This window comes from Selenomonas sp. F0473, assembly GCF_000315545.1.
Taxonomy (GTDB): domain Bacteria; phylum Bacillota; class Negativicutes; order Selenomonadales; family Selenomonadaceae; genus Centipeda.
Map to the genome: position 1 here is coordinate 1,039,440 of NZ_JH992902.1, position 57,671 is coordinate 1,097,110.

Consider the following 57,671-nt stretch of genomic DNA (forward strand, 5'->3'; position numbering starts at 1 on the left):
GGTACTTACAATTCCACCTCGTATGTGCTAAACTATGTCTGTCTGCATTTTCTTGTTTTGACATTATGTGACCTCCCTAGTACGGTTGCTCTTGCTAAGCTGGCAGGCTCGGCTCTAGCTTACCATACTAGGGTCTATTTTTTTCACCGCTTAAGCTCTTTGGAACCACGCGACTATCACGTGGTTTTCTTTATACAAAAAGCCCCTCACGCGTTCGAACGCAGGAACGCGTGAGGGGATATTTTTATGCAGATTGTGACGCAGGGACGGCATTCAGCGCAAAATGTCTACGCTCCCAGGATACTGCCGACCAATATCCCCAGATACGTCCCAATCGCATACCCGAACGTCCCGACCAGCATCGCGGGTCCGACGAGCTGGTTCCATCCCTGCGATATCGCCATGCCGGCGGCCGTCGTCGGCCCGCCGATATTCGCGTTCGATGCGATCAAGATGTCCTCGAGGTCAAATCCGAGCAGCTTGCCGCCGATCAGCACGAACAGCATATTCACGGCCACCATCAGCAGGCAGAACACGAAGAGGAGCGGCGCATTGGTCAGGATCTCCGAGATGGACGCGGGCACGCCGATCACGAAGAAGAACATATAGATGAAGAAGGTGCCAATCTCCTGCGCGCCGTTCATAGATGCCGCCTGTTTCTCGAAAGCGCTGGCAAAGGCCATTGAGATCAGCGTGATCCAGACGTACTGACTGCCGAGGAAGGTGCTCCCCATCTTGGCAAGCGCGCCCGCATCGGGGGAGACCGCCGTGCCGAGCGTTGTTCCGAGAAATTTTGACAGCGTCACGACGACTACGGCGTACGCCACGCACATGGCGATGTCCTTCAGCGAGATGTCCTTGCGTCCCCAGTACCCCGCCGCGCGCGTCTTGCCCTCCTCGGAGATGCCGCTCCGCTCCGCTTCGTCGATCAGGGGATGGGTATAGACGCGGCGGAAAAACGCGTTGCCCGCGATGCCGAGCAGGATGAGGAAATAAATCGCCATATTGAGGTTATCCGCGACGATCGTCGAGGAGACGAGCGTGCCGCCGACTTTGAACGCATCCGCGAGCGCCGTAAAGTTGACGCCGCCGCCGATGTAGGAGCCCGTCATCATCGCCGCGACCTTCGGCAGCCCGTCGATCGCGCCGTCCATGAGTATGCATCCGAGCACAGCGCCGCAGATCGTTCCGGCCGCGCCGATGAGAAAGATGAGGAGCAGCCGCCCCGTCTCCCGCCAAATTTTACGGACGTTCGTCTGCAGGAGCAGCAGGGGTATCGCCAGCGGTACGAAATACCCCCACACGACATCGTCGTAAAGCGCCGCGTGCGCGGGGACAACGCCCGCGTTGACGAGCGCGAGCGCGGCGACGAGCGCAATCACCGCCCCCGAAAGCTGCGACGCCCATGTGTAAGTCTGCTCCAAATAGATGGAGAGCGCCACCGTAACCGTCATCGCGGCCATCAGCATCCAAGTATTCTCGGGGCTTATGATTGTAGTCATAGATCGTTCCTCCGTCAAAATATGCGATTTAGTATAGCACTATTTTTTCACCGCCGCAAATACGCGTCTTTCCAAATCGCCCGCGCTCGTGTAAAATAGAGTCGTATATGCGTGCGAAAAGAGGGCTGCGGATGATACGACAGACAGAGGAACGGGATATCGCGGATGTTCTGCGCATCTACGAAGTGGCGCGCGGCTTTATGCGTGCGTCGGACAATCCTTCGCAGTGGGCGGACGGCTACCCGTCCGAAGGGACGGTGCGCGCGGATATCGCGCGTGCGGTAGGCTATGTGCTGGAGGGCGCGGCGGGGCAAATTTACGCGACCTTTGCGCTCATCCCGGGAGACGATCCGACCTACGGCTATATCGAGGACGGCGTGTGGCGCGATCTCAGTCCCTATGCGACGATCCACCGGGCGGCGAGCGACGGCGCGCGGCACGGGGTATTCCGTGCGATGCTCGCCTTCGCCCGAAAGCGCTGGGACCATCTGCGCGCCGATACCCATGCGGACAACGCGCCGATGCGGCGCTGTCTTGAGGACAACGGGTTCGTCCGCCGCGGCACAATCTATGTGCGCGGCCGGTCGCCGCGCCTCGCATACGAATGGAGCAAATGAAGGAGATTCTATATGATTCAGTGCATCACCGTCGGAGATATGATTGAGAGCAATTCGTTCTTTTATATCGACGATACGACCAAACACGGATTCCTCATCGACGCGGGCGCGGAGGGCGACCGGCTCGCCGCTTACGCCGAAGCGAAGGGCTGGGTGATCGAAAAACTGCTCTTAACGCACTGCCATTTCGATCATATCGGCGGCGTGGAAGCGTTCCGGCAGCGCATTCCCTGCCCCGTGTATGCCGCGGAGGACAGTCCGCGCTACTGCGTCGATCCGCGCTGGAACCTCTCCATATGGGGCGGCGCGCCCGTGACGCTCTCGGATGTGCATACGTTCGCCGACCGCGAGATCATCGCGCTCGCGGCGAATCCGACGATGTCGCTCGAGGTACGCTACTCCCCCGGACATACGACGGACTCCTGCATCTTTTACAGTGCGCGGGATCATGCCGCATTCGTCGGCGATACGATCTTCTATGCGAGCGTCGGGCGCACGGATTTCCCGGGCGGCGATACGCGCACGCTGTGGGAGAGCATCGCGGCGCAGGTCTTTACCCTGCCGCCCGACACCGTCCTCTACTCCGGGCATACCGAGGAGACGACCGTGCGTGCAGAGATGGCGCGCTACCGATGAACTACGCGGACTTTATGGCGTCGCTCGCGCGGGGCGCGCTGCCGCACGTCTTTTTACTCGCGGGCGAAGAGCCGTACTACATCGCGCGCGCGGAGGAGGCAATTCTCCGCCGTCTGCTCCCTGATGCCGCAGGCCGCGTCGACGCCCTCGTCCGCTATGAGGAAATGCCGCCGATTGCCGCGCTCGCCGAATCGCTCGAGACGATCCCGTTCTTCACGGATAAGACCGTCGTGTTCGTTCGCGGCGCATCGATTTTTGGCGGGGGGAAGAAAAAGGACGCGACGGCGGAAGAAACAGATGCTCCCGCGCAGAAGGATACGAGCGCGGACGCGCTCTGCGAACTTCTCTCCGATCTCCCGCCGACCGCCTACGCCGTCTTTACCCTGCACGCAAAGCCCGACAAAAGGAAGAAAATCTATAAAGCGGTCGAACAAGCGGGCCGCATCCTCGAGAGCGAGGCGGTGCGCCCGTGGACGGTCGAGCCGTGGCTGAACGCGCGTCTGCGCGAGATGGGACGTACGATGCATCCGCGGGCGCGCGCCTTTTTCCTGAGCATTGTTCAGGTGATGGAAACGATCTCGCTCGAATTCCTCGACCGCCAGCTGGAAAAACTCGCGCTCTATACGGACGAAAAGACGTTCACCGAGGACGACCTGCGCGCCGCATTCTCCGAGATGCCGGAGGTCTCCGTCTTTGCCCTCATAGACGCCGTGAATGCGCGGGATTCTTCACGCGCCCTCACGCTCCTTGCCCGCTGCCTGGCGGACGGCGTCTACTTCACGGTGCTGCTCGCGCTCCTTACGCGCAATGTGCGCCAGCTGTGGCAGGCAAAACGTCTCCTCGCGCAGGGAACGCCGCTGCGGGGGCTGGGCGCCGCCATGAAACTGAATCCCTTCATTGGGGAGAAGCTTGGACGCAGCGCGCAGGGCTTCCGCGAATCCACGCTCGAGGATGTGATGCTCGCGCTTGCGGACGCGGACTATCTGATGAAAACGGGCCGGGCGGGAGAAGAGCTGCTGGAGGATGCGGTGATTCGGCTTTGTTCCTAACGCGGTTTAGGACGTCTTTCTCGCCGCTCAGCAAACGACGCGGCTGGTCAATAGCACGATACAGCAAGTGATGCCGCACAGTCTCTCGCGCTGCGCGCTGCGGACTGCAACGCGGCATGCTCACATTTCCCGAAACGAAACCGGTGATATGCCGCGCCGCCCCTGCGGGGTAAAATGCTCCGCGGCGTCGATAAGACGCCCTGACACCGCATCATACATAACGGTGCAACAATCTATACGCACCTTACAAAAAAAGGCTTCTGCATGACCGTATTCATGCAGAAGCCCCTTTTTATTGTTTCATATAGCCCGTATAGTCCGCGACGCCGAGGATTTCCTCTGCGCGCGCGATTGTCGCCGCGTCGGGCGGCTCCACGCCGTCCAGGCGGTACGGGATGCGCAGTTCCTCGTATTTGTGCACCGCCATCGCGTGATACGGCAGCACCTCGACGCGCTCGACGGTCGCGAGGCTCCCGATGAACTCCGACAGCCGCCGGAGATCCCCCTCGTCCGTCGTATAGCCCGGCACGAGGACATGGCGGATCCACATCCGCTTGCCGTGTTCGGAGAGGAACAACGCGAGCGCAAGCGCGCTCAGATTGTCCGTGCCCGTGAGCTCTTTGTGCCGCGTGGAATCAATGTGCTTGAGGTCGAGCAGAAAGAGGTCGGTCAGCGGCAGGAGCCGCTCGAATTGCCCAAAGAACGGTTCTGCCTGCGTGAAGGGCTCGCCCGCCGTATCGACGGCGGTGTTCACGCCCTTTGCTTTCGCGAGGCGAAAGAGCTCCGTTACAAAGTCGAGCTGGAGCAGCGGTTCGCCGCCGCTGACGGTGATGCCGCCCGTATTTTTCCAATAAGGGCGGTAGCGCAGCGCCTGCCGAAAGATCTCCTCCGGCGTCGCCTCATACCCGCCCTCCGTTTCCCATGTCTCGGGGTTGTGGCAGTATTGACAGCGGTAGCGACAGCCCTGCACAAAGACGATGAAGCGGATACCGGGGCCGTCGACCGAGCCGAAACTCTCCGTTGCGTTGATCCGCCCCTTACAGCCGGTCATGGAACGTGCGGGAGATGACGTCCAGCTGCTGTTCGCGCGTCAGGCTGATGAACTTGACGGCGTAGCCCGAGACGCGGATGGTGAAGTTCGCGTACGCGGGATTGTCCGGGTGTTCCATGATGTCCTCAAGGATTTCGCGTCCAAAGACGTTGACGTTGAGGTGGTGCGCTCCTTGGTCGAAATATCCGTCCATCGCGCTGACGAGATTCGTCACGCGCTCGTCCTCGCTGTGTCCGAGCGCGGAGGGGTTCATGCTCTGCGTGTTGGAGATGCCGTCGAGCGCCCAGTGATACGGGAGTTTCGCCACGGAGTTGAGCGAGGCGAGCAGGCCGCAGCACTCCGCGCCGTAGCTCGGGTTCGCGCCCGGAGCGAGCGGCGTCCAAGCCTTGCGCCCGTCCGGCATCGCGCCTGTGTATTTCCCATAGACCACGTTCGACGTGATGGTGAGGATGGAGGTTGTCGCCTCGGAGTTGCGGTAGGTGTGGCGCGACTTGATCTTCGCGAGGAAGGTCCTCAGCACCCATTTTGCGATCTCGTCCGCGCGGTCGTCATCGTTGCCGTAGCGCGGGAAATCGCCCGTCGTCTCGTAGTCCGTGACGACGCCGTTCTCGTTGTAAATCGGCTTGACCTTTGCATATTTAATTGCCGAGAGCGAATCGACGACGTGGGAGAAGCCGGCAATGCCCGTCGCGAACGTGCGGCGGACGTCCGTGTCGATGAGCGCCATCTCCGCCGCCTCGTAGTAGTAGCGGTCGTGCATGTACTGGATGGCGTTCAGCGCGTTGACGTAGACGTGGGCGAGCCAGTCCATCATGCGCTCGTACTTCTTGACGACGTTGTCGTACTCGAGGTACTCCGTGCGGATCGGGCGGTACGCGGGCCCCACCTGCACGCCGCTCTTCTCGTCCACGCCGCCGTTGATGGCGTAGAGGAGGCACTTCGCAAGGTTCGCGCGCGCGCCGAAGAACTGCATTTCCTTGCCCGTCTGCGTCGCCGATACGCAGCAGCAGATCGAATAATCGTCGCCCCACTCTGGCTTCATCACGTCGTCGTTCTCGTACTGGATCGAGCTCGTGCGGATGGAGATGCGCGCCGCGTAGCGCTTGAACGTCTCCGGCAGTTTCGACGAGTAGAGCACTGTGAGGTTCGGCTCGGGGGAGGGCCCCATGTTTTCGAGCGTGTGGAGGAAACGGAAGTCGTTCTTTGTGACCATATGGCGCCCGTCCATGCCGATGCCCGCCATCTCGAGCGTCGCCCAGATCGGATCGCCCGAGAACAGTTCGTTGTAGGAGGTGATGCGCGCGAACTTCACCATGCGGAACTTCAGCACGATGTGATCGACGAGCTCCTGTGCCTCCGATTCGGTGAGGCTGCCGTTCTCGAGATCACGGTGAATGTAGATGTCGAGGAAGGTCGAAATGCGCCCGACGCTCATCGCCGCGCCGTTCTGCGTCTTGATTGCCGCGAGATAGCCGAAGTAGAGCCACTGCACCGCCTCGTGCGCATTCCGTGCGGGCTGCGAGATGTCGTAGCCGTAAATCTGCGCCATCTCTTTCATGCCCTTCAGCGCCTTGATCTGCTCGGAGAGCTCCTCGCGCTGCTGGATGACGTCGTTCGTCATCACGCCGTCGCCGTAGTTGAGGAGTTCTTCCTTCTTGAACGCGATGAGCGTGTCGATGCCGTAGAGCGCGACGCGGCGGTAGTCGCCGACGATGCGCCCGCGCCCGTAGGTGTCGGGCAGTCCCGTGATGATGTGACTGCGGCGCGCCGCGCGAATCTCGTCCGTGTATGCGTCAAAGACCGCCTCGTTGTGCGTCTTGTGATATTTCGTAAAGATTTCGTGGAGCTTCGGGCTGACCTTGTAGCCGTAGTTCTCCAGCGCCTCCTCCGCCATGCGGATGCCGCCGTACGGCATGAACGCCTGCTTGAGCGGTTTGTCCGTCTGAAGACCGACGACCTTTTCGAGGTCCTTCAGCGCGGGGTCGATGTAACCGGGGCCGTATGCCGTCAGTCCCGAGACAACCTCCGTCTCCATGTCGAGGACGCCGCCCTTCGCGCGCTCCTCTTTTTGCAGCTCCTGCACGCGTCCCCACAGGCGGTTCGTCGCATCCGTCGGCGGCGCGAGAAAGCTCTCGTCACCGTCGTACTGCGTGTAGTTGCGCTGGATGAAGTCGCGGACATTGACCTCCTCCTGCCAGACGCCCCCTTCGAAACCGTCCCAGCTCTTGCTTTGCAGCATAATAAACCTCCTTCTTCCAAATCATTCCCATTTATTGAAAACAAAACTCAACTAAAATCAACGCCTTAATAATACTTGAATCCCGTTCACTTTTCAATAGTTCCAAACGAAATAATTGCAATGAGAATAAGACATGACGGCATTAAGACTTACCTATTACGGACGGAGGTCCTATCATCGATACCCTGAACGAAATTTCAACTGCGGGCGTGAGGATTGTGCTTGCGCGGCGGACGGAAATGTGTTCTAATAGAGCCGATACAATATAATGGCAAAGGAGCATACGATATGAGGAAATGGGCCGTCATCTATTCGTCCGTCACCGGCAACACCAAGGCCGTCGCCGAGGCAATCGCCGCAGAGGCCGGCGCCGACCTCTTCCGCGTGCAGGACGCCCCCGCCGATCTCTCCGCTTATGAGGCGGTCGCGCTCGGCTACTGGCTACGGCGCGGCGGTCCCGACGATCTCATGAAGGCATATCTGCCGCGCGTAACGAATGCCCGCGTCGCCCTCTTTCAGACGCACGGCGCGGACGTTGGCTCCGAGCATGCCGTCACCTCGTTTGCGCGCGCGGGCTATCTGCTGGGGGAACGCTGTGAAATCCTCGGCACATTCTCCGCGCAGGGCAAACTCTCCCCCGCCCTCATCGCAAAGCGCAGGAAAGGCGCGGCAGACGACTCGCATAACAGCCCCGAGGCCCGGGAGCGCTGGGTGCGCGCGGCGAATCATCCCGACGCGGACGATCTCGCGGCGGCGCGTACATTCGTGCAGAAAATGGAACACAAGATGGATCTCCTCGAGAAATTCCGCCGCGCGCAAGAGGAGCGCAAGGCGAAGCCGTAACCGTGCCGCAGGAAAGATACCGCCGATGAACGCCGAAGAGAAACGCGCCCACGAGGCAGCCATCATGACGCAGATGATCGCGATTTACTGCCGCGGCAAGGGGCATCTAGGACGTACGCGCATAACGGACGGCGCGCCCGCACTCTGTCCCGACTGCCGCGCCCTGCTTGCCTATGCGCTCTCGCGCGTCGAAGGCTGCCCGCGCATGGACATTAAGTCCTTTTGCTCCGTCTGCCCCGTCCACTGTTACAGCAAGGACATGCGCGCGCAGGTGCGCGACGTCATGCGCTACAGCGGCCCGCGCATGCTCCTGCACCACCCGCTTACGACGCTCCGGCACATGTGGATCGATTTTAACGCGCGCAGACGGGAAAAGAAAGGAGTGCCCCATGCCTAAAATCCTCCTCATTACAACGGGCGGAACGATCGCGTCACGCTGCGGAGAACACGGATTGCGCCCCGTCCTCATGGGGGAAGAACTGCGCACAGCGATGGGCGCGGAGTGGGATGAGATCGAAATACGTGACTATCTCTCCCTCGACTCTTGCAATATCATACCTGCGTATTGGGAGGAGTTTGCACGCGAGATCGACGATCTGCGTACCGACTACGACGGATTCATCGTCACCCACGGCACGGACACGATGGCGTATACCTCCGCCGCCCTCTACTATATGCTCGAGAACCTTGATCGTCCCGTCGTCCTCACGGGATCGCAGCGTCCGCTCGGCGTATCCGGCTCCGATGCGGAGGACAATCTTCGTTTGGCGCATCGCGTCGCCCTGTCAGGCCGCCCCGGCGTCGTGCTCGCCTTTGGCGGGCGCGTCATCCGCGGCAATGCTGCAAAGAAGCTCTACACCGTCCGTGATGATGCCTTCCGCAGCATCGGCGCGCCGGATATTTCCATTGATGGGGATACGGCAGATGTACAGGCCGCTCCTGCAGCGCCGTTTCACCTGCGCGATGTACTCGATGAACGTGTCGCCGTTATCAAACTCTACCCCGGTATTCCTCCGGATATTGTGCACGTATACGTCAATGCGGGGTACCGCGGACTCATCATCGAGGGATTCGGCAGCGGCGGTGTGCCGCTCATCAACGAGCAAAGTCTGCTCCCCGCACTCGTCTACGCCCACGACTGCGGCCGCACCGTTGTGCTGACAACGCAGTGCGTCTACGACGGCGCGGATATCACGCGCTATGAGGTGGGCGTCCGCGCAGCTGAGCTCGGTGTGCTTTCGGGCGGCACGCTCCCCGTTGAGGCGCTGTACCCGCTCCTCATGCTGCGTCTCACAGAGACGCCCGAGGGGGAGAGGCTGCAGCGCCTAACGTAGTTCGTTATGACATGCAGCCGTCTCATGCCGCATAACGATAAGCAGGATTTGAGATTTATGGAAAGGAACATGCCTATGGAGCTCCAAGAGGCCCTCGCAAAACGTGCCAGCCTTCGTAAATTTACGGGAGAGATGCCCACGGACGCAGAGATAGGCGCCGTCCTTGACGCCGCCTATCTCGGTCCCGTTCTCGCATTTCACGACATGCGCATCAGCGTCATCACCAATCCCGAACTCCTAGAGGAGGCACAGGAAAACGGCGAAGCGTTCAACCGGATGGGCAATCCCGCGTATATGTACGGTGCGCCCGTATGGGTTCTCCTCTCGGCGAAGCGGCACACGGAGAACATGCCCAACACGCCGTACACCGCCGACATGCTGAACGCCAATATGTATTGGACGCTCGGCAGCATCATCCAAAATATGCATCTGAAAGCCGTAGAACTCGGCCTCGCCGCCTGCCCCATGAACACCACCGTCGTCGCGCTTGGGGATAATGCCGCCCTGCGCCGCAGACTTGGCATTCCCGACGGACATATCGCCGCCGGTTCCATCGTTATCGGCAAGGGGACACAGGGGTATAAAGAGCGCCCCGTAAAGCCCGCACTGCTACCCACAGCGTTCTTAAAGTAAGGAGCAGATCATGGAGTTACAAAAAATCGGCACCGTCAGAAGCCCCTACAAATCTCTCGCGGACATTCCGCGGCAGGGACGGTTTGTCAACACCGTCTCCGAGATCGAGATCCTCCCCGCGTTTGCAGACGGACTGCTGCGCATTGAAACGGCGCAGAGGCTCATCGTCCTCTACTGGGCGAACCTCGCCAAACGAGATGTGCTGCAGACGCTTCCGCCCGCCGGATCGGAACTGCGCGGCGTCTTTTCATGCCGGGCGCCGCATCGTCCGAACCCGATTTCCCTCTGCATCGCCGACCTCCTGGCCCGGGAAGGAAACATCCTCCGTGTCAAACATTTAGACGCACTCGACGGCAGCGCCGTCATCGACATCAAACCATACACATCGGTCGATTCGCTGCCGATAGACAACGCGGAAGAGTTCAACGCCGGAGTTGGGATTGCCTCTGCAAAAAAATCCTGTTCATAAAATTTGGCATATATCGATGCCTGCGCCATGTGCAGGCAAATAAAACGGCGCGTCGGTTTCGATAAGAAAGGGCTCCATGCGATAACAACGGGACGCATCCCTGCCGTCCGTCTCTATGCCCCCTCTGTATCGCGGAGTTTGCGGAACGCGACAGAGACATCCTCCGCATCCGCCGGCCCGACGCTCTCGACGGCAACGGCGCGATCGGCAGCAAGCCGTCTCGCCCGGTTGATGAGAGAGGCTCACCGCAGGAAAGGATCGTGATCATCGTGAAATACCGCGTCGCATTCACTGCCATCGGAGATTTTGCCCTACAGCTCCTCCAAACGCGCGGCAGCCTCATCATCTTTGACAAAGACGTCCCCTATGCTTACGAAAATATGGTGCTCTCACATACTAAAGGAGATCTGAAAGAGGATGTCGCCCCGGGCGACACCGTCCTCATCGCAGAGCGGGAGTATACGGTTGCGCGCGTCGGTGCAGACGCGAACAAGAACCTGCGGACGCACGGACACGCAACGCTCCTCTTTGCCGAGAGCGACGACAGCGAAGAACTCCGGCCGGGTGAGATTCTCCTCACGGGCGCACGCTTCCCTCGTATCATGGTGGGCGACCTCCTCGAGATCTTCTAGTCGTATTCCGGAATCACAACAGTATCATAAAACCGGAGCCGCTGCACATTTTCTTTGTGCAGCGGCTCTATTTATGCTTTGTACACAATCCGCTGAGACCGGTCCTATGTCCATTATTTATAGGACTAATACTTGTACTATTTGAAGGAATAATCGGCCGGATAAATTTTATCTATGAACACTAATTTATCTGTTTCATTAGAAAAGAAAATTCTAAAAATATCGCTTAAAACACTTGTAATGAATCCCGTTCGCCTTTATAATGACTTCTGCATTCTCGAATGCAATTATTATTTTCATTTAGCCCGACTCATATAATATGCAAACGAACGTAATCTCTACTTCATAAGTAAACTAAAACATGGGCGGCAAGGAGGTTCCGAAACAGTCGGAACATAGTTTTCGGTTATCATGGAGGAAAATACATGCTCAGAAAAAAGAGTCGACGATCCGTGCGTCTGCTCTCCTATGCCATAACGACATGGCTCGCCCTGCCCGCCTATACCGCATGGGCAAGCGAAGCTGCATCCGAGGGGGGGGGGGAATACTAATGTCACGACTGCGGACGTTCGCGTGGAGGCGGACGCCGCGCAGGAAGAGGCAAAGTATGAATCCCAGCAGAAGACCATCATCACCAAGGAAGACATCGAGAAGAAACAGGCAAAGTCCGTTGAGGATATCATCTTCAGCGAGACGGGCGTCTCCCGCACCGTCGATGCCATGGGGCGCGTCGGCATCTCGATCCGCGGTGCAGAGCCGCGCCATACGCTCATCCTCGTCGATGGTCAGCCCGTTCTCGGCGATCTCGCGAAATACTCGGGCGCGGCAGACGAGGTGATGCGTCTCGGCACGGAGAACGTCGAGCGCATCGAGATCATTCAGGGCGCGGCGAGCTCGAAGTTTGGCTCGGATGCCATCGGCGGCGTCGTCAACATCATCACGCGTAAGGCGACCAAGGATCCCCGCTTCCAGTTCAATGTTGAAGGCCTGCGTCGTGCGGATGACGAATCCGCACTGCCATTCTCAAATTTTTTCCTGCGTGCAGATTCGGGACAGATGGGAAAGCTTCGTCTCGGCCTCTCGGGGAGTAAGCGCGATATTATGCCGGTATACGCGAATGATAAGCGTCGAGAGAGCGGCATGAGTTTCGATTACAAAGACCGCGATTTCAAACCGAATGCCCTACGTTACTATGGCGATACTGCAAATATCGGTCTTGTCGGAACCTATGAGGCAAATAGTCATAACAATTTCGAGTTCCGTTTGGACCGCTATACGGAAGATCTCATCCGCGACATCAAGCATTCCGATTCCGATCTCGAACCGCAGCAGCATTTCAAACGGCAAACGGGCAGGAATTCCTACAACGTCGGCTGGCGAGGCGATCACGGCAACACCGACTGGAATGTCGAGATGAACTATACGAATATCAAAGAAGACGACGTATCGCTCATTAACTATGAGGGCCACAGCGAATACCAGGGTAAGAACGAACTGCGCTATGTCGACGATATCGATCACCGTCAGTTTGACTTCAAGGCATCGGCGAATACGCAGATCAACGACAAGCATCTGCTCAGCTACGGCTTCGGCTTCACGAACGAAAAGGGAGAGGGAAGTCGCCTCAAAAGTTCTCCGAACACCTCCACACGCCATATCGACCCGTGGGACTATGACAAAAGCCTCCGCGTCGAGAAAAAGGACCTCACGAACCGCAACGGCGACAATACGGAATACGTTTGGTCCCATATCCATGACTACAAATTCCGCGGCGGAACAAACGGTATCCCGAAATGGGATATGGACTATGAGTACTACCATTACGATCAGGACAAAAGCACGGACTACAAACCGGAATTTACCTACGAGAAGTATATCAAATATGGGATTAAGGACAAAACGGAACCGAACGATTGGTCAAGTTACGCTCCTAACGGTTTACCGTGGGAAGGTCATGACAGAGATGAGTTCTTTGAACTCAAAGCGCGTTTACAGGCGGAAAACCCCGGGTACTACGGCGCCAATATCGTTGAAAAATATTTCCACTACGGCGAGGATCGCGACGAGCGCGCCCCAAAACTGAACGGCAAACCGTTCCTTGGAGAATACTGGGACCGCGATCAGCGCATTACCGTCGGCAGCGGCACAATTAAAAAGCAGAATTTCTTCATCGGCGATACCTGGCAGGTCTCGAACGATACTCTGCTCTATCCGATTATTCGTCTCGACCACAGTAATCTGTTCGGCACGAACGTTTCCGGCAACTTCGGCATGACGCATAACATCGGCGGTAATCCGCACAAACGCTTTAAGGCGAACATCGGCACAAGCTATGCGGAACCCGGCATGGGCGAGCTCTGGTACAACTGGGAAATGTATGCCAGCAACCCCGTCGGTATCGGCTATGCAAAGATGGGCTGGTGGTGGGCCGGCAATCCAAATCTAAAGCCGGAGAAATCCGTCAATATTGATATGAGCCTCGAAGGTGAGAATAAAAACACCTACGCACGCGTAGGCCTCTTCCATAACCGTATTCGGGACTATATGACCGTCTACTTTACGGGCAGATATATGGATTTTGCACCGCAGCTTGGAGACAGTGCAAAGTGGATGCGCGCGCCCGATATGATCTACAGCTTTAAAAACATCGGCAGGGCCGAAATCACAGGGCTTGAGGCGGAGGTGAGGCAAAAGCTCGGCCCCCATTGGAGCACAAAGCTCGGCTACACCTATCTCCATGCAATCAACAAGTCCGACCCGCTGATGCCGCATCGGCTCATCGACCGACCGGAACATAAACTCGATATCAGCATCTCTTACGAGGACAAAAAGACCGGCTGGGGCGCGACGCTTTGGGGTGATTACTACATCCATATGCTGGACAGCAACACCCTCGCAAACAACAAGAATTATTGGCCGGATATTTTGGGACATGCGGGAGGCGTATACGAAAAACAAGAATATGAAGAAAAGACCTTCGGCATCTGGAACTTCATGCTGCAAAAGCAGATCAGCGAAGATGCGATGGTCTATATCGGTGTGAATAATATCTTTAACCACCGTGACGACGACCGTGCGACGCAGGAACGCGTCTACCGGATCGGGGCGAACTTTAAGTTCGATACCGTCGGAAGCGGAAAAAAGAGAAGTCTCATTACAAACGGTGCGACAGAGGCAGGGGTACAGGAAGAGGCTGTCCTGCGGAACTTCCTCAACCGTCCGTTCGATACGGACAAAGCCCCGGGCGTCTCCATCATCGGCGACTACCGTATGCGCTGGGCGGCACACGGCGGAACGAACCGCCCGAAGTCGACGTATACCGCGAATTCCTCCGTCGGCTCGGCAGCAAAGAATATGCGCGATGCCAATGACCACGGATTCGAACAGCGTATTCGGATCGGAGCAGATGCACGCATTTCAAAAGACACCAATATTAAGGTGCTCGGCAGTCTCTCAGGCACAAATAGCGTCGATAACGCCGACTCCCTCCCCGCGTCGCGCGGACTCAATAAAGCGCGCCTCGAGCAGGCGGATGTCACCCGGCATACGAAGAAATGGGATCTTTCCCTCGGCCGGCTGACCGAGCCGATGGGCGTCACGGGCTATTGGTTCAGCAAAGAGTACGACGGTATTCGCGCCGTGTTTACGGGCAGTCGAACGCAGCTGCGCCTCGGCTACGGTACATTTAAGCACAGCACAGGAATATCGGATTCTGCCTATACGCACTCTACTTACGAAACCTTCTATCGTCCGCCGACGATCGTCGAACTCCTCGGCATCAACAAAGCGGACTTTGACGCGGGCGCTTCCATTGCAGACAAAACGGCGGATGCAACCGCAGCGTATGAAGCGAATTTCAAAGGAAAAACCAATGCGCTCTATTACTACCAGCAACTCAAGGATGCGCAATCGAACGGTGCGAGTGCCGAAGAAAAACTAGCGATACTCAAACGACTACACAGTGTCGTAAAAGCGGCTTACGGGCCCGCATTGCACAATAAGATATTCGCACTCGCCCCGGGCGAAGGGACAACGGCGTTCTATGAGGTCGAGGATGACAACGGCAACGTCAAAGTTCTGAAACTCTTAAATGATGATTCGATGTCATCGTATACGAGCCACATTGATCCGAATCCGCAGAATATGAGCGCTGAGGAGCGCGCATTCAAAGAAAAGGTTAATAGTCTGTTAGGGTTCCATATGGACGACGAGGCCCCGTTGCGGACGGATGACGCCTATGTACAGGAAAAACAGCAGAATCTGAGCGAAGCATATGAGCGCATCGCAAAATTTTGGGCAGAATACGACTTCAAAAATATGCAGCATGCCGAGCGTGTGGACGGATTGCCGCCACAGGGCGAAGTGTGGACGCTTTCGGGAGGCAGATGGGTCAAAGACGGCACGACGGTTTCCACACTGACCTATCATAAGTTCAGGCGAATCGTCACGCTCTCCAACGAGAACTCCGGCGGTTGGATGAATCCCTCGTATCGCAACGGCATGAATTTCACGCAGGACAGCTACAACAGCAACTATACCGGAAACTACGATACCGCAGACAGCGAATACGATTTGCAGATGAATCGTATCAGCTATGAGTATCTCAAAGCACTAGAAGAGGTGTTGGAAAATACCGAGAACGGAAACCAAGGGCCGCGTTCCGCTCTCGGCAATGTTGTCGGCAATCTCATCAAAACGTCGGGTATCGTCCTTGAGAGAGACCGTATTCCCCCCATCGACAAGGCTTTCTTCATTCAGGCGCGCAGAGAGATCACGCCGCGGCTCGGCGTTGCGGCATGGTACCTGCGCTCCGTTGGCGATAAGACTTACACGGCGCGTGCTGCCAATGGAACGGGAAACGACGTCAGCACATTCAACCATCTTGCCAACGTGATCGGCGTCGGTGCAAAGTGGCAGATGGGCAAAAAGACGGCGGTCTCCTTCGACTACGGCATGAACCGTACGGCATTTGGCAGGTATATGAACGGCACCTCTGTCTTTGAACATAAAGCGCGTACCGACGTATTCACGCCAAGAGGGCGTCATGTCGGCAGCGTGCCGATATTCTGGATGGCACGCCTCGATATCGGGCAGTCCGACACCGATCGTCCGGGAACTTGGAACGCGTTCGTCGACTACAAGTATTTCGAACACGGCTCTTTCTTCGGCGGCAACGGAACGGAATCTCTGCCCGACCGCTATCTCGACGGCATCAAGAGCTTTACCATCGGCGGCGGCTATGTGCCGGCACGAAACTGGCTCGTCGAGCTGTTCTACACCTTCGATGCGAAGGGCATCAACAGCCGCGATACACTCCACGGCCCGGAGAAATTCAAACTGGGCAACTACGCCCGCTTCCAGATCACCTACAAATTCTAAACGCCCTGGCGATAACAATCACCCATGAAAAATCCCCCGTCGTACGGGCAGAAATGCTCCGTACGGCGGGGGATTTTCGATTCGCTGCTAAACATTTCACATTTCCTCCGCATGTGGTAAAATACATGCATCACTAGGAAAGAGGTGCCTATCTCATGGCAAATAAACCGCCCTACACGATCACGGAACGCGCCGCCGATTCCTTGGCAAAGATCGTCGAGGTTGTGACGCGTCTGAAATATGCAACGGGATTTAGCCGCGACATTCGTCTCCATCGGGAAAATCGTCTGCGGACGATTCACGCCTCCCTCGCTATCGAGGGAAACTCTCTCACGCTCGGCGAGGTGCGTACGATCATCGACGGAAAGCTCGTTACGGGCGGTGGGACGGAGATCGCGGAGGTCAAAAATGCGTACGCCGCCTATGATCGACTTATGTCGTTTGATCCGTATGCGGTCAAAGATTTTCTCAAGGCACATGCGCTGATGATGCGGGGGCTGATCAAAGAAGCAGGGCAGTTCCGCAACGGAGATGTCGCGGTGTTCGACGGCACCGTCCCCGTGCATATCGGCGCACGTCCGCAGTTCGTTCCCATGCTTGTTGAGGAGCTTTTTACATGGGCGCGCGCATCCTCTCTGCATCCGGTGCTAAAAAGCGCCATCCTCCACTATGAGATCGAGACGATTCACCCCTTCGCCGATGGCAACGGACGCATGGGGCGGCTCTGGCAGATGCTGCTCCTCGCGCAGTGGAACCCGCTCTTTGCGTGGATCCCGATAGAGTCGCTTCTCTACCGGCAGCGACCGGAATATTACCGGGCGATTGAGGAGGCGCGGCACAATAATGATAGCGCTGTGTTCATCGAGTTCACGCTCGCGGCTGTTCTGCGCAGCATCATCGAGCAGGAAAAGCACCAAGTCGAGCACTATGATGAGCACGATGTCGAGCACTATGTCGGGCTGAGCGATGCACAGTGTACGCTGCTGCGTGCGATGAGCAGCGCCGAACTGACGCGTCGGGAGCTGTTTGGCCGTCTCGGGATACGGGGCGATTCGCGTGCATATCGGCGGCATATAGATCCGCTGATTTCCGCGGGGCTCATCGAAATGACGCTCCCGGACAAGCCGAAGAGCCGCCTGCAAAAATATCGTTTGACAGAAAAAGGACGAGCCGCATGCGGTGAAATATCTTTATGAAAAAAGTTGTAAATTTTTCCCAAAAGTATCTTGATTTTCATTATCATAAGTGCTATAGTTAGTTCAGGCTTTCGTTAAAGCTCTCCTAAAATATAATACACAGCAAAGATAGTCCACAGTGGAGTGTGGGCTATTTTTGTGCGGCCGGTCACACATAAATCTTGACAGTCATGTTATAATAAATCAAAAAGTCAAGAGGAGATGATTGTATGGCAAAAGAGCATATTGAGAAGGATATTGTCATCATCGGCGCCGGCATGGCGGGGCTCACGGCTGCCCTCTACGCGGGCCGTATGAATCTGCGGACGCAGGTGCTCGAGAACTCGCTCGTCGGCGGGCAGATTGCGACGGCGTCGGATATTGAGAACTTCCCTGGATTTGAACGCATCAGCGGGATGGAGCTCATCGGCACACTTGAGAAACAGGCCAAGAACTTCGGCGCGGAGATCGACGAGTTTGACCGCATCGAGCGCGTCGACCTCAAAAGCACGCCGAAGATCGTGGAGACGGAGACGCGCGTCTACGAGACCCCCGTCGTTATCATCGCCTCGGGGATGAACCGGCGCAAGCTGCCGCTGCCCGAGGAACCGCACTATTTCAACCGCGGCGTCCACTACTGCGAACTCTGCGACGGGCATACGTATCAGGATAAGATCATCACGGTGATGGGCGGCGGCAATGCGGCCGTCGACGCGGCAAATTTCCTGACGAAATACGCGAAGCATCTCTACCTCATCCACCGCTCGCAGCTCCGCGCGGACAAGTCCTCGCAGGATGCGCTCTATGCGAATCCGAAGGTGACGGTGATGCTCGAAACGGAGATTACGCACCTCGTCGGCGCGGACCGGCTGACGGCAATCGAGCTGCTGCACAAGGACACGGGCAAGACGGAGACGCTGTCCGCGGACAGTATCTTCGTCAATATCGGCGTGCTGCCGAATACGGATCTTTTCAAGGGGCAGCTGGCGCTCACGGAGAGCGGCTACATCGCGGCAGACGAGAACTGCCGCACGGAGATCCCGGGGGTCTTCGTCGCGGGCGATATCCGCGAGAAAGAGATTCATCAGCTGACGACGGCGGCGTCCGACGGGACGACGGCGGCGCTCCACGCGGAGAAATATCTCGCGTCGCTGAAATAAGTTTGATATATAGAGGAGACTTTCACATGGTTCAGGTTTTTTCGTTCGACGCCTGCCCGTGGTGCACGAAGGCGAAGAAATATCTTGATACGAAGGGCGTCGCCTACGAGGTGCGCGATATCGAAAAGGATCCCGCGGCCTATGACGAGCTGCTCAGACTCACGGGCGAGGGTTCCTGCCCCGTGATCCGGGCGGATAGCGGAGATTATGTGCGCGGCTTTGATCGGCCCGCAATCGACAAGCTGCTGGGACTCTGAGGAGGTTGCGATATGGTAAAGGTGTATTCGATCACGGTCTGCCCGTGGTGCGAGAAGGTAAAGCGCTACCTGAAGTACCGCGGCATCCCTTACGAGGAACACAACATCGAGCATGATCCGGCGGCGCTCGAGGAATGCCGCCGCATCTCGGGCGACACGATCGTCCCCGTCACGACGGCGGACGGCAAAGAGTATGCGCTCAGCTATGACCGCGAAAAGCTCGACAAGATTCTAGGGATTACGGCGTAACGAAACGAACGGTTCAAGAGGGCTGCCGCACGGAGAAAAATCGTGCGGCGGTCCTTTTTCGCTTGCCAAACTTTTGAGACGGGATTAAAATACATATAGATGTATTTTTCTGAATCGAATGAAGGAGGTATCAACATGACCGGATTACCGCTCATCATCGCCTTTGTCATAGCGATCGTCATAATGATCGTTATGATCTCAAAGCTGCGCATTCATCCGTTTATCTCCATCATGCTCGTCTCCTTGGGGCTCGGGCTCGCCGCAGGGATCCCGCTCGTCGATCACAAACTCGAAAGCGGCGCGGTGCAGTACGGTCTCGCCACAGTCATCGGACAGGGATTCTCCGGAACGTTCACGAGCATCGGCATCGTCATCATCCTCGGCGCAATGATCGGAACGGTGCTTGAGAAGACGGGCGCCGCGCTGAAGCTTGCGGATATGGTGATCCGGCTCGTCGGCAAGGACAATCCGGTCATCGCGGTGCAGCTCATGGGATGGGTCGTCTCGATCCCCGTCTTCTGCGACTCTGGTTTCGTCATCCTCGACCCGATCCGCAAGGCGCTCATCCGGCGCACGGCGGTCTCTGCGGTCTCTATGACGTTCGCGCTGAGCGCCGGCCTCTTTATCTCGCACGTCTTTATCCCGCCGACGCCCGGCCCCATCGCAGCCGCAAGTACGCTCGGCATCGGCGACTACCTGCTGCAGGTCATCGGCCTCGGCATGCTCTGCTCGATCTTCCCGCTCATCGCGGGCTATTTCTTCGCGCGCTATATCGGTACGAAGGTGAAGTCAAAAGACGAGGTGGATCCGCAGGATGTCGCAAAGGTCTACAACGATCTGATCGACTCGTACGGCAAGCTGCCCTCGGCGTTCAACACGCTCGCGCCGATCGTTGTCCCCATCCTGCTCATGGCGTTCTCCTCGATCGTCGCGATGGCCGGCGGCAAGGGCCCCGGCGCGGATATTGTGCGCTTCCTCGGCACGCCGATCATGGCGCTTGCCGTCGGGATGGGATTTGCGACGATCCAGCTTGCGGCGGTGGACCGCATGCATGAGTTTTACAAAATCTGCAACGACAGTCTGATGACGGTCGGTCCGATCCTCTTCATCACCGCGGCGGGCGGAGTGCTCGGCAAGGTGATCGCAACGTCGGATATGGTGCATTATATCTCGCAGCACGCCGGCGTGTTCTCAAGGATGGGGATTTTCTTCCCGTTCCTGCTCGCTGCGGTGCTCAAGACTGCACAGGGTTCTTCGACCGTCGCGCTCATCACGACGGCGGGCATCGTCGGTCCGCTGCTCCCCGTCCTCGGCTACCATACGCCGATCGAGATCACGCTCGTCTGTATGGCGATCGGCGCGGGCGCGATGACCGTCTCGCACGCGAACGATTCGTATTTCTGGGTGGTCTCGGAGTTCAGCGGCATGACGCCGGATCAGGGCTACCGCGTCCAGACGATGGGCACGCTCGTCCTCGGCATCGCCGCGATCGTCGAAATCGCGCTGCTGAGCCTCGTGCTGCACTGACGATTCCCCCAATTCTAAGAGAACTTGCCTTGATCCCTGTGCCCGGGCATGTTAAGATGCGGACAAGTCCAGTAAAGGAGGGATCTCAATGAAAAAAATTACGCTGCGTCTGCTCGCGTTCACCCTGACGCTGATGCTTGCCCTCTCGGGCGCGGCGCTCGCGAAAAGCGCAAATCAACAGCGGGCGGAGATCGGCCGGCTGCACACGAAGGCGCTCGCCAATCTCTACGACGTGAATCCGAACGCGCAGGACGTCATTGCAAACAGTTACGGCTATGCGACGATCAGCTCAACGGGAGCGAAGATCGGCCTGTTCGGCAGCGCGCATGGGCGCGGGCTCGCCGTCAACAACGCGACGGGCGAGCGCGTCTACATGAAGATGGAGGAATACGCGCTGGGCATCGGGCTCGGGGTGAAGGAGTACGACCTCATCTTCGTCTTCGGATCGGAACACGCATGGGACTCCTTCGTCTCCGGCAAGTTCAAGGTCGGCGGCGAGGCGACGGCATCCGCCACGGACGGATACTCCGGCGGCGCGATCGACGGCGCGGACGTCGTCGCAAAGGACATGTGGGTCTATCAGGTAACGACGAAGGGGCTTGCCGTCGGCGTGTCGCTCAAGGGGCTCAGCATCTATCCGAACAAGGATTTAAACTGACCGCGTAAAAAATCTGCCGCCGTCACGAGACGGCGGCATCGTTATGTTCATACTTCCTCGTCGAATTGGGGCCGCCGCACGGGCGCAAAAACCGCCTATATGCGCCGGCCCCTTATTTTGACCGCAGTATTTATTTCATCAGCGAACCTTCGTATTTCAACGTCGCGAAGTAGTCGTTCAAGGTCTGCGCGCGGCGGATGAGCTCGATGCTGCCGTCCTCACGCAGGAGGAGCTCGGCGCAGTGGAGCTTGCCGTTGTAGTTGAACCCCATCGCGCTGCCGTGCGCGCCCGTGTCATGAATGATAACGACGTCGCCGATGTCGATGGAGGGGAGCTTTCGGTCAACGGCGAATTTATCGTTGTTCTCACAGAGCGAACCCGTAACGTCGTAGACGTGATCCGCCGGGGCGTGCTCCTTGCCGAGGACAGTGATGTGGTGATAGGCGCCGTAGAGCGCGGGGCGCATGAGGTTCGCCATGCAGGAATCCAGCCCGACATACTCCTTGTATGTATTTTTCTTGTGGAGCACGGTCGAGACGAGCCAGCCCGCATTCCCCGTCACGGCGCGTCCGCTCTCCGTGCGGATGGCGACGTCGCCGAGTCCCGCAGGATTCATGATTTCATGATAAAGCCGCTCAATGCCCGCACCGACCGCCGCGAAGTCCACGGGATCCTCCTCCGGACGGTACGGGATGCCGAAGCCGCCGCCGAGGTTGACGAACTCGACGTGAATACCGCATTTTTCCTTCAGCTCCACGGCGAGCTCGAACATGATGCGCGCCGTGAGGAGGAACGCCTCCGTGCGCAGCTCGGCGGAGATGACCATCGTGTGCAGTCCGAACCGCCGCACGCCCATGGCGCGCGCACGCGCATAGCCCTCGAGCATCTGCGCGTGCGTCAGTCCGTATTTTGCCTCCACAGGTTTCCCGATGATATCGTTGCCCTCTATCGTATCCCCCGGATTGTAGCGGAACGAGAGCACCTCGGGCAATCCCGCGTGCTCCGCCATATAGCCGAGATGCGTGATGTCGTCGAGGTTGACGACGGCGCCGAGTTCGATTGCCTTTTGGAACTCGTCGAACGGCGTGTCGTTCGACGTGAGCATGATCTCTTCGCCCACGACGCCCGCCGCCTCGGAGATGAGAAGTTCTGCGATGCTGCTGCAGTCCGTCCCCGCGCCCTCCTCGTGCAGGAGCTGCACGATGCGCGGATTTGGCAGCGCCTTCACGGCGAAATGCTCGCGAAATCCGGGCGCCCATGAGAACGCGTCGCGCAGGCGGCGGTAATTCTCCCGAATCCTGCGCTCGTCGTAGATGTGAAACGGCGTCGGAAACTTCTTGATAAGCTCTATCGTCCGCTCCTTCGTGAGCGGAAAAATCTTCTCGTTCATATTGTCCTCCCAAAGTAAAGATGCCCCATTATAGCAATGCAAAAACGCCTCTGTCAAATTGTATACCTTGACGTACGGCGCGCCCTCCCTTATAATGAGGGCTAACTTTTTATATGATAATGAGAACTGTCAAAGGAGGGTTCCGCATGAAGTTCAGAGAGAAGACACTGCGCCTCGCGGCGGCATTCGCCTGCACGGCGCTGCTCAGCGCGGCTCTTACAGGCTGCGGGGATAACGGGGCGTCGTCCGATGAGATCAAGATCGGCGCAAATTTTGAAATGACGGGCAACACGGCGAACTACGGCATCTCGACGCTCGAGGGGCTAAAGCTCGCGATTAAGGAAGCGAACGATGCGGGCGGCATCAACGGGAAGAAGATCGTCCTCGTTGAAGCGGACAACAAGTCCGAGGCGGCGGAGTCCGTGAATGCGGCGACAAAGCTGATCTCCGACGATCACGTCCGCGCGATTGTGGGCCCCGCGACGACCGGGAACGTCATCGCCGAGTCTCAGATCGCCTCGGACAGCAAGGTGCCCGTGATCGCGCCGGACGCGACGGCGGTCGACGTGACGGTCGAGAACGGCACGGTGAAGCCGTGGATTTTCCGCAGCTGCTTCATCGATCCGCAGCAGGGCGACGTCATGGCGAAGTTCGCGCTCGATACGCTGAAGGCAAAGATCGCGGTCATCTACCTCGACAACTCGACGGACTACTCCAAGAGTCTCGCGCAGGTCTTTGAAAAGGTCTTTACGGCGGGCGGCGGGCAGGTCGTCATGACCGAAGCGTTCCTCGCAAAGGATCAGGATTTCAAGGCGACGCTGACGCGTCTGCGCGGCGCGAATGCGGACGTCATCTTCGTCCCCGCCTACTACGAGGAGGTCGGCAAGATCGTCAAACAGGCGCGCGAGATCGGCATCACGGCGCCCATCATCGGCACGGACGGCTGGGACGACGCGAAGGTCGCGGAGCTCGCGGGGGCGGCGGCGCTGAACAACACATATTTCAGCACGCATTACTCGGATAAGGACGAATCGGTACGCCCCTTCATCGACGCCTATCAGAAGGAATACGGACACGCCCCGAACGTCTTCGCCGCGCTCGGCTACGACGCGGGCAAGCTGCTTGTCGACGCGCTGAAGCGCGCGGGCTCGGACGATCCTGAAGCGCTCCGCAAGGCAATCGAAGAGACGAAGGATCTCGCTGTCGGCACGGGCACGATCACGATGGATGCCGAGCACAACCCGATCAAGCAGTTGGTCATCCTCGAGAATAAGGACGGCGACCGCACGGTTGTGGCAAAGATTATGCCGAGCATGTGATTCGTCGGTACGAATAGGGTCAAAGAGCCGCAATGCGCGGCTCTTTTTCATCCGAAGTAAGGAAACACCCGATAATCGATGACGCGGAAGTAATATTCCGCGTCATCTAGGAGAATAGCATGGATTTTCTTCAGCAGCTCATCAACGGAATCTCGCTCGGCAGCATCTACGCGCTCATTGCGCTCGGCTATACGATGATCTACGGCATCATCAAGCTCATCAATTTCGCGCACGGCGACATCTACATGGTCGGCGCGTACCTCGGGTTCTACGCCGTCACGCTCGGCATCCCCGTCGTGCCGGCGATCCTCATCTCCATGGCGGTGACCTCCCTGCTCGGCATCGCGGTCGAGCGGTTCGCCTACCGCCCGCTCCGTCATGCGCCGCGCATCTCGGTGCTCATCACGGCGATCGGGGTGTCGTTCCTCCTCGAGTACGTCATGATGGCGATCGTCTCGCCGACGCCGCGCACGTTCCCACCGACGATCAGCGACGTCTCGTGGACGATCGCGGGGCTCGTCATCAGCGGGCAGCAGCTGCTCATCATGGGCGTGACCTTCGTGCTCATGGTGATCCTCACCTACATCGTCCGCGCGACGAAGATCGGCAAGGCGATGCGCGCCGCATCCTACGACACCGAGGCGGCGCAGCTCATGGGCATCAACGCCGACCGCATCATCTCCGTCACGTTCGCCATCGGCTCGGCGCTCGCGGCGGTCGCGGGCGTCCTCATCGGCATCTACTACAACTCCATCGACCCGCTGATGGGGCTCATGCCGGGCATTAAAGCGTTCGTCGCGGCGGTCTTCGGCGGCATCGGCATCCTGCCGGGCGCCGTCGTCGGCGGCATCGTGCTCGGCATCGTGGAGGCGTTCATCTCGGGCTTCGGCTTCTCGATGTTCCGCGACGCGGCCGCATTCGCGATTCTGATCCTCGTCCTGCTCCTGAGACCCGCGGGCATCTTCGGCAAGAATATCAAGGAAAAGGTGTAAGGAGGCGCACGCATGAAGATACTGCAAAACAACGATCTCAGGATGCTCCTCTTTGCCCTCATCATCTACGGCGTCATCATGGGGCTCACGGGCGCGGGGCTGCTCAGCGCGTTCTGGCAGCTCAACCTCATCTTCGCGGGGCTCAATATCATGCTCGCGGCGAGCCTCAACCTCATCAACGGCTACACGGGACAGTTCTCGCTCGGACACGCGGGCTTCATGGCGATCGGCGCGTACGTCGGCGTCATTCTGACGACGAATTTCCACCTCCCCTTCATCGCCGCACTCATTGCGGGCGGCGCGGCGGCGGGACTGCTCGGCGCGCTCATTGGGCTGCCGACCCTGCGCCTGCGCGGCGACTACCTCGCCATCGCGACCCTCGGGTTCGGCGAGATCGTCCGCATCGTCATCATCAACGTGCCGTATGTCGGCGGCGCGGCGGGCTTTAAGGGCATCCCCCATCTGACGAACTTCACATGGGTGTTCTTCCTCATGCTCGCCACGCTCTTTATCATCAAGAATTTCGTGAACTCCCGTCACGGGCGCGCCTGTCTCGCCATCCGCGAGAACGAGATTGCGGCGGAGGCGATGGGCATCAACACGACGCGGTACAAGGTGCTCGCCTTTACCGTCGGCGCGGCGTTCGCGGGCGTCGCGGGCGTGCTGTTCGGGCATAACATGTACATCCTCAGCCCCGCCTCGTTCACGTTCATGCAGTCGTTCAACATCCTCATCATGGTCGTCATGGGCGGCCTCGGCTCGATGACCGGCTCGATCGCGGGCGCGCTCGTCGTGACATTCCTCTCGGCCGCGCTCGCGAGCTTCCCGAACGCGCGCATGATCGTCTACGCGCTCGCGCTCATCCTCATGATGTTCTACCGCCCGCAGGGGCTCTTCGGCTACGTTGAGGTCACGGCGATGCGTCCGCTGAATCGATTCTTCCGGAAGGGGGGCGCCGCGTCATGACAAAGACAAAAGAGCTGCTCAAAGCGACCGACGTCTCCATGGTATTCGGCGGTCTTTCCGCCGTCTCCGACCTGAACCTCTACATCCGCGCAGGCGAACTGGTCGGGCTCATCGGGCCGAACGGCGCGGGCAAGACGACGGCGTTCAACCTCTTTACGGGCGTCTACCGACCCACGACGGGCGACATCACCCTGCGCGGCAAGAATATCGTCGGGCTCGCGCCCTATCAAATCACGGCGCGCGGCATCGCGCGGACATTCCAGAACATCCGCCTCTTTGGCGAACTCACCGTCCTCGACAACGTGAAGATCGCGTACCACAGCCACATGAACTACGGTTTCCTCGAGGCCGTGCTCCGCGTCGGGCGTTATCGCAGCGAGGAACGAAAACTCGAAGAGGAGGCCATGCGCCTGCTTGAAATCTTCCGGCTCTCAGACAGCGCGCAGGAGAAGGCAAAAAACCTCCCCTACGGCGCGCAGCGGCGCCTCGAGATCGCGCGGGCGCTTGCCGCGCAGCCCGCGCTGCTGCTCCTTGACGAGCCCGCCGCGGGCATGAACCCGCAGGAGACGCAGGAGCTCATGGAGATGATCCGCTGGGTGCGACGTGAATTCGGCATCACGATCCTTCTCATCGAACACGATATGGCGCTCGTCATGGGCATCTGCGAGCGCATCTATGTGCTCGAATACGGCACGGTCATCGCAAGCGGCGCCCCCGCGGAGATCCGGTCGAATCCCGAGGTCATCCGCGCGTATCTCGGGGCGGAGGAGTAAATCATGGCAAATGAAACAAAAGCAACCGCGCCCATGCTCAGCGTCACGGATCTGCACGTCTACTACGGCGCGATCCACGCGCTGAAAGGCGTCAGCCTCTCCGTCCGGCAGGGCGAGATCGTCACGCTCATCGGCGCAAACGGCGCGGGCAAATCCACGACCCTGCGCACGATCTCGGGACTGATCGCGCCGCGCAGCGGCGATATCTCCTTCAAGGGCTCATCCATCGCGGGACAGAGGGCGCACGAGATCGTCCGCAGCGGCATCTCGCAGGTGCCCGAAGGGCGCCGCATCTTCGCCGACATGACCGTCATAGAGAACCTCGAGCTCGGCGCGTTCACGCGCAGCGACGCGGACGGCATCGCCGCCGACACCGAGATGGTCTTCGGGCGTTTCCCGCGCCTCAAGGAACGCCGCACGCAGCTCGCGGGCACGCTCTCGGGCGGCGAGCAGCAGATGCTCGCGATGGGGCGCGCGCTCATGAGCCGCCCGCGCCTGCTCCTGCTCGACGAGCCGTCGATGGGGCTCGCGCCGCTTCTGATCAAGGAGATCTTCTCCATCATCGCGGACATCAACGCCGCGGGGACGACGATCCTGCTCGTCGAGCAGAACGCGAACATGGCGCTCTCTATCGCGCACCGCGCCTACGTCCTCGAGACGGGCCGCATCACTCTCTCGGGCGCGGCGCAGGAGCTCGCGGCAAGCGAAGACGTGCGCAAGGCGTATCTCGGCGGCTGATGCGGCGCAGTTTTGCCGCGGGAAGAAGGAAAGTCCATCATAAAGCGCGAATAATGAGAGGCAAAGACGATGTCACAGAACGCATCGATTGACAAGGAGGAGCGTTTATGTTTGTTGCGAGCCGTATGACCAAGAATCCCGTCACCATCGCGCCGGACGCCGGACTCGGCGAGGCGGCGAAGCTGATGGAGAAAGGGCATTTTCGCCGGCTGCCCGTCGTGGAGCACGGGGCGCTCGTCGGATTTTTCACCCAGCGCGATCTCCTGCGGGCCTCCCCGTCCGCGGCGACAACGCTCGACCGTTTTGAAGAGCGCACGCTGCTCTCGAAGATCAAGGTCGCCGACGTCATGCAGAAAGACGTCGTCACCGTCACCGATACCATGACGATCGAAGAGGCCGCGCTCATCATGGCGCGTGAAAAGATCGGCGGCATGCCCGTACTCTCGGAAGTCGGCAGGCTCGTCGGCATCATCTCCTCCACGGACATTTTCAACGCCTTCATCACCGTGATGGGCCTCGACAGCGGCAAGACGCGCCTCACAATCGAGGTGGCGGACCGCAAGGGCGTGCTGCGCGATATCTCCACCATTCTCGCAGAAATGGACATCAACATCGACAGTATGGTCACGATCCCGCAGGAGGGCGGCACCTACGAGATCATCATCCGCGCCGATATCGGGGACGTGGGCACCGTGAAAGAGCGGCTTTTCGCCAAGGGGTTCCGCGTCAGCAATGTAAGACAGATCGGGTGAGGCTGTCATTGCGCAAACGAAACGGGACTGCCGCATGATAAGATGCGGCAGTCCCGTTTTTTGCGGCGCGGGATTTTCACGCCCGGTTTTTCCATATCGGCGAACGGGTCGGCGCGGGTCTTAACTCAAAGCACTTTCCCGTCCGTCCCGATCATGATCGCGAGCGCCGACGGGAAATCGTCGAGCAGTTTCGCCCCCTTCTCGGGACCGAGCACGAAAACGGCCGTGGAGAGCATATCCGAAAGGATTCCCTGATGCCCCTCCCATCCGGGGATATCGGTTGACAGCGGCAGAATTACCGTGACAGAGGCAAGCCCCGTATCCGCAGGATAGCCCGTATGAGGATCGATGAGATGATGATAACGCTTCCCCTCATACATAAAATAGCGCTCATCGTCGCCCGAAGCCGAGAGCACCTCGTCCGTCAGCGGCATCACGAGCAACATATCCGTAGAGCTCTCCCCGCGCGGATTGCGGATGCCGACCTTCCACGGCTCGCCCTCCGCATTGACGCCCAATCCGAGCATGGAACTGGCGCCGAGATCCGCAAGCGCTCCGCCGATTGCCGCCGTCTGCCAGTGCGGCCGAATCTCGTCGAGCGCATATCCCTTGATGAGGGCGCCGCGGTCGATGCGCATGCCCGGCAGCATGAGACGCGCTTCATAGCGATGCATACCGCCTTCCTCCCGTTCCCGCATCTCGAGATGCTCATAGCCGACGCGGGCGCGCGCCTCCCGCACGGCCGCATCGCTCGGCGGCGCCCCGGCGGCGCGCGCATCATCCCAAAGCGCCGTGAGCGTCCCCGCCGTCACGTCGAACGCCCCGTCCGAGCGCCGCGCGATCTCCTGCGCGAACGCAAGCGCTTGATAGAGCGAGGCCGGGAGCTCCGTCCACTGCCCCGTCCCCGCGACAGATTCGAGGGCGCGCACGGCTTCCCCGTCCGTATCTTCCTCCACCCGGGCGAGCCGGTCCAGTCCCTCCCGCAGCGCGGCCTGCGCATCCTGCGGCGCGCCGCGCACCTGCAGGCGCGCCAGCGTCCCCATGACGATGTGCGACTCCTCCACGATGGCGACTGGCGGTTCGGACTCCGGCAGACAGGCGGTCAGCAGCAGCCCCGCCGTAAGGAACAACATGCTCCACCCAAGCAAACGCCGGGCAGGAATCCCGCGTACGGCGGCGAATTTTATTATCATATACGCTCCTTTCACGGTGCGCCACATCTCATCAGCACAGGGGGACTTATGCCGAAACGCGCCAGACTCTATGAAATGCTCCGCTTTATCTTTGTCGGCGGCGCATGCTTCCTTTTTGACTACGGCCTCCTCTATGTTCTCACGGCATATGCGGGGCTCTATTATCTCGTCTCCGCCGCGGTCTCGTTTACTCTCTCCGTCTTCCTGAACTATTGGCTCTGCCTCGTCTGCGTCTTCCGCGGTGCGAACGCGCAGTCCCGCCGCGCGAAGATGTTCTTCTTCGGCTCCAGCATCGCGGGGCTCGGGCTCAATCAGCTGCTCATGTGGTCGCTCGTCGATCTTGCGCACATCCACTATATGATCGCCAAACCCGTCGCAGCCGGCATCGTTATGCTCTGGAACTACGTCCTCAAACGGCGCGCCGTTCTCGGAAGCGTCTAGTTCTTCTCCCGGCCCGTTCTAGGAATACCGCAGCGCATGTCGGAATCCGCTTCTTTCAGAGCATTTCCCATAATCGCATTGTAGCAGTTTTCCCCGCCTCTATGCAAGTCCGTCGCAAAACCCGCTCGTTTCCATGCAAAATGAGAGGATTTTTTCATTTTCCGCTCTTTTTACGGGATGATAAAAAGTTTTTTTCAAATATTTTAGCGTGAAGACGATAAAGAATCCCGCTATTGATACGCTGACCAGGAGAAAAGGGCGGCCTTTATTGTGCAAGTTTTCACTTATCGGAATCTAAATAGACAATATTGTCTATCATAACAGAATATATTCAAAAAATAAGTTAGCCAGAATATTGTATAACAAATAAAATTGTCTTGCTATTTCTCATATTTTGCGTTACACTACAGACAAAGAAAGGACGTCTCATTGACGCAGGTGTATGAGCGTTTTAACGTGTACCTGCAAAAAAGGAAGTGAATATCATGTTTCTGGAGGAACGCCAAGAGCTCATCGTCCGTATGGTGGAACGTGACGGTAAGGTCAAAGTCAAAGAGCTCAGTGCAAAATTCAAGGTCACCGAAGACTGCATCCGCAAAGATCTCGGATCGCTGGAGCGGCAGGGGCGCCTGAAACGTACATACGGCGGCGCCGTCAAACTGATGCAAAGCGTCCACATGATCGAAGTGAGCCGTCACCGCCATATGGATGTGGATGCAAAACGCCGCATCGCACAGGCGGCGGTCTCCCTTATTCAAGACAAGGAGATGGTCTTCCTCGACATCTCGACGAGCAACCTCGCTCTCGCCGAACTTCTCATGAAGAGCGACCGCGATCTCACCGTCGTGACGAATATGGTCGACGTGCTCGGCGTGCTCGCACGCAATCCGCGCATCGATCTCATCTTCGCCGGAGGACAGATCAACCGCGGCAGAGACGGTTTCTGGGGCGGAATGACCCAGGAGTTCATCAAGAGCCTCAAGCCCGACATCGCCTTCGTCGGTGCCGTCGGGGTCGATGTCAAGGCCAACAGCGTCTCCACCTACGACATTGACGACGGGCTGAACAAGGCCGCGATCATCGCGCGCAGCAAACGCGCCTATGTCGTCGCCGAGGCGCGTAAGCTCTCGACGGACGGCAACTACGATTACACGAGCCTCGACGCGCTCGCGGGTCTCATCACGGACACGGAGCCGTCCCCCGATATCCGCGCGGCCGCCGCAGAGCTCGGTGTGGATATCATACTCCCCTAGATTTTCTTTTTGCTCAATGAAAATAAAAAGAAACCGTTCGCCGATGTGTCCCGGACACGAGCGAGCGGTTTCTTTTTTGTCGGCCCCTCTCGCCTCATTACGGGGTGCGGCTCCTTCATATAATATCCCGATTCGGATGCGATAATGACCGCAAAGGGAGGTGCGGGGGATGGACGATTGGGCATCGACGCTCACATCATGCCGGCTCTGTCCGCGCCGCTGCGGCGCGAACCGCGCTTCGGGCGCACGCGGCTTCTGCGGTGCGGACGATACGGTGCGCGTCGCACGCACAATGCTGCACCGCTGGGAGGAGCCGTGTCTCGTCGGCGCACACGGCGCGGGCGCCGTCTTCTTCTCCCACTGTACGCTCCGCTGCGTTTACTGTCAGAACCATGAGATCAGCCGGGGCGAACGCGGCGAAGCGCTGACTGTCGGCGAACTCGCCGCGCGTTTCCTTTCCCTCCAGTCGCAGGGCGCGGCAACACTCGACCTCGTTACCCCGACGCATTACGCGCCGCAGATTCTCGCGGCGCTGCGCCATGCGCGGATCGGCGGCCTTTCGCTCCCCGTCGTTTGGAACACGAGCGGTTACGAAACCCCGGAGACGATTGCCATGCTGGACGGCAGCGTCGATATCTATCTGCCGGACCTGAAATACGCGACGGCGGAGAGCGGTCGGCGCTATTCCGCCGCGCCGGATTATGCCGCGGCGGCCCGCAGCGCGATCGATGCGATGGTCGCGCAGCTCGGCCCCGTCTCCTTTGCCCCGGACGGCCGGCTCCTGCGCGGCGTCCTCGTCCGCCACCTCGTCCTGCCCGGGCACCGCAGGGAGAGCGTCGCGATTGTGCGCCGGCTGTGGGAGGCCTTCGGCGACGACATACAGCTCAGCCTGATGCGTCAGTATACGCCGCTCTACCGCGCGGCAGAGTTCCCGCCGCTCCATCGAACGCTCACGACCTTCGAGTACGAGTCCGTCGTCGATACGGCGCGTGCGCTCGGAATGACCCGCGTCTACGTACAGGGCGCGGAAGCGGCCGGCACGCGCTATGTGCCGGACTTCTAATGCCGCAAAAAAGCCGCTCCGCCGTTGTCCAACGACTTCGGCGGAGCGGCTCTTATTTTCTATCCGCAGGGATCAGCGCTCTTCGACCTCGATCAGCGCGTATTTTCCATCGTTGCGGCCATATACCACATTGACCTCATTTGTCTCCGCATTGCGGAACAGAAAGAAATGGTGGTTGAGCAGATTCATCTGCATGATTGCTTCCTGTACGTCCATCGGGTGGAGCATGAAACTCTTCCTCTTGACGACCGGATAGATATCGTCCTCCTCGGGTACGGGCGCCGCAAACGTCTCCACGGCCTCCGCCTTGAACCCGCCGTGACGGAACCTGCGCTCGAGCTTTGTCTTCTGCTTGCGGATCTGGCGCTCCAGCTTTTCGATGACGAGATCGATTGAACTGTACATATCCTCCGAATGCTCCTCACCGCGCAGCAGCACGCCGCGGACGATGGGGGCAGTTACTTCAACCTTATGATGTTTCCCCTCGACGGAGAGCAGGACCGAAATCTCGCCCACGTTTTCGAAATACTTCGTGATCTTGCCGACGCGCTTCTCCACATAGTCGCGCAGCGCGGGCGTAACCTCGACATTCTTTCCCCGAATCGTGAATGCAGCCATGAAACACAGCCCCTTTCTATCCGCGGGAGCGTTCCTCTTTGCACCGCTCCCTCCTATGCTTATTCTATTTCGACACGAATCCGAAAACCCCTGCCGAGTTCCTTAAATTCTGATTCTTCCGCGATTCGTCGCGCATTTTCTCCAAATGAAAAAGCCCGCTGTGTAAGCCGGGCTTTTCAGAGTATATCCGTTATTCTTTTTTGACGACGTTATCGGCCTGCGGACCGCGCGCGCCCTCAACGATATCGAACTCAACTTCCTGTCCTTCGCTGAGCGTCTTATACCCCTCTCCCTGGATGGAGGAAAAGTGTACAAACACATCGTCGCCGTCATCGCGGGAGATAAACCCATATCCTTTATCCGCGCTGAACCATTTCACTTTGCCCGTCATTTCTACCGGCGCTCCTTTCGATACGAATTGCCTGCGCCGTCGGAATGACCTTGCCGCGGCGCTGGGGCTAAACTTTATTATAAGAGACGTATGTACCTCTGTCAATGGAATATCGGTAAACGAAAAGAAGAACAACTATTCATACAGTTTACGATTAAGGTTCCCGTGCGCATTGAACAAGCTGCGGGAAATACTTCTCTACCCGTGCTCGGCGAGCACGCTCGAGCTCTTCGCGCCGTGCGAAAAGATCGCGGTAAGCTGCGATATACGTATCTACATGCCCCCCTATGAGGCGATGTTCCGCGACATAGCGATAGGCGTTCTCCGCAATCGCAGTTCGCAGATCGGGACGCGTGATAAGCAGCGACAGCTTCCGGGAGAATTCCCGTACATTCCGATAGATCATCCCCGTCTCGCCATCGCGCACCGTACGCTCATAAACGGTCGGCGAAGCGAGCGCCACGGCACCGTGCCCCGCCGACTCGATGAATTTCAGATCCGACTTCGCGCGGTTGAACGCGGTATCGCCGAGCGGCAGGAGCGCGATATCCGAGGCATGCAGCGCCGCCGTATAGTCCGCATAAGAGGCGACGGGATCGCCGTCGCGCTTTCCCCACACGAACTGTTTCCGCCGCGTTCGAAGGGTCTCATAAAAAGCGCGGTCCCCCGTCACGAGGAAGAAAAGGCGGTCCTCGTGCACGCGAATCGTCTCATTCAGGGCATCCATAAGCGGCGCCCAGTCGGCCCCGCGGTTCAGCGCGCCGAAGAACACGGTCACATCCCCTCCGCCGTGCGCATAGGTCCTCTTTTCCGGCAGCGCCGCAAGTTGATTCTCCATGAGCACAACATGCGGGTTAAATTCACGCAGATAGTCCGCAAGCACCGGCGTCGAGGTCTGCATCGCGGAGACGGCGCGAAAAGCGAAGTAATCGGATGCAGACAGAACCGTTCCGTCTTCCGGGCGGTCGTCTATTTCGTGCAGGATCAGATTCCCCCGCACAGCCGTTCGGGCAAAGAGCTCCACATTCGACGCGGTATCGGGAATGATCCGCCGCTCCATTAAAATAATACTGTTTCTTCTTTTAATAAATGTATCGAGCGTCAGCGGTGTGATATCGTCCCGCGTGCAGCCGCTCAGCGTGAGTGCTCCTAATGCCCGCATTGCGCCCAGCGGCGTGTCGAGGCGCACGTGCGCGCAAGCGGCAATCCGATCCATTACCACGACGGAAAGAGGCTCTTCGTCCGTCTCATACATACGCCGCACGTCGGCATCCACCTGCAGCAGCAGCGCCTCGGCGCGCTCCGCATGCACTTCGCGCAGCCGGACAAGCGCACGGTCATGATCCGCCGTCTCCGTGATGAATACACGGCGGCTCCAGTATGCCGCGATCAGCCTGCGCCACGCGATGCAGCGGCGGACGAGTTCCTCCGGTTCCTCCTCCGCAGATTCCTGCCGCTCGATGCTCAGCGGCCGCCGGAATACGGCGCAGCCGCCGCGTTCTAAAAGGGACAGCCACGCGGCACAGGCGTCTGCAGGGCTCTTATCCGCCAAATGCAGGGGGATCAGATCTTCGCGTCGCACGAGCACGGCGCCCGCGGCTCCGATAAAATTATCGCATTCCATGAGGATGGATCGTCCTGCCGCGGTCCCGTCCACGACCTCGCTGTCGCCGTAGATCGGCGGCATCCGCCGCGCAGGAATCGTGCATCTGCCGTCCGGCGCGAGCCGCGCAGCCATCGATGTCGCAAGGGCAATCTCCGGATGCTGCAGGAAGGCGTCCACCATGAGCGTCAGCTTGTCCGGCAGCAGAATCTCGTCCGCTCTGCACCAGCCGACGTATCTCCCTTGTGCGAGACGAGCGAACAGCGCGCCGTACGTTTCCTCCGCCTGCGCGCCGGACACACGCACACAGCGCAGGCTCGGGTCCCGCCGATATGCCTCCGGCAGCCGCTCGGTCAAGGGCTCCGTATCGGCGGCGCAGGCGACGATCTCGACATTTGGGTAGAGCTGCGCGCACGCCTCCCCCAGCATTTCGAAGAATCGCTCCTCGTCGTCGGGGACGCGCATCATAAGGCTGACGAGCGGCGCGCGCAGACGGGCGCTGCGGCAGGTAGCGGCAATAAGCGCGGGGTCGAGCCGTTCCTCGATGTCCATGAGTGCCGTATGCCACAGCGTTTCCGGCACGCCGACATCCAGCCCCCAGCGCTCGAGCAAGACGGCGCGCGCAGACAGACGCGCCATATCGTAGAGGTCGCAGACCTCCGCGCCCGCGTGCGGAAAATAGACCGGCACGCGCAGGAGGATGCGCCCCATGCATTTGAGACGCAGCGACAGGTCGATGTCCTCGCCGCCGGCCGCCGGAAAATCCTCGGAGAACCCGCCCGTCTGCACGAAGCATTCGCGCCGTACGAGCAGCGCAAAGTTTTCAAGAAAGAGGCTCTGTGTCGGCGCCCCTACGGTCTCCCGCAGCCATGTGCCGGCCGTTAGTCCATCTGCCTCCATACGCGCGGCGTTGAGATACTGCCACGCATACGCGGTACGGTTGCCGAACGGTCCGACCGCGCCGATCTCTGGCGCCATGCAGATCGTATCGAGCAGCGTGCGCAGTCCCTCCGCCCGTATGAGAACCCCTTCCCGCAGAAATAGGATATACGGCGCCGCGGCATCCGCCGCCCCCGCATTATAAAGGCGCGCAAGGCTTTCCGTCTCCGTCGTTAAAAGCGCGACATTCGCCGCCGTCTTTCGGTACCTCTTTGCCGCCGCAGGCGGAGCGGCAGCGACAATCTCCGCCCCAATTCCGCTTTCCGTACAGGCGGCGCAGGCAGCGGCGAGGGTCGCGTCGAGGTACGCGCCCTCCTCGGTCGCCGCAACGACGATACGCAATACGTTCATATTGTCAGGATTTGAGGAGGCGCAGCAGGAGGAAGTTCGTATCCTTCATCTCCGAGGCGACGCGAACCGCGCGGTCCGTATCCCCCATATCGTGCAGGAGCACGGCCATGTTCTTGATGCTGCTGTCGCAGCCCGGATCAATCTCCAGCGCCTTGGTCAGCAAGAATTTCGCGCCCTCATAGTCCCCCGCCATATAGGCGGCGCCTGCGAAGGCGTTCAGCGCGCGAACCTTCTCGTTCGGACGAATATCCTCGCCGAGAATCTTGGCCGCCGTTTCAGAGGCGTTCAGTTTGAGCGCCTTCTCTCCCGGGACCGCCGCCGATTTCGGTGCGGGAACTGCAACATCCTTCGCGGGCGGCACAGCCACATCCTTCGGTGCGGGCACCGCAGGCTTTTTGACCGCCGAGGGCGCGGGCACGCCGACCGGAGCCGTACCGAGGCCGAGGAACGCCGCGAGATGCGGATACTTCGTGCGGGTCTCGGCGGGGCTGAGCCGCGCTTCGAGTCCTGCATAGCGTTCAATTGCCGCGCGCTGCGCCTCGGTCAGCACGTTCCCATGGGACGCCAATATATTGTCATAGACTTTAAGCGCGTCCTGCGTCCGTTTTTCCTTGAGGCAGATGCGGCCGAGAAGGATGCGCACGTCCACATTCTGCGGATCCCGCGTCAGCGTCGTCGTCACCCAGTCCGCCGCGCGCGTCGTGTCGCCCGTCTCAAAATACGCGCGCGCAATATCGCCGAAGCATTCCTCCGGCGCTGTGCCCGCCGCAGTCATATCCGCAAACGCATTGATTGCGTCGGCATATGCCTTTTTCTCCATATAGCCGCGAATGCGTGCCGCCTCGTTCTCCCGGTTCGTCATAGCGATCGTTCCTTTCCCTTTCCGCTTTCCTTCTTCTTTGCGGCGCTGCTGTTTTTGTGCGCGCTCCGCGTTGTTTTTCTTACGTTTCTTCATTGAGATAGCGCTCCCATATCGTCTCGTATGCTTCTTCCATGTCCCGTACATACCGCGCGCCGTCCATCATGGGAGAGGCGCGCATCATGCGCTGCGCCGCGCCGTGCAGGGCCGCGAGGAGTTCTCCGTCCCGGGCGAGCAGCACCGCGCGCTCGACATAAGATGCCGGCGTATCCGCAGCCAGCTCGCCGAGCCCCGCATTTTGCAGAATGCCCATGCCAAACCGCGCTCCATGGCGCGTTCCCGCCCGCGTGACGACGGGCAGCCCCATAAAGAGGGCCTCGCATGTCGTCCCGCCCCCCTGATAGGGGTAAGTATCGAGGATGATGTCCGCGTCGAGATAATCCCGCAGATAGTCCCGCGTCCCCGGACGCAGTTCGATCCGCTCCGAACTAAGGCCCGCACGCGCGGCGCGGCGCCGCATCCGTTCGACCGGTTCCATATTCGAATTCACATTCTTGAGCAGGAGACGGGCATCCGGCACGCGGCGCAGGATCTCCGCCCACAGCCGGAGCGTCTCATCCGTGATTTTGGAGAAGTTGTTAAAACTCCCGAATACCACGGGCGCATGCGCTCTGCGCACAATATTCTCATAAGGTGCGAACCGTTCCGGCGGTGTGAAGCAGAGATGCGTGCGCGGCAGGCGGAGAATCTTCTCAAAAAAGAGGGCCTCCATCCCCGGCGGATCACAGACGGGATCGCCAAGCACATAGTCCATTGCGGGCAGCCCCGTCGTATCGAAATAGCCGATGCCCGAGACCTGCACGGGGGCCGGCCGACATGCCGCGATCCGCAGCGTACGCCCGCCCGCCGTATGCCCCGCAAGGTCAAAGAGGATGTCGATCTCATCCGCATAAATCGCCGCTGCCGCCTCTGCAGGAGGCTTTCCCCCAAGACTCCGATAGCCGTCCACCATGCCCGCCAGCCAGTCCGTCACCTCATCGCCGCGCCCCCTGCCGACATCATACAGATACACGGCAAAGCGCGCATGATCGTAGCCCGAAAAGAGCTGTACGGCGAAGTTCAGCACAACATGTTCCGAGAGCGAGGGCGAGACGTAGCCAATCCGGATTTTCTCCCGCCGCCGCTTTCCATGAGAGAACTGCGGCACCCCTCCGAAGATACGGGCACACGCGCCGTGTTCCTCCCGCATCTCCGCATCGGAGATATCCGCCGTATAGTGGAGCGTCATAAGATAGTTGCTGAGGAGTTCGGCGCGCTCGTCCTGCGGGGCGCCCTCAAGGTTCCAAGAGGAGCGCAGATGCGGCAGCGCCGCCTCGAGTTCCCCGAGCATATAGAGCAGCTGCCCCGCCGTTGCGTGATACTTCCACCGGTACGCCGCAGGGAATAGATTATCCTCGCCCATCCGCATCAGCCGCGCGAGCGCCTCCTCGAAACGGTGCGCCGCGATCGCTTTTTGCACGCCGGCAAAGGCCGTGTCAAACGAATCCCTGTTCCGTTTCCCGGCGCGCCCAAATGTCACGATAGCATCCCTCCATCTCGCGGATATAGCGCTCCTGATCCATCATGGGCGAAACCCTCATACGATCCCGCAGTTCCCTGTGCAGCGCGTCGAGGAGATCGAGATTCCCCGCCAGCATCACCGCCGTCTCCACATAGTCCGAAAGACGTTCGGAGGCGAGATCGCCGAGGCCAATGTTGGCGAGCAGACTGTAGGTAAAGCGCGTGCTGTGCCGCTCCGTATAGTACGAGACGACGGGCACGCCCATATAGAGAGCGTCGCACGTCGTACCGCCGCCCGGCCACGGGAACGTATCGAGCGCGATGTCCACATCGAGATAGCGCAGCATATAGTCTCGTGTCGCCCGTTCGAACTGCACACGGCTCATATCGAGCCCCAGCCTCTTCATACGGTCATGCGCGGCGCGCACCACGCCTTTCTTCGCATAGGCGGCATTTTTGAGCAGGAGGCGCGCCGTCGGCAGCCGCCGCAGGATCTCCGCCCATACCCGCAGCATCTCGTCCGTGATCTTCACATATTGATTGAACGAAGCGAGTTGGATATATCCGCGCCGTCGTGCGGGCGTCCCCTCGGATGCGGGGAGGTGCGTATACCCATTATAACAGAATTGACTCGTCAGGCGCAGTAATTTTTCAACAAAATATATGTCTGTGCCGGCCCCCGGCGGATCGCAGTACCGATCCGTGACAAAGTAATCCACGGCGCGAAGCCCCGTCGTCGCCATATAGCCAAGCCCGGAGACCTGCACGGGCGCGGGTTTCCACGCGAGTGCGGGCAGCCCGCTCCGCGCGGTATGCCCCGCGAGATCAAAAAGGATATCCACCTCATCCGCATAGATCCGCGCGGCGATCTTCGCCGGCGCTGCCGCATCCGCCGAAACATCGCGCCACGCCGTCACCAGCGTCTTGAAAAACTCCGTATACTGATCCGTCTTTCCAAGGCTGTAGCAGTAGACCTCAAAGGAATCTCGGTCAAATCCCGCAAGAAACGGCCAAATGAAATACTGCATGACGTGCTCGCGAAAATCGCCCGAAATATAGCCGATGCGGATCTTTTCTTTTTTGCGGCGCCCCGTATGCGTATAGGGGCGGATTCCGGCAAAGAACTGCTCGTACCCCACGCTGCGTCGGCAGATCTCTGCCGGCGGCACGTCGACGGCGTTCATTGTCATGAGCGCCGTGCTGTAATAGGATCGCCGCATCAAATGATCCGAGGCGCATGCCGCATACATCTCCGCGTACCGAGCGGCCGCCGCCGCACCGAGGACATCCGCGCCATAATCCGCGCATGCCTTGCACAGCGCCTCCCGCACCTCCGGCGAAACGGACAGCCGTTCCGCTTCGATCTCCGAGAGCCCCTTCTGTGCAAGCGCCACAAGCTCCGCCTGCGAACAGTACAGGCTCCCGCTCGCAATGGCAAGGAACAAACGCGCGCCTTCGCGCTCCGGAGGAACGCCCTCCGCGGCAAGCGCCCACCGAGCCGCGAGTACCTTTCGGTTCAAAAAGAAATATGCCCATGCGAGCGACATCCGCCCCGCGGGAGCGAGAGCACCGCAGCCGTCCAGGATACGCGCCTCATACGCGACCCGCGCCCAATCCTTCGACGTCTCTGCCCGCATGAGCGCAGCCTCATGTTCCTCCACATGCGGGCGCTCTTTCACTCCAAAGAGCACACGGTCATACGCGCGCTCCACCGTAAACATATAGGCGCCGGAATCGGCAAGCGGGCTATCGTGCAGGTTCCACCGGAGCAGCTCGTGCAGCTCCGAGAGACGCGCCGCATCGCGCAGCAGCACCCCGGCACGCACCGCGAGCGCCGACGTATCCGCCGCAATCTCCTCGTCCGGTTCCACCGCCGCGAGGATGCCCGCGGCATAAGCGCCGCCTGCAAACGGGTGCGCGGTGAGAAGCGGCACGGCATATTCCAACGTGCGGCAAATCTGTGCGGGATCGGCCGCGATCCCAATCGCAATGTCAAGTTCCTCATAGGAGATTTCGTCTGCAAGGAACAGCTCGGCCGCATCTGTGCCCATCTCCGCAGCGCGTTCAATGTCCGCATCGGTCAGCACGCCGCCGATCTCCGCGGGCAGAATCAGCCGCACGTCCGGAATGCTTGAGAAAAGCGCACAGCATAGAGCAACGATCTCTTCCCGCAGCGTCTCGTCGGCTCTCCCGACGAAACCGATTGTCGCCGTGCCGCGCTCGAGGAGCGGCGTGCGGAAAACATAGTTCTTCGGAGGATCCAGCGGCGTATAGCAGAGCGGCACGAAATCCGCATATCCGTCCACGGAGGGCAGGGCATCCACAAGCTCCGCGGGCCGGCGCTCGGCGATCGAGACAAGATGCCGCGCGGGATGCGCTGCGAAAATCTCCCGGATCAGGGGAGGCGGCGCATCGGCAGAGAGGTCGACGAGAAGATCGATCGCGTCACGCCGTATGATCTCCGCCGCCTCCCGTGCCGTATACGCACCGAGGGTACGAAACGCCGCCGCTTCCTTTGCAAACAGCTCCGTATCCCCCTCCGGTCCCGTATGATAGGCATAGAGTTCAAAGCGTTTCCGATCCGCACCGAGGAAAAATGCCGGCAAAAAGGTACGCCATGCACCGCTCCCGAACGCATCGGAAAGATAGCCGACACGTATTTTCCTCGGCGCGTTATGCCGATGCGCGGCAGATTTTCCGCGATGTTTCTTCGCGCCCTTTTTCTTCATCGTATATCCCTTTCTTCCGCATCTGCCAAAGCACACCGGTACGCGCCTTCCAAGGCGCGCATATAGCCCTCTTGATCCATCACGGGCGAACGCTCCATCATCGATCGCAGTCCGCCGTGCAGCGCATCCAGCGTATCGAGATCGGCGGCAAGCCCTACGGCGCGCGCAATATAGTCCTCCGCCGTCTCTGCCGCGAGTTCCGCGAGCCCCGCATGAGAGAGCAGCGCATAGCCGAAACGCGTACTGCGCCGCGCCGCATAACGCGTCACTACGGGGACGCCCATATAGAACGCATCGCAGGTCGTCCCGCCGCCGGGCCACGGAAACGTGTCGAGCGCAACGTCCACATCGAGATAGCGGTTCATATAGCCCGTATCCGCGGGTTCGAGGAGGACCCTGCCAAGATTAAAGTCAAGCCGCCGCAGCCGCTCCTCTGCCGCCGACCGCATCTCCGGGGCGAAAAACACCTGCGACTTGAGGAGCAGGCGCCCTCCCGGCACACGCGCTAGAATCTCCCGCCAAACGGCGAGCATCTCGTCCGTAAATTTCCGATACTGATTGAACACGCCGAACAGTATGTAACTGCGCCGGCGTGCCGGCGTTCCGGCAGAACGCGGCAAGCCGGCGGGCGGCACATAGCAGAACTGGCTGGGCAGGCGCACGAGTTTCTCCGTAAAATAGCGCTCATGTCCGGCCCCCGGCGGGTCGCAGGCCGCATCCGTGAGGAAATCATTCACCGCAGGAAGCCCCGAAGTCGCCGTGTAGCCGAGCCCCATCATCTGCACGGGCGCGGGGCGGCGCGCGAGCACGGGCAGCGCTCCTCCCGACGCATGTCCCGCGAGATCGACGAGCACATCAATCTCATCCGCATAAATACGTGCCGCCGTCTCTGCGGGAGACGTATCTCCCATATCCCGCCACACGTATGCATATGGACGCAGCGCTGCCGTCACATCGTCCAGCTCCGCCGTCGTACTGTAGACATAGACCTCGAATCGGGTGCGGTCGCATCCCGTAAGCAGCGGCTGAACGAAATGCCGCATAACATTCCGGCGAAATATAGCCGACGCGAATCTTTTCATGACGATAGGGAGCGGCAAACGTGTACTGCGGCACATCTGCAAAGATCCTGCCATAATCGGAGTGCGCCGCAAAAAGCGCCGCTTCATCAACCTCCCACGCGTTCTGTGCGAGGAGAAACGAGCTGTACAGCCCCGCGTCCGTCGGCTCCTCCCTATAGGCGTCATAATAAAATTCCGCCGTCTGCGGATCCCCGATCCGATACGCCGCAGCCGCACGCAGTCTCATGTATTCATGGCACATCTCCGAACGTCCCGCCGCGATATAATCTGCCGCCTCGCGGAGAGCGCGCGGCAGATCTCCCATCCGCTCCAGCGCATAGGTATGAAGATAGCGGATCATATCGTCCGCCGCACCTGTCCCAATCGCTTCCTCCGTAAGATGCAGTGCCTCGGCATAGCGCTCCGCCGTAAGCGCAGCGAAGATCCGGTCTTTCAGTGCCGCATAGGTTCTACTCATTCTATCGTCATCCCCCGCACGTGCCTTTACCCCTCCCGCATATCGGTACGCGATGCATATGCCGCCCACACCGTTTCATACGCCGTGCCGACGGCCGCACCGTAGGCGGTCGTATCCATCACGGGCGATGCCGCTGTCATATTGCGCAGCCCCGCATGGAGCGCATCGAGCGTCCGGGCGTCCTGTGCGAGGAGCACTGCGCGCTCAATATACTCCTCCGTCGTACGCGCAATCAACGCCTGCGCGCCGATATTTTGGAGCAGCGACGCGCCGAACCTGCTCCCGAGGGTCTCCCCCGCCAGCGTCACCACGGGCACGCCCATGTAGAGCGCCTCACAGGTCGTCCCTCCGCCCGGATAAGGGAACGTATCGAGCGCAATGTCGATGCGGCGATACGCCGTGAGATAGTCCGCCGAAGCGCCCTCCGTTTCCACACGCTCTGCGGGGATGCCTGCCGCCGCAATCCGTCGCCATGCCTCCGCGGCACCGTCCGCGACGGAGAAGATCTCCGCCTTGAGCAGGAGGCGCGATGTCGGTACGCGGTGCAGAATCTTTGCCCATACCCTCAGCACTGTGTCATTGACCTTGGTAAAATTATTCAGGCTGCCGAACACAATGGGCCGTCCCGCCGCCGGCGCATGTCCCGTCGGGGGCGGCGGGCGCAGCGGCTGCCAGCAAAAATGTGTCCGCGGCAGAACGAGCAGACGCTCGACAAAGCCCTCCTGCGCAGGTTCCGCCGCGAGTACGGGATCCGCAAGGAAATAATCCACCGCCTTCAGCCCGGTCGACGCGAAGTAACCGATCCCCGACATCTGCACCGGTGCCGGCCGATACGCGAGGATGGGCAGCGTCCCGCCCGCCGTATGTCCCGCAAGATCCACGAGAATATCTATGCGATCCTCATAGATGAGGCGCGCCGCTTCCGCCGCACCGCACCCCGTCAGGTTCCGAAAGCCTTCCACGCGGCAACGTACGCTCTCCGTGAACGCATCCTCCTCGTTCATTGCGTAGACGTACGTTTCAAACCGCGCGGTATCAAGCGCTGTAAAGAGGGCATACGAAAAGGAGAGGACGACGTGCTCCCGGACATCGGGCGAGAGATACCCGATGCGCAGCCGACGCTCCCTTGCGTCTTCGGGCACATGGGCAAACGGCGCCGTGTCGCTCAGCAGAGCCCCATACGCCTCCGCCGCGGCGCGCTCCTCGGCGAGTGTCTGCGGGAGATAGTGCCTGTTAAAGAGCACATTGCTCGCATTGAGTAGGCGCAGTGCCGGCTCCTGTGCCGCATCACGCGCATACGCATAGAACGTCACCGCCTCCTGCGCCCGCCCGAGAAAGCGCGCACACTGCCCCGCGAGGTTGAACACCTTCTCCGCCACAGGCGCGGGCATGGGGCGCCGCATCAGCGGGGACAGAAGCGTCAGCGCCGCGCGCCGCTCTCTCTGCATCAGATGAATACGCGCCCGGAGAAATATCGTATAGGGATCATCGGGGCGCAGGCGCGCACAGTCCTCCCACGCCGCAAGCGCCTCTTCCGCAGCGCCGCTCTCGATGCAGAGCGCGGTTAAAAGTCCGGCCGCCTCTCCCGGCGCGTCACGCCGAAGCAGCGCGATATCTGCCTTAGCGCGCGTTCTATCCCCTCGCTCGAGCGCATCATAGATCCGTGTGCGCAGGGCCTCTACGTCTGCCGACGCCTGTGCCGTCATGTGTTCTCCTTGGCGAGCCGGCCGATACGCCGCCGCATCCTGAGATCCTCGGGAGCCGCGGAGATCTCCCTGCACGATCGCGGCAGGAGGAGCGCGATGCGCGCCTGTTCCTCCGGAGAAAACGCCTCCAGATAAGCTGCCGCAAGCGCCGCCGCGCGCTCCGTCTCCTCGATGAGGGACGCCGCCGCCGCGCACACCTCTCCCGTCAGGAGCAGCCGCCTGCGCGGCGTGAACTTCGCCGCGCTGCGCTTTTCATAGTAGAGCGCCGCATAGGGGAACGGCGTATCCGTGAGCGCCTCCGCCAAAAATCCCGCATCCGCTTCCTCATCGTAGAGGCCGCGCAGCGCCGCAATCACATCCGCCGCCGCTGCGCCCGTCTCCGAGAACAGGCGTAAAAGGCCCTTCAATGCCGGCAGATGCCGCTTTTTGGCACGCAGCGACCGAATATAGAACGCAGCGGCGGCCTCCTGCTCGCCGCACAGTTCCGCCGCTGTACCGAGCCGTTCATAAGCAAGCGGCGCGAGCACGCCGGAGTACGCGCCCTCACGATAGTATTCCTCGTGCAGGCGAACCCCCTCGGCATAGGCGCGCCGCGCCGCGGCGATATAGTCTCGATCCCACGCATAGGTGCCGTAGATCAGCGGGAAGTCTGCCGTCTGCGGGAATCTGCGGGCAGCGGCCTCATAGGCGGCGTCGATCTCCGTATCGCCGGCACCCATTAGAATGAGCGACTGCAGCAGCACGGTGTGAGGGCGCTCCTCTCCCCCGACCGGCTGCTCGCGGAGCGCCATCGCCTCCCGCGCATATGCGGCCGCCTTTTCATAATCCTCCAGCGTATAATAGCAGTCCATCAGATGGTAGGCGTCCATCTTGTCACACTGCCCTGCCGCACGGCGTTCCAGCAGCATCCTGAGATCGCGCTCCGATTTTTTCCGCATCACCTGGGGCGAATACCCCGTATGGTAGAGCGTGAGATCCTGCGCAAACATCATCTCTCGCGCGGGGTCGCCGCTGAGATTCTCCACATGCTCGTGGATGCTTCCCACGAAACGGAGCCACGGCGCGCGACGGAAGATGCGTTGTACTTTTGCCGTTGTGCCGAGCAGCGCCCCCGTCTCCATATCGATGTTGACGAGATGCACGATGAATCCGTCGAGCCCCTCCGCAGCATCATGCTCCTCAATCAAGGCGCGCACGCGGGGTGCGCTCTCCTCCGAGAAATACTCGTCCGCATCGGTAAAGACCACCCAGTCCCCCGATGCCCGGTCGAGAGCAAAATTTTTCGCGGCGGCGAAGTCGTTGGTCCACGCAAACCGATAGACCTCTGCCCCGCCTGCGCGCGCGATCTCTGCGGTCGCATCCGTCGAGCCGGTATCGACAACGATCATCTCGTCGGCAAAGACGCGCGCCGATGCGAGCCAGCGCGGCAGATTTTCTGCCTCATTCTTTGCAATGACACAGGCAGAAATTTTCATTGTATCAGCTCCATCAGTTCCCGCGCCTTCCGATTGTTCGGTTCCGCCGCAAGCGCCCGGGCGAGATACGCGCACGCTTCTTCCCTCCGGCCGAGCGTAAGATAGGCCCGCCCCGTCTCGTAGAGATACGCCGCATCCTCCGTTCCTCCCGCTTCGATATAAAAGAGATATGCGCGCAGCGCCGCCGTACGGCGCCCCGCCGCGGCAAAGGCCCGCGCAAGCGCCAGCACATGCGGCGCGCCGTACTCCGCCGCACAGCAAACGATACGCGCCGCCTGCGCCTCGTCCGCATGTCGGACGAACGCATCGACGGCCAACGCATAGCCCTCTGTACTCTGCGGAAGAGGTACGGCATCCGGCTCATCGTAATGCCGCCAAAACGCACGCAGTACGTCCGGCAGCAGTGCCCGCAGGCGTCGATAGAGATGCCGACCATCCGGACTTTCCTCCCGCGCAAGCCGCGGAAGCATCTCCGGTATCTCCCGCACATCGCCCGCAAGCGATGCGGTCAGATACGCCGCCTGCTCCTCCGGCGAACGCGTATGCAGCTCCTCATAGATTTGCGGCAGGTCGCATGCATGTCCCGTCTCCCGCTCCCATGTATCCGCGGCCTCTTTGGCAAGGGCGCGCCAGCCGAACCCATCGGCAAAGCGGTAAAGGTAGAGGAGCGTGTCGCTGTCCGTTCCAATGCGCGTGCGCATCTCTCTTAGAATACGCGCCGGCGGCTCGCTCTCATGCAGCTCCGCATAAACGTCGAGCGCCGCCTCGCGCGCTCCTCCGGCATCAAAGGCATCCGCAAGCGCCGCCTCCGCCGCCGCGGCATCACGCTCTATCATGAGCAGCCGCGCACGCGCTGCGGCAACCTCCCCCGCCCACGCGCCGAACGCGGAACTCTCCCCGCTCTCATCCTCGGGTATCTCATAGAGATCCAGTGCCCGTGTGAGTTCGGTGAATGCCGCATCGTTCCCTACGGCGGCATAGAGCAGCCCCAGCCGCCCGTGAAAATCGGGCAGGAGCGGGAACGCGCGGCACGCCTGTTCCGCTGCGGCAATCTGCTCTGCAAGGGGCGTCTCCTCCCGCTCCATACAGTCGAGCAGGAGATGATAGAGCCTGCTCTGCGCCCCCACGGACCGCACTTTTTCGGCAAGCGCCTCCCGCGTATAGAGGAGTGCGGCGGCATACTGCCCGAGCCCGTAATAGGTATCCGCAAGGTAACGATAGTCCCCGGGCCGAATGCCTTTTTGCTCAATTTCTGCGGAAAGCAGCGCGAGATTGCGCGTATGTTTGGCATACATGCGCCCGGCGGAGTAGCCCACATGCCGGATGGCGAGCGCTGCGGGCTCCCGGTAGAGGACGGGTTCCCCCGCCGTCTTTTGCAGACGCTCGTGGACGCGCCCTTCATAAAACAGCCCGCGGCCAAGCCGCACGAGACGCACATGCGGCGCACGTCCGATCTCGCGGTTGCCGTCGTCCTCATCCACATGCACGATCGGCAGCAGCACCGCGTCAACCGTCGGCATCAGTACGTCCATCATCGCGAGATAAGGGCGCGCTTCATCGGGGTCGACAAAGGTCTCATCCGCATCGAGCACCGCCGCCCATCCTCCGGATGCATGTGAGAGCACGGCATTACGCGCGGCGGCAAAATCATCGCCCCATGCAAAATCATAGACCTCCGCCCCCGCGCCTGCGGCGAGTGCCCGCGTCCCATCCGTCGATCCCGTATCGAGAACGATTCGCACATCGGCATATGCGGCCGCATTCGCAAGCCACGTTTTCATATCGCGCAGATCATTTCGTACAAAAACGCAGGCGGAAATCCGAACCTCCGCCTCATGTGCGTGGATCTGCCGCCACAGTGCCGCGCGGCGCTCCAGCTGCTCTGCCATCTCCGCCGTAAAATCCGACGGGTTGAGACCCTCCCGCTGCGGCACAATGCGCAGCGCCGTCTCCGCCGCCCGAATCGCCGCCGCATAGTCATACGATGCCGCGCAGGCCTCCGCGAGCTCCGCGTGCATTTCCGGGAGCTCCGGGAAGTCCTCGGCCGCGCGCGCGGCAATCGCGCGCCGCTCTTCCCGCATCTGCGGATGTGTTCCGTAGATATGCAACAGGATCCGATAGGAAGAACTTGCATAGACCGTATGCTGCCGTCCGCGCTCAATATCGCGCAGCGCATAGCGCTCCGCCATGCGCGCATCCCCGAGCCGGTCATACGTCTCCGCGAGATAGCGCCAGCAGCGCTCCGGCTGCTCGCCGGCCTCCATCTCCGCCAGCAAAAGCCGCAGATTGCGTTTCCCCTTTGCCCGCGTCAGTTTTTCCGAATAGCCCGTATGGATGAGCAGGAGCCGCTCCGCCGCCACCGTCTCATAAGACGTAATCACGCCGTCTGCATCGCGCAGCTCCTCGTGGATACGGCCGACATAGCGGCGCCCTTCCGCGGATTTGAAAATGCGAGGCGCAGGCGCCTCGAGCAGCACCGCCCCCGTATCCTCGTCGATGTTGCGCAGCGGGACGAGGAGCATCTGCGTTCCGCGCGCCGCCGCCTCCTCAACGACTGCACGCAGACGGCGCGCCGCCCCGGATGCAAAATATTCGTCCGCGTCGAGAAATACGACCCAATCTCCGTGGGCATGAGAAAGCGCCGCATTGCGCGCCGCCGCGAAGTCGTCCGCCCATGCGAAATGATAGACCCGAGCCCCGAGGGCCGCCGCAGTATCCGCAGAATTATCCGCAGACCCCGTATCCACAACGATGAGCTCGTCCACATAGGAACGCAGACGCTCGATTGATTTTTTCAGATGCTCGGCATCGTCGCGTACGATATAGCATGCGGTCAGCCGCAGCGCCGCCGGCTTCTCGTTCCGTTTCTCCTCCGAGCTGCGGTATATACGCGCCTTTTCCGACCAATGCGCCGCACTCTCCGCATCGCCTAGATGCGTATATATCTGCGCCATACGCTCGGCAACGAGTGCCGCCACACTGCGATTAAAAAACGAATCGTCCCGCCGGACACCTATGGCGCTCTCATACCGCTCCATCGCCGCAACGAAACTCGCAAGTGCCCCCTCATAACTCCCGAGACCGCAGAGCACCATCCCGCGCTCAGCGTAAAAATCCGGCAGATCCGGATAGCCGGCAAGCGCCGCATTGACGATTGTCAGCATTTCCTCATCCGGATAATGCAGCGCGCGCATGGACTCGATCACTTGATGATAGATTTTACTCCGTCCGCCGATGATGACCATATCGCTCGAAAGGACTTCTGCCGAGAGTGCAAGAACGCGCCGATAATCCTTCAGCCAAAAATAACAGTCGGCGAGATATGCCGCATGCCACGGCTTACGCCCGTGCTCCTTGGCATCTGCTTCGAGCATGGAGATATTGCGGCGTACCTTCTCCGCGCTCCGTGCCGTCATATATCCCGTGTGCCCGCATGCAAGGCGTTCGTCCGCGTAGCAGAGTGCTCGCACCGCACCGTCGCGCCGCACGGCCTGCTCATGGATCTTCCCTTCGTACAGCATCGCATTGCCCCGCAGAACGCGCGGCAGGATATCGGTTATCATATCGTTGTGATCGTCGATGGATAAATAATGTTCCATACGCACCATGATGATGTCCCACGGCGGCGTCTGTCCCGCATAGGCCTCTATAGCGGAGCGCACCTGCTCCGGGTGCAGGAAATATTCGTCCGCATCAAGGAAAATAATGAAATCGCCGCCCGCCTGCTCAAGTGCAAAATTCCGCGCCGCCGCGAAATCATCGCGCCATGAAAAATCATAGAGAGCGGTATGAAACTCCCCCGCTGCCGCCGCAACATTCGCATCTCCCGCCGTAGAAACGACGACGATCTCGTCCGCCGCTGCCGCGACACTCGCAAGAGAGCGGCGCAGATCATCCGCTTCGTCCTTCACAATATAGCAGGCGGAGATCTTCATAGCGCACATCCTTTCATATCGTAATCATTATACGGTATAGCCGCAAAAATGGCAAAGGATTAGTGACACAATTATGCCCAAGATTGCGCATCGCATCTAGCCGTAGCCTAAGCGACACGCAAGCTTGGATGCAGAACAAGGAACAAGAAAAATACACGCGAAGTCGTAGTTAAGGCTACGTCGAGCGCAGTTTTTTTCGCAGTGACACAGTTATGCGCCAAGATTGCGCGTCACGCTACAAAAAAAGAGCCCCTCCCCGAAGGGAAGGACTCTTTCGGTAGTCCGTCGGTAAATGCCGAAGCGAGATTACTTGAGGAGCGAGAGAACAGCGGAGCTGTTCTGGTTCGCCTGCGCGAGCATAGACTGCGCAGCCTGGAGCAGCACGTTGTTCTTCGTGTACTCCGTCATCTCCTTCGCCATATCCGCATCGCGGATCGTGGACTCGGAGTTCTGAACATTCTCGGACGCCGTCGTGAGGTTGGAGCTCGTGTAGGAGAGGCGAGTCTGGACAGCGCCGATATTCGCCTGCTCGTCGAGCGCCTTCTGGAGCGCCGTCTCAATCGCGTTGATCGCGGCGTTGGCCCGATCCTGCGTCTGGACGCTAATGACCGAACCGTCCGTGCCCTTCACGCCGAGAGCGAGCGAACGCATATCGGTCATGCTGACCTTGATCGCCTGGTTTGCCTTCGTGCCCGTCTGGAGCGTGAGAGAGTTGTCTTCAGACGCATTCTCCGCGCGGATACGCTCGTTGAAAGCGTCAAGAGACGTGTTCGCGGTCTTGCGGATCGCTCCCGTGCTGTCGGCAATCGACAGCGTGAACGACGAAACCTGCCAGGTCGTGCCGGCATGTGCAGCATTGATCGAAAGAGCCGACTTGTTATCGGCCGTGTAAACGCTGTTGCCAGCCTTATCCAACCCGATCCAAGCGCCATGAGTCGCCGCGTCGGTGTCAACGAGAGCCGAGCCTGCGACAGACTCAGAGCCATTGTAGGCCGTCTTCGTAAGCAAGTCGGCCATCGTGCTCGTACTGACCTGGAACGTCGTCGTGTAGGTCTTGCCCCCACGGACATACGAAACGGTGACCTTATCCGTCGACTGGATATTAAGGCTCTCGTTCTGACGGCTCTGGAGATCCGTCAGCTTGGATGTCCACTTGGACGCCGTACTCAACGAACTGTTCGAAAGCGTCGTGCACGTTGCTGTACCGATGCTGTTGCGCGAACCGTCGACGAGATACTTGCCGTTGTACGTGGCAAGCGCGTTGTCGTCGATCTGGTCAACCATCTGGTTGATCTCTTTCTGGATCGTGCGACGGTCCTCGTCGGTATTCGTGTCGTTCGCCGCGTTGATCGCCTTTTCCTTCAGGGTCTTGAGAATCTCAACCGTGCTGGAGACGGCGCCCTCGGCGGTCTTCATCATGCTGTTGCCGTTCTGGGTGTTCTGGTTGTCCTGATCGAGCGAACGGATCTGGACGCGCATACGCTCAGAGATCGCATAGCCGGAAGCATCGTCGCCGGCGTTGTTGATCTTCATGCCCGAAGAGACCTTCTGGAGGCTCTTTGCGAGCGAAGACTGGTTGCGGTTCAGGATATTCAGCGTGTTGACCGCCGACATGTTGTTTTTGACTACCATTGCCATAGTGTAAATTCCTCCCTGGTGTGGTTCCGGCTGTGCCGGAAATTAAATGTAGTGCGGACATCCGTGCCCGCTGTATATAATAGGCAAGTGACGCGTCTATCCTGGTTGGCTGCTAGCTAGCCTTCCCTGGCAGCCGCCCCGCTTGCATATTATCTTTACATATAGTATATCGTCGCAAGATCAATATACTTAAGTATGAAACTAGAGATATTTTACTTTTTTTCATCCGCTTTGTCAAGAAAAAGCCAATGATGAAACGTTTCTTTTTTACACTGCTCTAATAGCGCCGATTCAATACGCCCCCCGGGAGATTCGCCCCCGTAAGATCGTAGCTGTGCACGGCGGCGTTCCGGCGGCGGGATCTGTTGAGCCACGCCTGCGCCTTGTACCGGATCTGCATCTCGAGCGGACGGATCTCCGCATCGAGCGCCGCCCATGCCGGGCCTCCGCGATAAGGATCCTCCGGCAGTGCTTTGATCAAATCGACGATCTGCTCGCGCTGATCCACAAGGTCGATAAAGAGATCGATCTCTTCGGCGTCGATGAACTTGATCAGCTCGTGGGTCAGCGCGCGGTATTTCTCCCAGAGTTCCTGCGCCGCCGCATAGCGATCATCCGGCATAGACGCCGCTCCCTTCTACGCCCTGCGACCCCTTTTCTTCGCGCGCCTTTTTCATCGCCTGTGTCCATGCGTCGCGGAGTTCCGTCATGATGTCGGACGCCTCTTGGATCGGTGCGGGATCGCTCTTCATATTACCCTCGACCAAACGGTCGTACGCATAGTTGTAGAGCGGCAGGAGCTGATGTGAGATCTCATAGTCCATGTTAAGGGTGACCCGGAATTCGCTGATAATGTTCTGCGCCTTTTGGAGGGAGACGTTGGCATTCTCATAATTCTGCTCCTCCAGCGCCTCAACGCCTTCCTTGATAAATTTCAGACAGCCATTGTAAAGCATCAGCGTCAGCGCCTCCGGCGTCGCCGTCATCACCTGCTGCTTCTTATAGGCATCCGCAGCGCTGTTTACCATATGGGAGCCCCCTCGTCATTTTGCAGCAAAGAAATTGAACTGTCCGGAGAGCCGCGAAATTGCAACCTCCATCGCATTGTATTTCTTATAGAGGTTATTCTCGAAGGTGGTCATGAGCTGCTTGAAATCGCTCATCTGCTTCTGATAGTTCTGAATGAGTTTGCCGAGTTCGCTCGTGACGTCCGTCTTATCCGCCGTCCGGCCCGCATGGTTTTCGAGCGATTTGAGACGGCTCGTCATCTTGTTGTAAAGGCGGGAAGCAACGCCGCTGTTATTGTAGTCGCTGTCCGGATCGTCATACGAAATGAGGCGATGCACGGCATCCGGCTCTGCAGCGATGGCGTTCTTGAGCTTTGCCTCGTCGATTTGCAGATGCCCCTTCTGATCTTTCGACGTGATGCCGATGGACGACAGCGTCGTATAACGTCCGGGCGCGGAGCCGACGCGGTTGATGACCGCATCGCGCATGTCGCTGATGATGGAGCGGAGGTATTCGTCGCGGTAGAGCAGCCCCGATTTTGCCTTCTCATTCCACTTATCGACCTGCTCCTTCGTCATGCCGTCCTCTTGGGACTTCGTGAGCACGCCGTAGTCTCTGTAGCTGCCCTCGCTGTACTGCTTATTGAGATCGTCGAGGAGCTTGTTGTAATCCTCCACGAACTTCTTCACATTCTCGATAAGTTTGTCCTGATCCTGCGCGATCCCGACCTGCGTCGGCGCCGTCGTTTTCGTCTTAAAGGTATAGGTGACGCCGCCGACGGTGAGTTTGTTCTCCTGTAGATCGTTGTACTCGCGCCCGTCGATCTTGACCTTGCCGTTCACGCCTGTCACCGAATTCGCGGTGCCCGGAGAGAAGGTCTGCGTAGTCCCCGGGTTGTTGTTCACATCTCCCAGCTTGAGGTTGGTGAGCAGCCGCGCCGAATCCTGCGGCAGCGATCCCGACCCGCTTTCGACGGAGAGTTCTATCTTATTCGAAGCGCCCGTCTTGGTGTTGACGATGGAAAAGGCGTCCGATACCGTGTCATAGGAAGCGCTGAGACTACGCGCCGCATTCTTTCCGGCGGCATCCTTATAACGCGCGCTGTTAATGCGCGAGGCGAGATCGTTGAGCGTGAGGTTCTTGTTAAACACCTCGTCGGCCGTGAACTCTATCGTCGTAGAATTGGTTCCGTCGGAAATCTTAAACTTCAGCGCCGTATCGCCGTCTGCCATTCCTGTGGGTTTCGTGCCGCCCGCAAAAGCGATATCCTTGAGCATCATGCTCTTTTGGGCAGACGCCGCTGTGTTGGCACGTTCCACATGTGCACTCGTCGCCGTCATCAGATAGGCGTTCTTCGCCGTCTCAAAGACCTCGACATCATGCGTCATGAGTCCCGCACTTGCGTTCGCGACCGCCGTCACGGCGTCCGTGTTCGAACTCGTCGCCGTCATCGGCTTCGTCGTCGCGCTCAGCTTATAGTTGGAAAGCGTGCTGTTTTGGAACGTGTTGACCTTGTCGTACACATTCGCATAGGCTTCTTTACGCCACTCGGTCTCAACTTCCTTCTTATAGATACGATCGTATTTCTTTTGCTGGGAGATCATGCCGACCTTGACGAGCGATTCGACGTCGATCCCCGAACCCGAAAGTCCGTAAATCCCTTTTGCCCCTGTTGCACCTGCCATGGTGATTCCTCCTTGCCTTTTCCTGCCCTATGGGCTTAAGCGGTCCTATCCAAGAACGCGCCGATCCAATCGTGCACTTTGATCATATGCTCGACCATCGCCTCGGGCGGAACCTCGCGCAGAACCTCGCCCGTTTTCTTATCGAGCATCCTTACGGACATGAGGTTGACTTCTTTATGATATTGGAACTGCAGATTGACGTTGATGTTGCGCATGATCTTGTTGAGCTGTTTGGTGATGTACTCCGTCTGCTCCTCGGTCATCTTTTCAGGATGCGCGGGCTTCTCGTCCGCTTTGTTCTCCGTATCATGCGGTGTGCCGGCCGCATCGCCGGAGGCGAATACTGCGGGCGCCGCTTCCGCGGTCTCCGGCGCACTCTGCCCATCCTGCATCCCGCCGACGGCAACCACCGCAAGCATAACGTCCTGAACGCTTCCTACTGCCATAGGTATCCCTCCATGTGTACCGGGAAACGCTCCCTGCGTTTCCGTTGAATTCTTCCATGATAAACTATTATATATTATCCTTTGGGCAAACTGCTGAGATCAAAGTTCTGCGGTGCCGCCGCGGCCCTTTGGTTCTCCTCTTGTATCGCCCGATAGATTTCACCGCGGTAGATCTTGACGCTGCGCGGCGCGTCGATCGCGATGCGCACGTTATCGCCTTGTACCTCCACGATGTTGATAACGACGTTATCCCCGATCATGATCTGCTGCCGGGGTTTGCGTGTGAGCACGAGCATTACTTGTCCTCCTTGTTTTCGGGGAACAGTCGGTGCTTCGTCGTATAGGGGCTGCTTTCGAGTACGATCTGCTTGGCCCTGCGCGTCGCGGTATTGATAATGATCGGCGCCATGAGGTTTGCCGTGAGATCCCGGATCTCCTTGCCCGAGAGCGTGAGGATCGCGTAGATCAGCACCTGATCCGGCGACGTGAGACCGAGTTCCTTCTCAACGTCGTCGTCAATCGTGAACTCGTAATCCGGGAAAAAGATGAGCGGCATCGTCATGAGGAACGCAAGATCCGGTGTCCTGAGAGACTGGAGGAAGACATAAGGGCTCCCCTCCTCATAAGGGATAATAAGGAATTCGCGTTCCTCTTCGAATGCGGGAATGCCCGCCGCAAAGAAGATAATCGCATCATCATCCGTTTCGATCTCGCCGAAGCGGCTCGTCATGAATTTTTTCATCAAAAACTCCTGTTATGCCAGAATATCATAGTGTCCCTCACTGACCCAGCCGTGGATGTCGCCCTTACGCTCGAGATAGGTCTCGATGCTGCCGGGGTTGTACTCGATGCGAGCCTTGAACTCCGTCTGCCACTGCGGCGCCACCGCGCCGACCTCGGTCTCGCCGACGACCTCGCCGACATCGAAGCTGATCTCGGGTTTTGGAATCGCCGCCGCGACGAGCACGCGGTTCTGGTCGGCGATGCTCTGCACCTCGCTCTGCACCTGCTCAATAGGAACCATGCGCCCGGGCTTTGGCCCATCCTCGGCGAGCGCCCACGCCATCTGCGTGTGCTTCGACGTGCCCTGCTGTACGCCCGAGAACCCTTCCTGCTCGTTTTCGCGGGCAAAGTCGGTATGGTTCGTATAGCCGTAGCTGTGGCGGCTCGGGTAGCTGTCGATCGTGAGACGGGGCTGCGTCTTCCCCTTGTTCGAGCGCGCCTGCCTGGTCTCTTGATCGTAGTGCGGCTGATTGATACCGCTGTCCAGTGTATTTTTCTGCGCCCGGATCCCGATCATCGGGAGCGTGTGGCGCACATTGAGATAGAGCATGGGCATAAAGGGCATCCTTTCCCGTTATGAAAATGCTAGGTATGTTTAGCGCAGATAGTCCACAAGCGAGAGCGGCAGGATACGGGCGCCCATCGAGAGCGACATGCTCATCAGCGTCTGCTGCTGCATCATCTTCGTCGCGAGTTCCGCCACATCCGTTGACGAAACATCCGTGATGTCCTTCGTAATGTTCTCCTTGTGGTTCGTAAGGATATCCGTCATATCGTTATAGAGACGCGTGCGCGCGCCGGTTTCCGTATGCGCCTGCAGCGTCACCTGATTGGCGGCATCGGCGAGGGTGACCCCGTCCGAACTCAGCCAATGCGGGTTCGAATTGTTCGTCTGCTCATACACGGTCAGCATATTATTGAGCATTGCCGTGCCCGAGACCGTGTTGCCGGAATTCTCATCGTCGAAGAGATCGCGGCCGAAAAGGTCGCGGCCCGTCTTGTTGACCGTATCCGCCGTCGGTTCGGTTGATCCGTTCTGCTTGACCATCGAAATATAACGCATATCGCCGTTGTAAGTGGCGATCTGCTGTTTTACGGTGGCAAAACGGACGGTCGTCCCGTCGACGGTGCCGACCGCGCCGCCCGGCGTTTTTACTTCGCCCGTATTCTTGAAATTCTGCGCAATGATACTTGACGCCGTGCCCGGGGTCCCCACGGGGATACTGCCGATGCTGTCGCTCGCGTTAACCGTGGAACGCCCCTTGGCGATAACGTCCTTATATCCTTCCTGCACAAATTCCTTGGAGTAAACGGCTCCCGTCAACGTGTTAAGGTAGTATTCTTTGCCGTTGTCGCCCTTAAGAGCAAGCATCTGGTGCAGGAAATCTCCGCTTTTTTGATTGCTTGCATCGTTGAAAAACGCCGCCTGCCGATCGTCGAGGGTCTTTGCCACACCGCGCTCTACTTTGTTCGACGGAGCCGTCATAGCGAAGGGCTGCTTCAGATCCGCCTGCCCCGAAAAGATATAGCGGTCGCCGAGTTGCGTGTTGCCGAGCGATACGATCTGCTGAATCCCCGCCATCATCTCGCGTGCAATCGCCGGCCAGTCGCCGCTGCTTTCGGCCTTGTCGTCGTTGGCCGCCTGAATGGTCTTAGCCTTGAAGGTCTTTTGGATATCCTCCATGCCCGAAAGCGCGGTCTGCGTAGAATTCATCCACGAAAGACCGGCCTTGACGCTCTTTTGGTAGCGGTCGTTCTCTCCCTCGGAGACATCATACCGCAGATAGCGCGAATAGTCCACGGAATTATCGGAGGGACGGTGCAGCTTGCTGCCGTCTCCCTGCTCCATGAGCTTCGTCTTGTTGTATTCCAGCTCGTTGAGATCTTTTTGATAGCGCAGTACCGAGTAATCGCTGCTGACGCGGATTGCCATATGTCGTCACCTCTTACCTTCCAACAACGCCCGTACTGTTGATCAGCCGATCCAGCATTTCGTCCATCGACGTGAGCATACGCGAGCACGCCCCGTAGCCCGTCTGGAATTTCAGCATGTTCGACAGTTCCTCGTTCCAGTTGACGCCCGAAGTAGACTGCCGCCACTGCGTGATCTGTGTGA

At 59.4% G+C, this 57,671-nt stretch carries 51 protein-coding genes (1 of these 51 only partly in view); 26 read left to right on the forward strand and 25 right to left on the reverse strand.

Annotated features, from left to right (window positions below; genetic code table 11):
* Window positions 1-287: 287 nt before the first annotated feature.
* Window positions 288-1,502, reverse strand: coding sequence for a DUF819 domain-containing protein (locus tag HMPREF9161_RS04795; protein ID WP_009728559.1), 1,215 nt, complete (start codon window positions 1,500-1,502; stop codon window positions 288-290).
* 131 nt (window positions 1,503-1,633) lie between these two features.
* Here HMPREF9161_RS04795 and HMPREF9161_RS04800 point away from each other — a divergent pair, with 131 nt between their 5' ends.
* The 3 genes from HMPREF9161_RS04800 to holA are packed head-to-tail and all read left to right on the forward strand — an operon-like array spanning window position 1,634 to window position 3,804.
* Window positions 1,634-2,119, forward strand: a complete 486-nt coding sequence (locus HMPREF9161_RS04800) for a hypothetical protein (protein WP_009728560.1) — start codon at window positions 1,634-1,636, stop codon at window positions 2,117-2,119.
* A gap of 12 nt (window positions 2,120-2,131) precedes the next feature.
* Window positions 2,132-2,755 carry an MBL fold metallo-hydrolase gene (locus HMPREF9161_RS04805; protein ID WP_009728561.1) on the forward strand — a complete coding sequence of 208 codons (624 nt, stop codon included), beginning with the start codon at window positions 2,132-2,134 and terminating at the stop codon, window positions 2,753-2,755.
* On the forward strand, window positions 2,752-3,804 hold the full coding sequence (gene holA / locus HMPREF9161_RS04810; RefSeq protein ID WP_009728562.1) for a DNA polymerase III subunit delta: 1,053 nt from the start codon (window positions 2,752-2,754) through the stop codon (window positions 3,802-3,804). The genes HMPREF9161_RS04805 and holA overlap by 4 nt, the downstream gene beginning before the upstream one ends.
* A 292-nt stretch (window positions 3,805-4,096) precedes the next feature.
* Here holA and pflA read toward each other — a convergent pair whose 3' ends face one another.
* Both pflA and pflB read right to left on the reverse strand, forming a co-directional pair.
* Complete coding sequence (pflA, locus tag HMPREF9161_RS04815; protein WP_009728563.1) at window positions 4,097-4,855, reverse strand: pyruvate formate-lyase-activating protein; 759 nt, start codon at window positions 4,853-4,855, stop codon at window positions 4,097-4,099.
* Window positions 4,842-7,094 carry a formate C-acetyltransferase gene (pflB, locus tag HMPREF9161_RS04820; protein ID WP_009728564.1) on the reverse strand — a complete coding sequence of 751 codons (2,253 nt, stop codon included), beginning with the start codon at window positions 7,092-7,094 and terminating at the stop codon, window positions 4,842-4,844. Before pflB ends, pflA begins: the two co-directional genes overlap by 14 nt.
* 288 nt (window positions 7,095-7,382) lie before the next feature.
* On the opposite strand from pflB, the gene HMPREF9161_RS04825 reads away from it, so the two are divergent.
* The 14 genes from HMPREF9161_RS04825 to HMPREF9161_RS04885 all read left to right on the forward strand — a co-directional run bounded on the left by HMPREF9161_RS04825 (window position 7,383) and on the right by HMPREF9161_RS04885 (window position 21,410).
* Window positions 7,383-7,937: a flavodoxin family protein gene (locus HMPREF9161_RS04825; protein WP_009728565.1), complete on the forward strand. Its 555-nt coding sequence runs from the start codon at window positions 7,383-7,385 to the stop codon at window positions 7,935-7,937.
* Window positions 7,938-7,962: 25 nt separating this feature from the next.
* Entirely contained in the window at window positions 7,963-8,334 is a 372-nt protein-coding gene (locus HMPREF9161_RS04830) for a nitrous oxide-stimulated promoter family protein (RefSeq protein WP_009728566.1), read from the forward strand.
* Window positions 8,327-9,271: an asparaginase gene (locus HMPREF9161_RS04835; RefSeq protein ID WP_009728567.1), complete on the forward strand. Its 945-nt coding sequence runs from the start codon at window positions 8,327-8,329 to the stop codon at window positions 9,269-9,271. The genes HMPREF9161_RS04830 and HMPREF9161_RS04835 overlap by 8 nt, the downstream gene beginning before the upstream one ends.
* 75 nt (window positions 9,272-9,346) lie before the next feature.
* Entirely contained in the window at window positions 9,347-9,904 is a 558-nt protein-coding gene (locus tag HMPREF9161_RS04840) for a nitroreductase family protein (RefSeq protein ID WP_009728568.1), read from the forward strand.
* 10 nt (window positions 9,905-9,914) lie between these two features.
* Window positions 9,915-10,373 (forward strand): tRNA (N6-threonylcarbamoyladenosine(37)-N6)-methyltransferase TrmO, encoded by a 459-nt coding sequence (gene tsaA, locus HMPREF9161_RS04845; protein WP_009728569.1) that lies wholly within the window; start codon window positions 9,915-9,917, stop codon window positions 10,371-10,373.
* Between the two features lie 260 nt (window positions 10,374-10,633).
* On the forward strand, window positions 10,634-11,005 hold the full coding sequence (locus tag HMPREF9161_RS04850; RefSeq protein ID WP_009728570.1) for a PTS glucitol/sorbitol transporter subunit IIA: 372 nt from the start codon (window positions 10,634-10,636) through the stop codon (window positions 11,003-11,005).
* Between the two features lie 425 nt (window positions 11,006-11,430).
* On the forward strand, window positions 11,431-11,556 hold the full coding sequence (locus tag HMPREF9161_RS10125) for a hypothetical protein (RefSeq protein WP_009728571.1): 126 nt from the start codon (window positions 11,431-11,433) through the stop codon (window positions 11,554-11,556).
* A gap of 22 nt (window positions 11,557-11,578) precedes the next feature.
* Window positions 11,579-16,384 carry a TonB-dependent receptor domain-containing protein gene (locus HMPREF9161_RS04855; RefSeq protein ID WP_009728572.1) on the forward strand — a complete coding sequence of 1,602 codons (4,806 nt, stop codon included), beginning with the start codon at window positions 11,579-11,581 and terminating at the stop codon, window positions 16,382-16,384.
* A gap of 155 nt (window positions 16,385-16,539) precedes the next feature.
* Complete coding sequence (locus tag HMPREF9161_RS04860; protein ID WP_009728573.1) at window positions 16,540-17,580, forward strand: Fic family protein; 1,041 nt, start codon at window positions 16,540-16,542, stop codon at window positions 17,578-17,580.
* A gap of 209 nt (window positions 17,581-17,789) precedes the next feature.
* Complete coding sequence (locus HMPREF9161_RS04865) at window positions 17,790-18,719, forward strand: NAD(P)/FAD-dependent oxidoreductase (protein WP_009728574.1); 930 nt, start codon at window positions 17,790-17,792, stop codon at window positions 18,717-18,719.
* 26 nt (window positions 18,720-18,745) lie between these two features.
* A complete protein-coding gene (locus tag HMPREF9161_RS04870; protein ID WP_009728575.1) occupies window positions 18,746-18,976 on the forward strand; it encodes a glutaredoxin domain-containing protein in 231 nt (76 codons plus the stop codon).
* A gap of 12 nt (window positions 18,977-18,988) precedes the next feature.
* Window positions 18,989-19,225: a glutaredoxin domain-containing protein gene (locus HMPREF9161_RS04875; RefSeq protein ID WP_009728576.1), complete on the forward strand. Its 237-nt coding sequence runs from the start codon at window positions 18,989-18,991 to the stop codon at window positions 19,223-19,225.
* A 135-nt stretch (window positions 19,226-19,360) separates the two neighbouring features.
* A complete protein-coding gene (locus HMPREF9161_RS04880) occupies window positions 19,361-20,752 on the forward strand; it encodes a GntP family permease (protein ID WP_009728577.1) in 1,392 nt (463 codons plus the stop codon).
* Window positions 20,753-20,840: 88 nt separating this feature from the next.
* On the forward strand, window positions 20,841-21,410 hold the full coding sequence (locus HMPREF9161_RS04885; RefSeq protein ID WP_009728578.1) for a YSC84-related protein: 570 nt from the start codon (window positions 20,841-20,843) through the stop codon (window positions 21,408-21,410).
* A 130-nt stretch (window positions 21,411-21,540) separates the two neighbouring features.
* Here HMPREF9161_RS04885 and HMPREF9161_RS04890 read toward each other — a convergent pair whose 3' ends face one another.
* A complete protein-coding gene (locus HMPREF9161_RS04890; protein ID WP_009728579.1) occupies window positions 21,541-22,800 on the reverse strand; it encodes a diaminopimelate decarboxylase in 1,260 nt (419 codons plus the stop codon).
* 146 nt (window positions 22,801-22,946) lie between these two features.
* Here HMPREF9161_RS04890 and HMPREF9161_RS04895 point away from each other — a divergent pair, with 146 nt between their 5' ends.
* The 6 genes from HMPREF9161_RS04895 (at window position 22,947) to HMPREF9161_RS04920 (ending at window position 28,340) form a co-directional block, all read left to right on the forward strand.
* Complete coding sequence (locus HMPREF9161_RS04895) at window positions 22,947-24,119, forward strand: ABC transporter substrate-binding protein (RefSeq protein WP_009728580.1); 1,173 nt, start codon at window positions 22,947-22,949, stop codon at window positions 24,117-24,119.
* 119 nt (window positions 24,120-24,238) lie between these two features.
* Window positions 24,239-25,111 carry a branched-chain amino acid ABC transporter permease gene (locus HMPREF9161_RS04900; RefSeq protein WP_009728581.1) on the forward strand — a complete coding sequence of 291 codons (873 nt, stop codon included), beginning with the start codon at window positions 24,239-24,241 and terminating at the stop codon, window positions 25,109-25,111.
* Between the two features lie 12 nt (window positions 25,112-25,123).
* A complete protein-coding gene (locus HMPREF9161_RS04905; RefSeq protein ID WP_009728582.1) occupies window positions 25,124-26,077 on the forward strand; it encodes a branched-chain amino acid ABC transporter permease in 954 nt (317 codons plus the stop codon).
* Window positions 26,074-26,850: an ABC transporter ATP-binding protein gene (locus HMPREF9161_RS04910; protein ID WP_009728583.1), complete on the forward strand. Its 777-nt coding sequence runs from the start codon at window positions 26,074-26,076 to the stop codon at window positions 26,848-26,850. Before HMPREF9161_RS04905 ends, HMPREF9161_RS04910 begins: the two co-directional genes overlap by 4 nt.
* A 3-nt stretch (window positions 26,851-26,853) precedes the next feature.
* A complete protein-coding gene (locus HMPREF9161_RS04915; protein WP_009728584.1) occupies window positions 26,854-27,588 on the forward strand; it encodes an ABC transporter ATP-binding protein in 735 nt (244 codons plus the stop codon).
* 107 nt (window positions 27,589-27,695) lie between these two features.
* Window positions 27,696-28,340, forward strand: a complete 645-nt coding sequence (locus tag HMPREF9161_RS04920) for a CBS domain-containing protein (protein ID WP_009728585.1) — start codon at window positions 27,696-27,698, stop codon at window positions 28,338-28,340.
* Window positions 28,341-28,465: 125 nt separating this feature from the next.
* Here HMPREF9161_RS04920 and HMPREF9161_RS04925 read toward each other — a convergent pair whose 3' ends face one another.
* On the reverse strand, window positions 28,466-29,533 hold the full coding sequence (locus tag HMPREF9161_RS04925) for an FAD:protein FMN transferase (protein WP_009728586.1): 1,068 nt from the start codon (window positions 29,531-29,533) through the stop codon (window positions 28,466-28,468).
* 48 nt (window positions 29,534-29,581) lie between these two features.
* Between HMPREF9161_RS04925 and HMPREF9161_RS04930 the strand changes: the two genes are divergently transcribed.
* From HMPREF9161_RS04930 to HMPREF9161_RS04940, 3 genes are all read left to right on the forward strand, one after another.
* Entirely contained in the window at window positions 29,582-29,974 is a 393-nt protein-coding gene (locus HMPREF9161_RS04930) for a GtrA family protein (protein WP_009728587.1), read from the forward strand.
* A 485-nt stretch (window positions 29,975-30,459) separates the two neighbouring features.
* Entirely contained in the window at window positions 30,460-31,227 is a 768-nt protein-coding gene (locus HMPREF9161_RS04935; protein WP_009728588.1) for a DeoR/GlpR family DNA-binding transcription regulator, read from the forward strand.
* 169 nt (window positions 31,228-31,396) lie between these two features.
* Window positions 31,397-32,290 (forward strand): radical SAM protein, encoded by an 894-nt coding sequence (locus tag HMPREF9161_RS04940; RefSeq protein WP_009728589.1) that lies wholly within the window; start codon window positions 31,397-31,399, stop codon window positions 32,288-32,290.
* 72 nt (window positions 32,291-32,362) lie between these two features.
* Here the strand turns inward: HMPREF9161_RS04940 and hpf are convergent, their stop codons facing one another.
* The 20 genes from hpf to flgK form a co-directional block, all read right to left on the reverse strand.
* A complete protein-coding gene (gene hpf, locus HMPREF9161_RS04945) occupies window positions 32,363-32,908 on the reverse strand; it encodes a ribosome hibernation-promoting factor, HPF/YfiA family (RefSeq protein WP_009728590.1) in 546 nt (181 codons plus the stop codon).
* A gap of 190 nt (window positions 32,909-33,098) precedes the next feature.
* On the reverse strand, window positions 33,099-33,299 hold the full coding sequence (locus HMPREF9161_RS04950; protein WP_009350303.1) for a cold shock domain-containing protein: 201 nt from the start codon (window positions 33,297-33,299) through the stop codon (window positions 33,099-33,101).
* Window positions 33,300-33,453: 154 nt separating this feature from the next.
* Window positions 33,454-36,192, reverse strand: a complete 2,739-nt coding sequence (locus tag HMPREF9161_RS04955; RefSeq protein ID WP_009728591.1) for a glycosyltransferase — start codon at window positions 36,190-36,192, stop codon at window positions 33,454-33,456.
* A gap of 4 nt (window positions 36,193-36,196) precedes the next feature.
* Window positions 36,197-37,147 carry a tetratricopeptide repeat protein gene (locus tag HMPREF9161_RS04960; RefSeq protein WP_009728592.1) on the reverse strand — a complete coding sequence of 317 codons (951 nt, stop codon included), beginning with the start codon at window positions 37,145-37,147 and terminating at the stop codon, window positions 36,197-36,199.
* On the reverse strand, window positions 37,134-38,630 hold the full coding sequence (locus HMPREF9161_RS04965; RefSeq protein WP_009728593.1) for a hypothetical protein: 1,497 nt from the start codon (window positions 38,628-38,630) through the stop codon (window positions 37,134-37,136). Before HMPREF9161_RS04965 ends, HMPREF9161_RS04960 begins: the two co-directional genes overlap by 14 nt.
* The gene (locus HMPREF9161_RS04970) at window positions 38,587-41,340 is read right to left on the reverse strand and encodes a hypothetical protein (protein ID WP_009728594.1); all 2,754 of its coding nucleotides are present in this window, start codon (window positions 41,338-41,340) and stop codon (window positions 38,587-38,589) included. Before HMPREF9161_RS04970 ends, HMPREF9161_RS04965 begins: the two co-directional genes overlap by 44 nt.
* On the reverse strand, window positions 41,337-42,383 hold the full coding sequence (locus tag HMPREF9161_RS04975; protein ID WP_009728595.1) for a hypothetical protein: 1,047 nt from the start codon (window positions 42,381-42,383) through the stop codon (window positions 41,337-41,339). The genes HMPREF9161_RS04970 and HMPREF9161_RS04975 overlap by 4 nt, the downstream gene beginning before the upstream one ends.
* Window positions 42,384-42,905: 522 nt before the next feature.
* The gene (locus tag HMPREF9161_RS04980; protein ID WP_009728596.1) at window positions 42,906-44,585 is read right to left on the reverse strand and encodes a hypothetical protein; all 1,680 of its coding nucleotides are present in this window, start codon (window positions 44,583-44,585) and stop codon (window positions 42,906-42,908) included.
* Window positions 44,582-46,060: a glycosyltransferase family 2 protein gene (locus tag HMPREF9161_RS04985; RefSeq protein WP_009728597.1), complete on the reverse strand. Its 1,479-nt coding sequence runs from the start codon at window positions 46,058-46,060 to the stop codon at window positions 44,582-44,584. Before HMPREF9161_RS04985 ends, HMPREF9161_RS04980 begins: the two co-directional genes overlap by 4 nt.
* Window positions 46,057-49,995, reverse strand: coding sequence for a glycosyltransferase (locus tag HMPREF9161_RS04990; protein WP_009728598.1), 3,939 nt, complete (start codon window positions 49,993-49,995; stop codon window positions 46,057-46,059). The genes HMPREF9161_RS04985 and HMPREF9161_RS04990 overlap by 4 nt, the downstream gene beginning before the upstream one ends.
* Window positions 49,996-50,301: 306 nt before the next feature.
* Complete coding sequence (locus tag HMPREF9161_RS04995) at window positions 50,302-51,633, reverse strand: flagellin (protein ID WP_009728599.1); 1,332 nt, start codon at window positions 51,631-51,633, stop codon at window positions 50,302-50,304.
* A 277-nt stretch (window positions 51,634-51,910) separates the two neighbouring features.
* Window positions 51,911-52,255 carry a hypothetical protein gene (locus HMPREF9161_RS05000; protein WP_009728600.1) on the reverse strand — a complete coding sequence of 115 codons (345 nt, stop codon included), beginning with the start codon at window positions 52,253-52,255 and terminating at the stop codon, window positions 51,911-51,913.
* Window positions 52,245-52,661, reverse strand: coding sequence for a flagellar export chaperone FliS (gene fliS / locus HMPREF9161_RS05005; RefSeq protein ID WP_009728601.1), 417 nt, complete (start codon window positions 52,659-52,661; stop codon window positions 52,245-52,247). Before fliS ends, HMPREF9161_RS05000 begins: the two co-directional genes overlap by 11 nt.
* Before the next feature lie 15 nt (window positions 52,662-52,676).
* Complete coding sequence (gene fliD / locus HMPREF9161_RS05010) at window positions 52,677-54,326, reverse strand: flagellar filament capping protein FliD (RefSeq protein ID WP_009728602.1); 1,650 nt, start codon at window positions 54,324-54,326, stop codon at window positions 52,677-52,679.
* Window positions 54,327-54,361: 35 nt separating this feature from the next.
* Entirely contained in the window at window positions 54,362-54,772 is a 411-nt protein-coding gene (locus tag HMPREF9161_RS05015) for a flagellar protein FlaG (protein WP_009728603.1), read from the reverse strand.
* A gap of 74 nt (window positions 54,773-54,846) precedes the next feature.
* Complete coding sequence (csrA, locus tag HMPREF9161_RS05020; protein WP_009728604.1) at window positions 54,847-55,068, reverse strand: carbon storage regulator CsrA; 222 nt, start codon at window positions 55,066-55,068, stop codon at window positions 54,847-54,849.
* Complete coding sequence (gene fliW, locus HMPREF9161_RS05025) at window positions 55,068-55,514, reverse strand: flagellar assembly protein FliW (protein ID WP_009728605.1); 447 nt, start codon at window positions 55,512-55,514, stop codon at window positions 55,068-55,070. The genes csrA and fliW overlap by 1 nt, the downstream gene beginning before the upstream one ends.
* A gap of 12 nt (window positions 55,515-55,526) precedes the next feature.
* Entirely contained in the window at window positions 55,527-56,111 is a 585-nt protein-coding gene (locus tag HMPREF9161_RS05030) for a DUF6470 family protein (RefSeq protein ID WP_009728606.1), read from the reverse strand.
* 39 nt (window positions 56,112-56,150) lie between these two features.
* A complete protein-coding gene (locus HMPREF9161_RS05035; RefSeq protein WP_009728607.1) occupies window positions 56,151-57,488 on the reverse strand; it encodes a flagellin in 1,338 nt (445 codons plus the stop codon).
* Window positions 57,489-57,501: 13 nt separating this feature from the next.
* On the reverse strand, window positions 57,502-57,671 hold the end of the coding sequence (flgK, locus tag HMPREF9161_RS05040) for a flagellar hook-associated protein FlgK (protein ID WP_009728608.1). Its footprint extends 1,612 nt past the window's final position; 170 of the gene's 1,782 nt are visible here — the last part of the coding sequence; the start codon falls outside the window, past its right edge — the gene reads right to left on this strand; its stop codon occupies window positions 57,502-57,504.

What these genes read in the sequence shown, in the direction of transcription:
- HMPREF9161_RS04975 (WP_009728595.1), bottom strand. Translation starts at nt 42,383, where the DNA reads ATGCGGCATTTCGTTCAGCCGCTGCTTACGGGATGCGACCGCACCCGA.
- HMPREF9161_RS04875 (WP_009728576.1), top strand. Translation starts at nt 18,989, where the DNA reads ATGGTAAAGGTGTATTCGATCACGGTCTGCCCGTGGTGCGAGAAGGTA.
- HMPREF9161_RS04980 (WP_009728596.1), bottom strand. Translation starts at nt 44,585, where the DNA reads ATGACGGCACAGGCGTCGGCAGACGTAGAGGCCCTGCGCACACGGATC.
- HMPREF9161_RS05015 (WP_009728603.1), bottom strand. Translation starts at nt 54,772, where the DNA reads ATGGCAGTAGGAAGCGTTCAGGACGTTATGCTTGCGGTGGTTGCCGTC.
- HMPREF9161_RS04940 (WP_009728589.1), top strand. Translation starts at nt 31,397, where the DNA reads ATGGACGATTGGGCATCGACGCTCACATCATGCCGGCTCTGTCCGCGC.
- HMPREF9161_RS04935 (WP_009728588.1), top strand. Translation starts at nt 30,460, where the DNA reads ATGTTTCTGGAGGAACGCCAAGAGCTCATCGTCCGTATGGTGGAACGT.
- HMPREF9161_RS04865 (WP_009728574.1), top strand. Translation starts at nt 17,790, where the DNA reads ATGGCAAAAGAGCATATTGAGAAGGATATTGTCATCATCGGCGCCGGC.
- HMPREF9161_RS04800 (WP_009728560.1), top strand. Translation starts at nt 1,634, where the DNA reads ATGATACGACAGACAGAGGAACGGGATATCGCGGATGTTCTGCGCATC.
- hpf (WP_009728590.1), bottom strand. Translation starts at nt 32,908, where the DNA reads ATGGCTGCATTCACGATTCGGGGAAAGAATGTCGAGGTTACGCCCGCG.
- HMPREF9161_RS04870 (WP_009728575.1), top strand. Translation starts at nt 18,746, where the DNA reads ATGGTTCAGGTTTTTTCGTTCGACGCCTGCCCGTGGTGCACGAAGGCG.
- pflB (WP_009728564.1), bottom strand. Translation starts at nt 7,094, where the DNA reads ATGCTGCAAAGCAAGAGCTGGGACGGTTTCGAAGGGGGCGTCTGGCAG.
- HMPREF9161_RS04925 (WP_009728586.1), bottom strand. Translation starts at nt 29,533, where the DNA reads ATGATAATAAAATTCGCCGCCGTACGCGGGATTCCTGCCCGGCGTTTG.
- HMPREF9161_RS04915 (WP_009728584.1), top strand. Translation starts at nt 26,854, where the DNA reads ATGGCAAATGAAACAAAAGCAACCGCGCCCATGCTCAGCGTCACGGAT.
- HMPREF9161_RS04960 (WP_009728592.1), bottom strand. Translation starts at nt 37,147, where the DNA reads ATGAAGAAACGTAAGAAAAACAACGCGGAGCGCGCACAAAAACAGCAG.
- HMPREF9161_RS04860 (WP_009728573.1), top strand. Translation starts at nt 16,540, where the DNA reads ATGGCAAATAAACCGCCCTACACGATCACGGAACGCGCCGCCGATTCC.
- HMPREF9161_RS04955 (WP_009728591.1), bottom strand. Translation starts at nt 36,192, where the DNA reads ATGAACGTATTGCGTATCGTCGTTGCGGCGACCGAGGAGGGCGCGTAC.
- HMPREF9161_RS04805 (WP_009728561.1), top strand. Translation starts at nt 2,132, where the DNA reads ATGATTCAGTGCATCACCGTCGGAGATATGATTGAGAGCAATTCGTTC.
- csrA (WP_009728604.1), bottom strand. Translation starts at nt 55,068, where the DNA reads ATGCTCGTGCTCACACGCAAACCCCGGCAGCAGATCATGATCGGGGAT.
- holA (WP_009728562.1), top strand. Translation starts at nt 2,752, where the DNA reads ATGAACTACGCGGACTTTATGGCGTCGCTCGCGCGGGGCGCGCTGCCG.
- HMPREF9161_RS04985 (WP_009728597.1), bottom strand. Translation starts at nt 46,060, where the DNA reads ATGAAAATTTCTGCCTGTGTCATTGCAAAGAATGAGGCAGAAAATCTG.
- tsaA (WP_009728569.1), top strand. Translation starts at nt 9,915, where the DNA reads ATGGAGTTACAAAAAATCGGCACCGTCAGAAGCCCCTACAAATCTCTC.
- HMPREF9161_RS04910 (WP_009728583.1), top strand. Translation starts at nt 26,074, where the DNA reads ATGACAAAGACAAAAGAGCTGCTCAAAGCGACCGACGTCTCCATGGTA.
- HMPREF9161_RS04835 (WP_009728567.1), top strand. Translation starts at nt 8,327, where the DNA reads ATGCCTAAAATCCTCCTCATTACAACGGGCGGAACGATCGCGTCACGC.
- HMPREF9161_RS04795 (WP_009728559.1), bottom strand. Translation starts at nt 1,502, where the DNA reads ATGACTACAATCATAAGCCCCGAGAATACTTGGATGCTGATGGCCGCG.
- pflA (WP_009728563.1), bottom strand. Translation starts at nt 4,855, where the DNA reads ATGACCGGCTGTAAGGGGCGGATCAACGCAACGGAGAGTTTCGGCTCG.
- HMPREF9161_RS05030 (WP_009728606.1), bottom strand. Translation starts at nt 56,111, where the DNA reads ATGCCCATGCTCTATCTCAATGTGCGCCACACGCTCCCGATGATCGGG.
- HMPREF9161_RS04920 (WP_009728585.1), top strand. Translation starts at nt 27,696, where the DNA reads ATGTTTGTTGCGAGCCGTATGACCAAGAATCCCGTCACCATCGCGCCG.
- HMPREF9161_RS10125 (WP_009728571.1), top strand. Translation starts at nt 11,431, where the DNA reads ATGCTCAGAAAAAAGAGTCGACGATCCGTGCGTCTGCTCTCCTATGCC.
- HMPREF9161_RS04880 (WP_009728577.1), top strand. Translation starts at nt 19,361, where the DNA reads ATGACCGGATTACCGCTCATCATCGCCTTTGTCATAGCGATCGTCATA.
- HMPREF9161_RS04895 (WP_009728580.1), top strand. Translation starts at nt 22,947, where the DNA reads ATGAAGTTCAGAGAGAAGACACTGCGCCTCGCGGCGGCATTCGCCTGC.
- HMPREF9161_RS04900 (WP_009728581.1), top strand. Translation starts at nt 24,239, where the DNA reads ATGGATTTTCTTCAGCAGCTCATCAACGGAATCTCGCTCGGCAGCATC.
- fliS (WP_009728601.1), bottom strand. Translation starts at nt 52,661, where the DNA reads ATGGTAAACAGCGCTGCGGATGCCTATAAGAAGCAGCAGGTGATGACG.
- HMPREF9161_RS04905 (WP_009728582.1), top strand. Translation starts at nt 25,124, where the DNA reads ATGAAGATACTGCAAAACAACGATCTCAGGATGCTCCTCTTTGCCCTC.
- HMPREF9161_RS04825 (WP_009728565.1), top strand. Translation starts at nt 7,383, where the DNA reads ATGAGGAAATGGGCCGTCATCTATTCGTCCGTCACCGGCAACACCAAG.
- HMPREF9161_RS04890 (WP_009728579.1), bottom strand. Translation starts at nt 22,800, where the DNA reads ATGAACGAGAAGATTTTTCCGCTCACGAAGGAGCGGACGATAGAGCTT.
- fliD (WP_009728602.1), bottom strand. Translation starts at nt 54,326, where the DNA reads ATGGCAGGTGCAACAGGGGCAAAAGGGATTTACGGACTTTCGGGTTCG.
- HMPREF9161_RS04995 (WP_009728599.1), bottom strand. Translation starts at nt 51,633, where the DNA reads ATGGCAATGGTAGTCAAAAACAACATGTCGGCGGTCAACACGCTGAAT.
- fliW (WP_009728605.1), bottom strand. Translation starts at nt 55,514, where the DNA reads ATGAAAAAATTCATGACGAGCCGCTTCGGCGAGATCGAAACGGATGAT.
- HMPREF9161_RS05000 (WP_009728600.1), bottom strand. Translation starts at nt 52,255, where the DNA reads ATGCCGGATGATCGCTATGCGGCGGCGCAGGAACTCTGGGAGAAATAC.
- HMPREF9161_RS04885 (WP_009728578.1), top strand. Translation starts at nt 20,841, where the DNA reads ATGAAAAAAATTACGCTGCGTCTGCTCGCGTTCACCCTGACGCTGATG.
- HMPREF9161_RS04990 (WP_009728598.1), bottom strand. Translation starts at nt 49,995, where the DNA reads ATGAAGATCTCCGCCTGCTATATTGTGAAGGACGAAGCGGATGATCTG.
- HMPREF9161_RS04840 (WP_009728568.1), top strand. Translation starts at nt 9,347, where the DNA reads ATGGAGCTCCAAGAGGCCCTCGCAAAACGTGCCAGCCTTCGTAAATTT.
- HMPREF9161_RS04830 (WP_009728566.1), top strand. Translation starts at nt 7,963, where the DNA reads ATGAACGCCGAAGAGAAACGCGCCCACGAGGCAGCCATCATGACGCAG.
- HMPREF9161_RS04930 (WP_009728587.1), top strand. Translation starts at nt 29,582, where the DNA reads ATGCCGAAACGCGCCAGACTCTATGAAATGCTCCGCTTTATCTTTGTC.
- HMPREF9161_RS04970 (WP_009728594.1), bottom strand. Translation starts at nt 41,340, where the DNA reads ATGAAGAAAAAGGGCGCGAAGAAACATCGCGGAAAATCTGCCGCGCAT.
- HMPREF9161_RS04950 (WP_009350303.1), bottom strand. Translation starts at nt 33,299, where the DNA reads ATGACGGGCAAAGTGAAATGGTTCAGCGCGGATAAAGGATATGGGTTT.
- HMPREF9161_RS05035 (WP_009728607.1), bottom strand. Translation starts at nt 57,488, where the DNA reads ATGGCAATCCGCGTCAGCAGCGATTACTCGGTACTGCGCTATCAAAAA.